Below are 55,387 nucleotides of genomic sequence, written 5' to 3' on the forward strand. Positions count from 1 at the left end.
AACATCAGGCCCATGCCGAGCGAGATGGCGGTCACCGGATCGGCCAGCAGGCTGCCCGGGCTGAGCAGCTTCGTGCCCAGCTTATGCACTTCCATCGCACGGTTGGTCACCTCGTCGAACGAGAAGCCGAACTGGCTGAAGGCCAGCACGCCCACCGTGGTGCCGCCGACCAGCAGCATGCATGCCTTGATGATCTGCACCCAGGTGGTGGCGACCATGCCGCCGAAGGTGACGTACACCATCATCAGCACGCCGACCACGAACAAGGCGATGTTGTAGTCCAGGCCGAACAGCAGCTTGATGAGCTGGCCGGCACCGACCATCTGCGCCACCAGGTAGAAGCACACCACGGTCAGCGAGCTGATCGCCGCCATCGTCCGCACCTTACCCTGGTTGAGGCGGTAGGCGGTGATGTCGGCAAAGGTGAACTTGCCCAGGTTGCGCAGGCGTTCGGCCATCAGGAACAGGATGACTGGCCAGCCGACGAAGAAGGACAGCATGTAGATGTAGGCATCGACACCCTGCATGTACATCATCGCCGTCAGACCCAGCAGCGTGGCTGCGGACATGTAGTCGCCGGCAATGGCGAGGCCATTCTGGAAGCCGGTGATGCCGCCGCCCGCGGTGTAGAAATCGGATGCCGACTTGGTGCGGCTGGCTGCCCAGTAGGTGATGCCGAGCGTCATCAGCACGAAGACGAAGAACATCACGATGGCGTGCAGGTTCAGCGGCTGCTTCTCCATTTCGCCCATGGTCGGCTTGGCCAGCGCAAGCGCCGGGATGGAGAGTGCGAGCAGGCTGGCGCCCAGGCGCGATACGAATCGGGTGTTCATCATTTTTCCGCCTTCCATGCAGCCTGGACGATTTCCTTGTTGATGTCGTCGAACTCGCCGTTGGCGCGACGGACGTAAATCAAGGTCAGGATCCAGAAGACGATGAACTGCACCAGACCGGCGATGATGCCGAACGTCCAGTTGCTGCCCTCGAACAGGCGCTTGCCGATCAGTTCGGGGGCGAACGCCACCAGCAGGATGAAGCCGTAGAACACCACCAGAACGATGCCCGCCAGGATCGCAGCAAAGCGGGTCCGTTTGGTCACCAGTTCCGTAAATCGCGGATTGCGCCTGATGTGCGCATAGACTGAGCTAGACACTTTCTCCCTCCTCAAGGAAAAGCAACGCTGTGAAACGCCACATCCTCCACCCTCCTTTGCTCGGGCGGCCGTCTGACGCGGCGTCCCGATCCTGCGGATGATATATCATCCATAAGACTCCATACACTTCCGTATGGAAAATTTTTATTTGTTTGCACGCACATACCATGGCTCCGAACATCTCGCTCGACCGCGCCGAAGGCATCGCCACCATCGCGCTGAACAATCCGGCCAAGCTCAATGCCGTCAATGCGGCGATGTGGCGCGGCCTGTCCGCCGCCATGCAGGAGGTGGCGGGCGATTCGTCGATACGCTGCGTCATCCTGCGCGGCGCCGGCGACGAAGCCTTCGCCGCCGGCGGCGACATCGAGGAATTCCTGACCGTGCGCGCCACGGTGGATGACGCCCTGCACTATCACGAGGAGCTGGTCGCCTGCGCGCTGGAAGCCGTGCGCAACTGCGCGGTGCCGACGGTGGCGGCGATCCGCGGCGCCTGCATCGGCGGCGGGCTGGAAATTGCGGGCTGCTGCGACATCCGCATCGCCGGCGAGTCGTCGCGCTTCGGCGCGCCGATCAACCGGCTGGGCTTCTCGATGTACCCGGGGGAGATGGCCGGCCTGCTGGCGCTGGTCGGCCCGGCGGTGGTGCTGGAGATTCTGCTCGAAGGCCGCATCCTCGGCGCGCGGGAAGCGCTGCAGAAGGGCCTGCTGTCACGCGTCGTCGATGACGGGCAGGTATTCGGCGAAGCGGCGGCCTGCGCCGCGCGCATCTGCGCCGGCGCACCGCTGGTGGCGCGCTGGCACAAGCAGTGGGTGAAGCGGCTGATGGACGGCACGCCGCTGTCGGAAGCGGAGAAGCGCCAGGCTTTCGATTTCCTCGCGACCGAGGATTACCGGGAAGGGCTGGACGCCTTCCTGAACAAGAGAACGCCCCGCTTCACGGGGCGCTGAATCCGCACTATGCCGCTTCCAGCACGGCATGCTCCTCGCGCCTGGCCGGCGCGACGGGCAATGGCACGACGGGCAGGCTGGCGGCAGCCTTGTCAGTCACGGCGATGATGCCGCCGTGCTCGTCATGCTCGACCACCATGACCTGCATCTTCCGCCAGGCCAGCACTTCGGCCTCGCTGTGGCCGGTCCTGGCGCCGACCCCGGCGGGCGTGACCAGCGGAAAGGCCTTGCGCCGCTCGACGTTGCGGAAACGGAGGTGGTTGTACTTCGCCCAGCCGAGCAGAACCGCTCCCATGGCGACGATGACGGCCATGTAGAGGCTGATCAGTTCGGCATAGCCGGTCAGGCCGCCGAGGTCGAACATGTGGAACTTGAACTGCCAGCCGAAGAAGAACCAGCCGCCCAGCGTCAGCAAGGGTATCCACAGGACCAGCCAGGCCAGCCAGAAGAACGTCGTCAGCGCGCCCGACAAGGCCCGTTGCGGCCAGGCCTGCAGGTCGGGACGGTCGATGATCAGTGGGTGCTGCTTGGGCGAATGCCGCGATCGGGACTTTTCCATGTTGCTCGCCTTTTTCCTCTCAACAAAACTTTCGGAAGTGCCACCACCGAAGTGCAGACGTTCAGCATCCAGTACGCCAGCGGATACCAGATCATCCAGTAGTAGTGCCGACCATAACCGCGCTCATAGCGCGAATCCAGGAACATGCTCACACCGAACTGCAACAGGCAGGTGGTGCCGATGACCAGGCCGTTCCAGCCCGGCGCCAGCGTGTGCACCTGCAGCGGCTCGGGCAGCTCGACCACCAGGCCGATGAGGAACAGCAGCGCGATGGCAGCCATCGTGTAGGCCCAGGCCACGCTGGTGAAGTACTCGAAGTAGATCGGCCACAGGCGGCGGTGGCGCAGGCGCGTGAGCACCGGGGCCTGCTTGAGCAGCACCTGGCTGCCGCCCATCGCCCAGCGCAGCCGCTGGCGCCACAGGCCGCGCAGGGTTTCCGGCATCAGGATCCAGCACAGCGCATTGGGCTCGAAGCGCACATCCCAGTGGCGGACCTCGAGCCGCCAGCTGATGTCGATGTCCTCGGTGAGCGCGTCGGGGTTCCAGTAGCCGACGTCCTGCAGCGCGCTGCGGCGGAAGCAGGCCATGACGCCCGACACGGTGAACACCTTGCCGTAGGTCCGCTGGGCACGCTTGATGAGGCCGATGATCGACGAGAACTCGCCGACCTGGATGCGTCCCAGCAGCGTCGAGCGCGTGCGAATGCGCGGATTCCCGGTGACGACGCCGACGCGCGGGCTGTTCAGCAGGTGGCGCATCATCCACTTCAGGCAGTGGGGATCGACCAGCGAATCGCCGTCGATGCACAGGAAGTAGTCGTGGCTGGCCATCGCCGCCGCGGTGTTCAGCCCCACGGCCTTGCCCTGGTTGCGGGCGAGATGGACGACACGGATGCGCGCATCGCCCGCCGCCAGCTGCTCGATCCGCTCGCCGGTGTCATCCGTGCTGCCGTCGTTGATCAGCAGGATCTCGAACTCGGGATAATCGAGCGCCTGCAGCGCCGCCACCGTCTCATTGACGTTTTCGCCTTCGTTGTGACAGGGCACGAGCACGCTCACCGGCGGGTATTCGGGCAGCGGCGGCGGCTGATCCGGCGGCGGATCGCGGCGCTCGTAATGGAAGTAGTAATAGAGTCCGCCCGTCATCCACAGATAGGCCATGAACAGCGGATAGTAGAACGCGAACGCGAAAAGGAAGCGGACGAGGTCGGTCGTGAAGTCGGTCATGATCTGTATCAGCGCCTCAACACTCAGAAACGTAGATTGACGGCCGCATAGATGTAGCCGCGGGTTTCATATTCGCCGTCATAGGGAAAACGCCGGATGCCGATGCCGTAGCGCGCGGACATGTCGTCGCCGTACTGCCATTCGTGCTCGTAGCGCAGTTCGCCGAAAGGCTTCCAGCCGTAGTCGTCATCGCCGTCGCCATAGAGACGGTCGCCATTCTGGTCACGCCCCTGGCGGTACGCAGCGAGCTGGCGGTAGATACCGAGCGTGCCGGCGACGCGCTGGTTGAAGCGCAGGCCGGCCTCCTGCCGCGTCAGCCAGTCCGAGACGACGGTCGCCGACAGTGCGTAGTCGCGCTTGGGATTGAAGTACTCGGCATCCTCGCGCGTGTTGCGGCTGGTATAGAACACCGAATGGACGTCGATGGCATGGCGCGGCGCGCTATGGACACGCTCCACCCAGGTCGCGGTCAGCGTCGTCCGCTCATTGTCGTCGCGGTCGTCACCTTTGTATTGCAGTGCGGTCTTGAACGGCTTGCCATCCCTGAACTCGTAATAGCCGAGATCCAGCGCGAAGCGGCGCGATTCATCGACCACGTAGGTCGTGCCGACGGCGTAGCGGCTGGCCGAGAGGATGGCGTCACGGTCGCCCCGATAGTAGTAGCGCCCCTTCACCGACACGTCGTCGGTGCGCGAATCCGCCGCGGCGCGGAAGATCCAGTGATCGGACGGCTGCCAGACCACGCGCGCCGACACCGTGTCGTCGCGGCCGAAGGTGAACTCGTGGCCGAGTTCCACCGCCATCATCCAGTTCCGCCAGGTGGCCTCGACACCGGCGCCGGCGCGAATGTGCTGGGCGCGGTGATCGTCGAAATCGGCCGCCACGCGCAGATGATGGGCAAAGACCCGGAACCTGTTGGCCAGCAGCGGACTGTAGAGCCAGACGTCGGTGGTGATGTCGTCCTTGTTGTCGATGCTGCCATAGCCGAAGCCGGCAGTCGCCTCCATGCTCAGGCGCGCGCGGCGCGCCGACATCCAGCTGCGGGTCAGGCGCTTGACGCCCGGATGCTCGGGCGCGCTCGCATTGAGTTCGGCGACGCGCCGGTCGGCTTCATCGAGCGCCCCGGCCGCCCATGCGGCCTCGGCCAGGCCGATGGCGGCATGGATGTTGTCGGGCGACTCCGCCTGCACACGTTCATACGCTGCGGCCGCCGCGCGGGGCAGGCCGCGCGCATGAGCAAGGGCGCCTGCTTCCAGCTCTGCAGCAGCGGTGAGGCCCTCATCCGCCGGCAGGGCATCGAGCCGCTGCCTCGCCTCGCGCAGGCGGTCGCTGTAACGCGCCATGCGTATCCGCAACAGACGCGTATCGAGAGAAGCGCCGTCGATGCGGTCGAGCTCGGCCAGCGTGCGATCGAGTTCGCCGTACGAACCTGCCTCGAGATAGGCGTAGGCCAGGCTGACATGCAGCGTGACGTCCTCCGGCTGGGGCACGAGCGCGTCGCGGTAGTGTGCAGCCGCGTCGAGCGGACGGTGCTGGCGCATGGCGATGTCGCCCGCCAATTGACTCGCGTAGGGCGGCAGGGCATCGCCGCGAGCCAATTCACGCAGCAGCTCGGCAGCCTCGTCGTCACGCCCCCGCGCGGCGAGGGCCAGCGCGCGATCCAGCTTCAGCGCCCGCTCGACCGGTGCGAAACCGCCCCGCTTGTGCAACTCGGCAAGCCGCTCGGTGTTGTCCTCGATGGCGGCATCGATGGACAGGTAGCGCTCGGGCGTCCAGTTCGTATCCAGGTGGCGCATGCCGGCGCGGATCATGGCGGCGTTTTCCTGCTGCGATACCCACCATTGTGCGGAGGGCATGTTTTCCGCAGCAGAAGGCGCCCCCCATGCTGACTGGCACAAGACGAACAGGCCGGCTAGAACGAACCGGTCGGCGAACCTGCGTGAAGGCATTGAGACCATGAGATGCGGAGCACTCGAATGACGATGTCCCAATGGTCCGCGATGCAAGGAGGCTTCGGCGAGGCCACAAGTCACACTCCGCCCACTCTTTCGGTGGCCGGGGCGCGACTTTTTTCACGCGATCAGCATTTTTGAGAAATTCGCCAGAATCTACATTCTCGGTGTGACGCAATTCATGGCAATCCCTGCGGCCCTGGCTCGACAATGCAGCCACTTTCAGCACAACCGCAGTTCAACTCCAGGAACGCCATGACCATGCACATCTCGAAAACCCTGATCGCCCTTGCCTTCGGCATCTGCGCTGCACAGTCCGCGTCCGCAGCCCCGATGCTCAACCCGGCCAGCACCGCACCCTACGCCCAGGGCTCGGGGCTGTCGGCCACCTGGACCCAGGTTCGCGACGACTACCGTTTCAGCCAGCAGCCGTGGCGCGAGCCCGGCAGCGCCGAACGGCCGATCGGCAGCTACGGATGGGGCACCGGCGTCTGGAGCACGCGCGACATCCGGCATGTGCAAAGCCTGGCCGACGACGACGCCAACGTGGTCTCGCGCGTCAGGGGCACTTCGGCAGTGAGCTTCGCCAACTCCATCTACAACGAGAAGGCCGCCAACGGCAGCTACGGCACCTGGGGCCACGACTATACCCGCCCGCTGGTGCCGATCGTCGAGCAGACCGGCCAGCAGACCAACTACGTCGGCAGCTTCACCGGCTACATCTACATTGCCGAAGGCGGCCTGTACGACTTCAGCCTGTTCGTCGATGACGGCTTCACCTTCTCGCTGTTCGGGTCCGACGGCGAGAGGCTGGGCATGGAGCGGGAGACCCTGGCCGGCAGCACCGAAGGGCGGGATTACTTCGCTCTCAGCGACGCCTACGGCGGCGAGCGGATTCAACTCGGCAGCGGCTACTACGGCATCCACATCGACTATTTCAACCGCCTCGAGGCCGGCGTCATCGACCTGGCGATGAAAGGCCCCTCGGACGACGACTGGCGCGGCATCTCCTCCGACCAGCTGTTCACCAGCATTCCCGGCCAGGTTCCGGAGCCCGGCACGCTCGCACTGCTGACCCTGGGTTTCATCGGCTTCGGCGCCAGCCGCAAGCGCATGGCCCAGCAGCGCGCCTGAGCCCTGCCCTCACCCGTTCCTTGCTCCACCACTCCCGGCCGCGGCGCCATGCCGCGGCCGTTTTTCATTCCGGCAGCGGTTCCTTGTACTCCTCGATCTTGATGCCGCGCATCTGGTAGCCGGCGCTGCCCATTTCGGAGTCGAACCCGCCCCACCTTCAGCACGCCATTCACCCACACCGGCGACATGTTCATGCCGGCCGGCACCGGCTTGTCGGGAATCACGTGGATGAGCTGGTTGGCCGGCGGCGGCGGTACATGGACGCAGGCGCCGAAGTAGGGCACGAGCAGGAATTCGCGGATCGTCCTGCCGTCGCTTTCCAGCGGCACGACGAAGCCGGGAATGCGCACCGACTGGCCCGACAGGCGCTCGACCACCGGCGCGCGGTCCCACTCCTCGCGCATCCGCGCCATGATCTCCGTCGCGCGCGGATCGTTGTCCTGCAGGTCGTCGAGTTGCAGATCGTCGAAGAATTTCTGCGGATCCCAGTCGGCGGGGATGAGGTCGTCCCAGCTGATCTCGCGGAAAGACGCCGCCGCGCCCTTCCCCGCCTTCGTTGCCGTCTTCTCCTTCGCCGCCTCGAGCCGGTCGCCGATCTGATAAGCGCTGCCGGACTGCGCGGACGCGGCCGGCGCCAGGCTCAATCCCCCCGCCAGCGCGAGGGCGCCGGCCAGCAGGCGAACCCGGAGGCGAGGCAAGGAAAACGGGCGAAACACAGACATCTTCATATCCTGATCGTCAGGCCATCGGCCAGTGAATAACGGTAGGCGCGCCATGCCGGTACCAGGCTGGCAGCAAGGCTGGCGCCGAGCACCGCGCCCAGCAGGCGCCATTCTCCCCCTGACGGCCAGCCCAGCGCGGGATTCAGGCCGTACTCGGCGGACAGCCGCGGCGCCGCCACGGCGGCCGCACCATACAGCAGGGCGAGCCCGAGCGCGATGCCTGCCAGTGACAGCAACAGGCTTTCGAAGGCCAGCAAGACGAAGATCTGCGGCGGACTGGCGCCGAGCGAACGCAGGATCGCCAGTTCGCGCCGGCGCTCGCCCAGGCTGGCAACGACCACCGCCACCAGGCCGGCAAGGCCCACGGCAACGACCAGCGCCGACACCGCCAGCAGCGCACGCTCGGCCATGCCCACCAGCGACCACAGTTCCTGCAGCGTGGCGCCGGGCAGGATCGCCGTCAGCGGTTCACCGGCCATGGTGTTGATCTGGCGCTGGATACGAAACACCGCAATCCGGCTGTCGAGGCCGACCAGCGCGGCGGTGACCGACTTCGGGCTGAGGTCGAACTTGCGCACCTGCCCGGGTGCGATCGAAAGCCCCGGGATCGGCGCGCCGCCGTGCCAGTCGATATGGATCGCCTCGATGCCTTCAAGGCCGACCAGCACGCTGCGGTCGACCGGCGTGCCGGTGCGGGCCAGCACGCCGACGATGGTGAAGGGCTTGTCGGCATGGTCGGCGAAGCGCGGCCCGCCCTCGCCGCCCAGGCTGCCATGGCTGAGCACGATCTGCTGGCCGGAACGATAGCCGAAGCGCGCCGCCACTTCGGCGCCGACGACCGCTTCGAAGATGCCGTCCGGCGCCGCGGCGAAAACGCGCCCCTGTGCCAGGACGAGCCTGTGATCGGCACCATGGCGATAACGGGCGAAGAAATCCGCCGTGGTGCCGACCACCCGCATGCCGCGATGCGAGTCGCCCAGCGAGATCGGCACCAGCCACTTCACCTGCGGCAGCGCGGCAATGCGCTGCATGCTCTGCCACGACACGTTGTTGCTCGCATTGCCGATGTGGAATACCGAGTACAGCAGCAGCTGCACCGCGCCACCGCGCGCACCGACGACCAGGTCGGTGCCCGAGATCGTCTGCGCGAAGCTCTCGCGCGCATCGTTGCGCAGGCGCTCCACGCCCAGCAGCAAGGCGACCGACAGCGCGACCGCGATCACCGTCAGGACCACCGACAGGCGGCGGTTGCCGATGCTGCGCAGGCTGAGCGCCAGCACCGGCGTCATGCGGCAGCCTCGGCTGCCGCACGGTTGATCTGCGCCAGGTCGAGCACACGGTCGAAATGCGATGCGAGCCGAAGATCATGGCTGACGAACAGCAGCGCCGCCTCCGAGGCCGCGCATTCGCCCAGCAGCAGGTCGACGAAAGCTTGCTGGCGGTCGGCATCGAGCGCCGAGGTCGGCTCGTCGGCGATGATCAGGCCGGGCCGGCCGATCAGGGCGCGCGCCGCCGCGACACGCTGCTGCTGGCCGACCGACAACTCGGCGGCTGGACGTTCGAGCGCCCCGGCATCGAGGTCGAGACGGCCGGCGAGGCGCTCGGCCTCGGCCCCGGCCGACACGCCCGCGGCCCGCAGCCGCGCCCGCCGCGCCGGGGAAAAGCGGCAGGCAAGCAGGATGTTGTCGCGCGCGGACAGGTAGGGCAGCAGGTTGAAGAGCTGGAAGACGAAACCGATGTTGTCGGCCCGGAAACGATCGCGCGCACCGGCCGACAGCTGTGACAACGGCTGGCCGGCGACACCGATCTCGCCCGCCCGAGGCTGGATCACGCCGCCGACCAGCGACAGCAGCGTGGTCTTGCCGCTGCCGCTGGGGCCGCGCAGGAATACACGCTCGCCGGCCGCCAGCGCCAATTCATCGATCGCCAGGCAATCGGCGCATGCCTTCGGCCAGCGATAGCGCAGCCTGCTGACTGCGACCGCAGCGCCGCCCGCGCCAGATGCAGCATCCCGCATCACAGCGCCAGTTCGGCCTTGCCCGGCGTCAGCACTGCGGCCCCCTGGCCGGAAGCGGTCGCCCGCTCGGCGCGCACTTCGCGCAGACGCGGAAAGCTGTCGAACAAGCGGATGTGCAGGCTGCCGAGCTTGTCTGGCGCGGCGCATTCGAAGCGATAGCTCGCCACCAGTTCGGCATGGCCTTCGTGCGCCATGGCGCCGTGCGCATCGCTGTGCCCATGGCCATGGTCATGCCCGGGCCGATTGCCCTGCAGCCACGGCGAGTCGAGCTTCGCTCCCAGCAACTGGCAACCGGCAGCGGCAGGCAGGCGGTACAGCGCGGCGCCATCGCGCAGCAGCGCCTCGGCATCGGCCATGGCCTTGCGCTGCTCGTCGCTGCGCGGCTCGTGCTCGAAGCCCGCCAGATTGTCGAGCGGGCTGAGGAACTCGATCACCAGCGCCTTGCCGGCGCTCGCCACCCGCAGCGTGGCCACGCCGTGCTCATGCGCCGGATGGGCGTCATGGTCATGCTCGCCGTGCCCCGCCTGGGCGTGCACGGCATGGAAGGGCATCGCGCAGAACAGCGCGCAAAAGGCAGTGGCAAGACGTGCAGCTTTCATTGTTCCTCCGCTGACGGATCGGATTCGATTGAGTCATCTTTAATGCTACAATGTTGCATCAAAAACGGACAAGCTCTTTACAGTCCATTGCCCTGGCCCCGCTCATTTCCGCCATCTCGCAGGCCCCAGCCCGTTACCGCAATGCCAGACCGCCCGCTTTCCACCACCGTTCCCGCCCGTGACCTGATCACCGCCCATGGCGGGCGGGTCACGCGCACGCGCGTGGCCGTCATCGAAGCGCTGCAGGCCAGCCCGCATCCGCTGTCGCACGACGAAATCGGCGCGATGCTGGCCGCCGCCGGCATCGCGCACGACCGCGTCACGCTTTACCGCGCGCTCGACTGGCTGGTGGAACAAGGCATCGCGCAGCGCATCGCCGGCGGCGAGCGGGCCTGGCGCTTCGAGATCCGCAGCGACGGCGGGCACCGCCACGCACATTTCCATTGCGACCGCTGCGGCCAGATCCTGTGCCTGGAAGACGTGCCCGCCGGCCCCGACCCTGCCCTGCCGGCCGGCTTCGAGCTCGCCCGCAGCGAGCTCGTGTTTCATGGCGCCTGCGCCGACTGCGGGCGCCAGGGCGCCAGGGCAGCCAAGCCATGAGCCCCCGCCACGGCCACAACGGCACAGCCGTGACACCCGTACGTGCTCCCCAGGACACCTACCCGCCGCGCAGCCTGCTCGGCGTCGGCGTCCTCGCCCGCCTGGGTGCCGCCGTGCTCGCCACCGGCCTGCTGTGGCTGACCGTGCTGTGGGCGCTGGACTGAAGACATGCAGCCCGCTCCGCCCCCGCTGATCCGCATCGAGAACCTGACGCTCGGCTACGACCGCCATCCGGCGGTGCATCACCTGAGCGGCGACATTCCCGCCGGCGCCCTGGTCGCCGTCATCGGCCCCAACGGCGCCGGCAAATCAACCCTGCTGAAGGGCATCGCCGGCGAGCTGCGGCCGATCGGCGGCCGCATCCTGATGCCCGGCCTTCCGCCGGGCGCACTGGCCTATCTGCCGCAGCGCGGCGAGATCGACCACAGTTTCCCGGTATCGGTGTTCGACGTCGTCGCGATGGGCCTTTGGCGCGAAATCGGCGCTTTCGGCGGACTGTCGCGCCAGCAGCGCCAGCGGGTACGCGAGGCGCTGGCGGCGGTCGGCATGGCCGGCTTCGAATCCCGCCCGATCGGCTCGCTGTCGGGCGGCCAGCTGCAGCGCGCCCGCTTCGCCCGCCTGATACTGCAGGACGCGCCGCTGATCCTGCTCGACGAACCCTTCGCCGCCATCGACAGCCGCACCGTGGACGACCTGGTGCAGCTCATCCTCGGCTGGCACCGCGAAGGCCGCACGGTGCTGACCGTGGTGCATGATTTCGAGCAGGTCCGCCGCCATTTCCCCACCTGCCTGCTGCTGTCGCGCGAACCCGTCGCCTTCGGCCCCACCGCCCAGGTGCTGACGCCGGAGATGCTGGCGCGCGCGCGCCGCCTGTCCGAGGCCTTCGACGAGGACGCGCCGGAGTGTCACATCGAGCAGCCGGCCCAGGCCATGCCTTCTGACGCCGGACCGCACGCCCACGACCACGCGCATCACCACGACCACGCATCCCACCGGCACTGATCCATCGCCGCTGCACGGCCAACAACCCTCTTCCATCGTGACCGAATTCCTGCTCGCTCCCTTCACCGACTTCGCCTTCATGCGCCGCGCCCTGGCCGGCTGCCTGGCGCTGGCGCTCGGCGCCACGCCGGTCGGCGTCTTCCTGCTGCTGCGCCGCATGAGCCTGATGGGCGACGCCATGAGCCACGCCATCCTGCCCGGTGCCGCGCTCGGCTACCTGGCCTTCGGCCTGTCGCTCGGCGCGATGACGATCGGCGGCATCGTCGCCGGCATCGTCGTGGTGCTGGCGGCCGGCCTGGTGACGCGCGCCTCGGTGCTGAAGGAGGACGCCAGCCTCGCCGCCTTCTACCTGCTGTCGCTGGCGGCCGGGGTCATGATCGTGTCGCTGCGCGGCCGCAACCTCGACCTGCTGCACGTGCTGTTCGGCTCGGTGCTGGCGCTCGACGACGGCTCGCTGCTGCTGATCGCCTCCATCGCCAGCGTCACGCTGTTCTGCCTCGCGGTGCTGTTCCGGCCGCTGGTGATGGAGTGCTTCGATCCCGCCTTCCTGCGCGGTATCAGCCGCTGGTCGCCGGTGGCCCACTACGGTTTCCTGATGCTGGTGGTATTGAACCTGGTCAGCGGCTTCCATGCGCTCGGCACGCTGATGGCGGTCGGCATCATGATCCTGCCTTCGGCCGCGGCACGCCTGTGGGCGCGCGGGCTGCCGGCGCTGCTGCTGCTGGCGGTGCTGTTCGCCTTCGGCAGCGGCGTGGCCGGCCTGCTGCTGTCCTTCCATGCCGACGTACCGGCCGGGCCGGCGATCGTGCTGGTGTGCGGCCTGGTCTATTTCGTCTCGCTGCTCGCCGCACCCGGCGGCCTGCTGGTCGGCCGCCTGCCGGTACGCCACCACCTCGAATCCTGACCCTGCACCAGAGGCACTGCCATGAAAGCTCTCCGTCCCCCGTTGCGCCGGCTCGCCGGCCTGCTTGCGCTCTGCACACTGCCCATGTCCAGCACCCTGGCACGGGCCGAGCCGCTCGAAGTCAGCGCCAGCTTCAGCATCCTGGGCGACATGGTGCGTCAGGTAGGCGGCGACAGGGTCCGTGTGCGCACGCTGGTCGGCGCCAACGAGGACGCCCACGCCTTCCAGCCGCGGCCGTCGGATGCACGTCAGATCGGCAGTTCGGCGCTGGTGGTGGTCAACGGCCTCGGCTTCGACGACTGGATGGCGCGGCTGGCGCGTTCAGGCGGCTACAAGGGCACCATCGTCGTTGCCAGCGAAGGCGTGAACACGATCGAGATGGCGGAAGACGAACACGATCATGATCACCACGGCCACGATCACGACCATGGCCACGGCGCCGACCCGCACGCCTGGCAGGACCTCGGCAATGCCCAGCGCTACGTGGCGAACATCGCCGCTGCCCTGGCTGCTGCCGACCCGGCCCATGCCGACAGCTACCGGACCAATGCGGAGCGCTACCAGGGCGAACTGAAGGTGCTGGATGCCGAGATCCGCGCCGCCTTCGCCGCGCTGCCGGCCGAACGCCGCAAGGTCGTCACTTCGCACGATGCCTTCGCCTACTTCGGCAAGGCCTACGGCATCCGCTTCCTGGCGCCGGTGGGCGTGTCGAACAATGCCGAACCCACGGCCAGGGGCGTGGCCCGCCTGATCACGCAGTTGAAGGCAGAGAAGATTCCCGCGGTGTTCATCGAGAACATCGCCGATGCGCGCCTCATCGAGCGCATCCGCGCCGAAAGCGGCACGCGCATCGGCGGCACGCTGTATTCGGATGCGCTGTCGGCCGCCGGCGGCCCGGCGCCGGACTACCTGTCGATGATGCGCAGCAACTTCAAGGTGCTGCACGAGGCGCTGTCAGCACCGTAAGCCTCCTGAGCGCAGGCTGAAGCGAACTGCGGGGCTTCAGCCGAAGATGCTGTGCAGCATCTTGGCGCACAGCGCCATCAGCACGCCGGCGAAGATCTTCTTCAGCGTCGCCACCGGCAGCTTGTGCGCCAGGGTGGCGCCGACCGGCGCCACCCACATGCTGACCAGCGACACCATGACGAATGCCGGCAGGTAAATGTAGCCGAAGCTCAGCGGCGGCGTGCCGGGCACGTTCCAGCCGTTGACGAGATAGCCGACCGTGCCGGCCAGCGCGATCGGCAGGCCGATCGCGGCCGAAGTGCCGATCGCGTTCTGCACCTTGACGTTGCACCAGGTCATGAAGGGCACCGACAGCGAGCCGCCGCCGATCGCGACCAGTGCCGAAATGCCGCCGATCCCCAGCCCGACGCCCGTCATGCCGAGCGGGCCGGGCAGGTCGCGGCTGGGCTTGGGCTTGATGTTGAGCAGCATCTGGATCGACACGTAGGCCATGAACACGGCGAAGAAGATCGCCAGCGCCGCCGTATTCACCCGCGAAGCGATGAAAGTGGCGCAGAAGGTGCCGACCAGGATGCCGGGCGTGATCGTGCGTACCACGTCCCAGCGCACCGCGCCGTGCGACTGGTGCGCGCGCAGGCTGGACACCGAAGTCAGCACAATGCTGGCCATCGAGGTACCCAGTGCCATATGCACCACCTGCTCGTGCGGAAACCCCTGGGCGAGGAACAGCGTGGTCAGCATCGGCACCATGATGCCGCCGCCGCCGACGCCGAGCAGGCCGGCGAAGAAGCCGACGACCGCACCAAGCACGGGATAAGTGAGCCACCAGATATCGAAAGTCATGCTGAACGATCCGTCATGTGTCGTGCGTCCCCACGGCCAGTACCCGACCCCGGCGGCGGAAAAGCGAAAAAGGCGCAACCGCGATGGCTGCGCCTTTTGTCTGGCCCCCCGCCTGTGCCGTTTCCGCCGGGCATCCTGAACCATGGGTTCAGGGAGGTCGCATCCCTTCCGCTTCAGGATCACCCGCAAGGGGCGTTCACACCAGCGGCCTTGACGGTCAGCAACCGAGTCTCTCGACTATTGGTTCAAGGAATCTACGACTTCAACGAACACTGCAGGGGATTGATCGATGTTGCGTATGAAGCGCCCTCAGAACAGTTTTTCCTGCTGGGCCAGCACCCCGTCGAGGCGTGCTTTCATGAGTCCGATTCTACGCTTCGCACCCGGTATGTCAAACCCGTTTCCACGCTGATGCTGGAGGAATTCATGGGCGATGTTGAGCGCGGTCATGACCGCCAGCTTCTCGCCGGAAGCGTTGGTCCTGCCGCCGAGTTCGCGCAGCCTGTCGTCCAGGTAGGCGACGGTGGCGAGCAGGTCGTCCCGCGTCTCGGGCGTGCAGGAAACCCGGTACTCCTTTCCGAGCAGCATCACGTCCAGATGGTCCATCGACACGTTTTCAGGCCTCCGGGAGTTTGTCGAGCAGGGCTTCGAGGCGGTCTACCGCCAGCTTGAGCTTGGCTTCGAGCTGGCGGTTCTCGGCATCGAGCTGGGCGACACGGCCACGCAGGCCGACGTTGTCGGCCTTGAGCCGGTTGTGCAGACCGATCAGTTCCTCGATCTGCGCTTCGAGTTGAGCAAGTTCGCTATCCATGGTGCCGATCGTAGACAGTGGCCTCGGAACGGTCAATCAGCGCTGGACCTGGGTGACGTCGCGCACCGCGCCGGTGTCGGCCGAAGTCGTCAGCGCGGCGTAGGCCTGCAGCGCCGCCGAGACCACGCGCTGACGGTTTGCCGGCTTCCAGGCCGCGGCGCCCTTCGCCTCCATCGCCGCGCGGCGGGTTGCCAGCTCGGCATCGCCGATCGCCAGGTGGATGCGGCGGTTCGGAATGTCGATCTCGATGGTGTCGCCGTCCTCGACCAGCGCGATCGCGCCGCCGCAGGCGGCTTCGGGCGAGGCGTGGCCGATCGACAGCCCGGAAGTGCCGCCGGAGAAGCGGCCGTCGGTGAGCAGCGCGCACTCCTTGCCGAGGCCGCGGCTCTTCAGGTAGGAAGTCGGGTACAGCATCTCCTGCATGCCGGGGCCGCCCTTCGGGCCTTCGTAGCGGATGATGACGACGTCGCCGGCCTGCACCTGCTCGCCGAGGATGCCGTCGACCGCGTCGTCCTGGCTCTCATACACCCGCGCCTTGCCGGTGAATTTCCAGATCGACTCGTCCACACCCGCCGTCTTGACGATGCAGCCCTTCTCGGCGATGTTGCCGTACAGCACCGCGAGGCCGCCGTCGGCGGTGAAGGCGTGCTCCTTGCTGCGGATCACGCCGCGTTCGCGGTCGGCGTCGAGTTCGTTCCAGCGCCGGTCCTGGCTGAAGGCGACCTGGGTCGGCACGCCGCCCGGCGCGGCGCGGAAGAAGGTATGCACGGCTTCGTCGCTGGTGCGCGTGATGTCCCACTTGTCCAGCGCTTCGGCCATCGTCGCGCTGTGCACAGTCGGCACCTTGGTGTGCAGCAGGCCGGCGCGGTCGAGCTGGCCGAGGATGGACATGATGCCGCCGGCGCGGTGCACGTCCTCGATATGCACGTCGGCCACGGCCGGCGCGACCTTGGACAGGCAGGGCACGCGGCGGCTGACGCGGTCGATGTCCTTCATCGTGAAGTCGACCCCGGCCTCGCGCGCGGCCGCCAGCAGGTGCAGCACGGTGTTGGTCGAGCCGCCCATCGCCACATCCAGGCTCATCGCGTTCTCGAAGGCCTCGAAAGTCGCGATCGAGCGCGGCAGCACCGAGGCGTCGTCCTGTTCATAGTAGCGGCGGGCGAGATCGACGATACGGCGGCCGGCTTCCTTGAACAGGCGTTCCCGGTCGGCGTGAGTCGCCAGCGTGGTGCCGTTGCCCGGCAGCGACAGGCCGAGCGCCTCGGTCAGGCAGTTCATCGAGTTGGCGGTGAACATGCCCGAGCACGAGCCGCAGGTCGGACAGGCCGAACGCTCGATCGCATCCACTTCCTCGTCCGAACAGCTCTTGTCGGCGGCCTTGACCATCGCATCGACCAAGTCGAGCGAGATGACCTTGGCTTCCCACTTGACCTTGCCCGCCTCCATCGGCCCGCCGGAGACGAAGATCGCCGGGATGTTCAGCCGCAGCGCGGCCATCAGCATGCCCGGGGTGATCTTGTCGCAGTTCGAGATGCACACCAGCGCATCGGCGGTGTGGGCGTTGCACATGTATTCGACGCTGTCGGCGATCAGCTCGCGCGACGGCAGCGAATACAGCATGCCGCCGTGGCCCATGGCGATGCCGTCATCGACGGCGATGGTGTTGAATTCCTTGGCGACGCCGCCCGCGGCCTCGATCTCGCGCGCGACCAGCTGGCCCAGGTCCTTCAGGTGCACGTGGCCGGGCACGAACTGGGTGAAGCTGTTGGCGATGGCGATGATCGGCTTGGTGAAATCGTCATCCTTCATGCCGGTCGCGCGCCACAGGGCGCGGGCTCCCGCCATGTTGCGGCCGGCGGTGGATGTGCGGGAACGATACTGGGGCATGGGGGCGCTCCGGAAACTCTGCGGTAAAGCATGTGATTCTAACGCGCGCAGCGAAGCATGCGTATCATCCCGGCTCTCGCCTTTTGCCAGGAGTCGTCATGACGGTGCCCGAGAACGCAGCCACCGCCCCTCTCGCAGACACGCCCCAGGCCAATGCAGACCCCGACACCGGCTTCGACCTCGACGCCATCGAGGTCCGTGTCCTCGGCGTGCTGATCGAGAAGGCCTTCGTCACCCCCGACGCCTATCCGATGTCGATCAACGCCATCGTCACCGGCAGCAACCAATTGACCGCGCGCGAACCGGTGATGAGCCTGTCCGAAGTGGAGGCCCAGGCCGCCATCGACCGCCTGATCGACCGCCGTTTGGTCGCCCGCCGCGACCAGCCCAGCGCCCGTGTCGCCAAGTACGAACACCTGGTCCGCCTGCGCCATTCGCTGCCGCCGGCCGAGCAGGCGGTGCTGGCGACGCTGATGCTGCGCGGCGCCCAGACCGCAGGCGAACTGCGCCAGCGCTGCGAACGCCTGCATCGCTTCGACGACATTTCCGCCGTGGACGCGGTGCTGGAACACCTGGCGGAGAAATACCCGCCGCTGGTGACTTCGCTGCCGCGCGCGCCCGGCACCAAGGAAGTCCGCCACGCCCACCTGCTCGGCGGCCAGGCCGCCGTCGCCGAGATGGCCGAAAGCCAGCAGGGCAGCGGCAGCGCGGGCGGACGCGGACGCATCGCGGAACTCGAGGACGAGATCCGCCGTCTGCGTGAGGACTTCGACAGCCTGCGGCGCGAGTTCGACACCTTCCGCCAGCAGTTCGACTGACTCATTCCACCGGCCCGCCCCTCACCCCCATGCTGACCCACCCGCACTTCAACCCGATCGCCTTTTCCCTCGGCCCGCTCTCGGTGCGCTGGTATGGGTTGATGTACCTGGTCGCCTTCACGCTTTTCATCGTGCTCGGCCGCATCCACGCGCGCCGCCGGCCGGAGCTGGGCTGGAACACGCAGATGCTCGACGACTTGCTGATGTACGGCGTGCTCGGCGTCATCATCGGCGGCCGGCTCGGCGAAGTGCTGTTCTTCCAGCCTGGCCACTACCTGCGGCATCCGGCCGAGATCCTCGCGATCTGGCAAGGCGGCATGAGCTTCCACGGCGGCTTTCTCGGCGTGCTGGCGGCGATGTGGCTCTATGCCCGCCGCCACGGCAAATCCTTCTGGCAGGTGACCGATTTCATCGCCCCGCTGGTGCCGACCGGCCTCGCCGCCGGGCGCATCGGCAACTTCATCAACGGCGAGCTGTGGGGCCGCCCGGTGGACGGCGAACTACCGTGGGCGATGGTCTTTCCCTGGGTCGATGCGCTGCCGCGCCATCCTTCCCAGATTTACCAGGCGCTCGGCGAAGGCCTGCTGCTGTTCGCCTTCCTGTGGTGGTATTCGGCCAGTCCGCGCCCGCTGCGGGCGGTATCGGCGATGTTCCTGATCGGCTACGGCTGCCTGCGCTTCGCCGCGGAATTCTTCCGCACACCGGACCCGGGCATCTTCGGCACGCTGTCGCTCGGCCTGTCAACTGCGCAATGGCTGTGCCTGCCGATGATTGCCATCGGCCTGGTGCTGGCAGCGCGAAGTCGCTCCGCATAGCACATCATCCTCATCCTCGACCGTCCCTTTGCCAAGCACCGTGACATAATTCCTCACAAAATCGACCGACTGCCCTGCTCACATGGCATCAGACGCTATGATTGTTGATTCGGGCATAACGATTCGGGGACAACATGGCGGGGAACGGACTCGTGTCACGCAGCTTGTCGCGCATGCGGCAGCTGATGAGCGGCCGCAGCGCACAGCAGGTGGAGCCCACCGAACGCGATCTGGAGAAGATCCGCAGCCAGCTCCATGAATGCGCAGAAGGCCGTGGCGGCGAAATTTCGACGCGCCAGCGTGCCGCACGCCTGGCCGAAGCCTATCTCCGCCTGGACGACAGCGGACGCCGCGCCATCCTGCGCATGATCGCGCTGGAATTCGGGCCGGATCCGGTGCGCGTCGAAGCCGCGCACCGCGCCTACCAGGCCGCCGTGAATACCCCCGAGCAATGGGATGCCGAAGCGCAATTGCGCGCCGCGATGCGCTCGAGCCGGCTGCGCATACTGACCCAGTTCAACGCCATTCCGCAGGGCGTCAAGTTCCTCGTCGACCTGCGCGCCGACCTGCTGCGCTTCGTCGCTGACGACCCGCTGCTCAAGCCGCTCGACCGCGAACTCGAAGCCCGCCTGTCGGCCTGGTTCGACGTCGGTTTCCTCGAACTGCAGCGCATCACCTGGAACTCGCCCGCCGCGCTGCTCGAAAAGCTGGTGAAGTACGAGGCGGTGCACGCAATCCGCTCGTGGGAAGACCTCAAGAACCGCCTGGACTCCGATCGCCGCTGTTATGCCTTCTTCCATCCGCGGATGCCGCTCGAGCCGCTGATCTTCGTCCAGGTCGCGCTGCTGGAGGAGCTCGCCGACGACGTCCAGCGCCTGCTCGACATCGAGGCACCGCTGGCCGACGCCAGCAAGGCCACCACCGCCATCTTCTATTCGATCAGCGCCACCCAGGCCGGCCTGCGCGGCGTCTCCTTCGGCAACTTCCTGCTCAAGCGCGTGGTCGAGGATCTGCAGCGCGACTTCCCGCGCCTGAACACCTTCGCCACGCTGTCGCCCATCCCCGGCCTGCTGCGCTGGGTCCAGCGCAACCCGCAGGAACTGGCGGAAGCCTTCACCGCGGCCGACTGGAAGCGCCTCGCCGCCGTCGGTGTCGAAGGTCCGGATTCGCCGCTGCTCGCCGAACTGCTCGAAGGCGGCAACGCCTGGTCGGCCGAGCCCCGGCTCGTTCAGGCACTGCGCGAGCCGCTGCTGCGCATCGCCACCCGCTACCTGCTGGAAGCCAAGCGCGGCGGCAAGCCGGTCGATGCCGTGGCGCGCTTCCACCTCGGCAACGGCGCCCGCATCGAACGGCTGAACTGGCTGGCCGACATCTCGTCGAAGGGGATCTCGCAGTCCTGGGGCCTGATGGTCAACTACCTGTACGACCCCGACCGCATCGAAACCAACCTCGAGGCCTTCGCCAGCGAAGGCCGCATCGACACTTCGGCAACCGTCAAGCGCCAGGCGAGGCGCTGAACCATGGCAAAGACACGCCACCTCATGACTTCTGCATCGCACGGCGACACTGGACGATCCTGATGTTCCTCCGTTTCCGACACGCTTCGATCCGTTTCCGCCTGCTGCTGGCGAGCACCACCGTGCAGATGGTGCTGCTGAGCCTGCTGCTGGCCAACAGCGTGCGCCTGATGAACAACGCGGCGTCGGCGAGCCTGGACACCACCATCAGCCAGAACTCGAGCATGCTGCACGCGATGGCCACGACCTACGGCGAACAGCAGCGCTACGACGAACTGCAGGACATCCTCGGCGAACTGCTGCTCGGCGCGAACGAAGGCCTCGTCTACGTGCGCATCGTCGCACCCAACCAGACACCGCTTGTCAGCGCGGGCCGGCCCGACATCGACACCCTGCCCGAACCCACGGTGATCCGTACCGGCTTTTTCGAGGGCGTGCTCGGCAACGAGATCGTGCATGTGCGCCACCCCCTGCTGCTGCCGCGCAACGAAGTCGGCCTGCTGCAGTTCGGCGTCTCGGTGTCCGGCCTCGCGGCAGCCCGCCGCGCCATCACCGAGCAGGGCCTGGCGATCGCACTGTCCGAGATCGTGCTGACCTTCCTGCTGCTGTCGGCCATCGGCTATCTGCTCACCCGCAACCTGGGGCAGCTGCTCGCCGGCAGCAAGGCGATCGCCGACGGCCACCTCGAACACCGGGTGCCGTCAAAAGGCCATGACGAACTGTCCGTCATCTCGCGCCACTTCAACATCATGGCGGCCACGCTGCAGCGCCGCGTGGCCGAACTTCAGGACACCGCATCACGGCTCAGAATCAGCGAGGAACGCCACGCGCTGGCAATGCGCGGCGCCAACGACGGCCTGTGGGACTGGGACATTCCCGCCGGCACGGCCTACTACTCCGACCGCTTCTGCGAAATCCTCGACCTGCCGCCCGGCGGCCTCACCTCTTCGCCTGAAGCCTTCCTCGGCTACATCCACCCCGACGAACAGACTGAATACCGCGAGCGCATGATCGAGCACCTGAAGGGCGACAGCGCGCAGTTCATGATGGAGCACCGCGTCCGCCTGCCCGACGGCAGCTACCGCTGGGTGCTGACCCGCGGCGTCGCCCGCCGCAGCAATACGCCCCGGATCTCGCGCATGGCCGGCTCGATCAGCGACATCGACATGCGCAAGCGGGCGGAAGAGCAGCTCATCCATGACGCCTTGCATGACGGTCTGACCGGCCTGCCGAACCGCGCGCTGTTCATCGAGCACGTCAACCACGCGCTCGCCCAGCGCCGCCGTGACAGCGAGGACATGATCGCGGTCGTCGCCATCAACCTCGAGCGCTTCAGCCTGGTGAACGACAGCTATGGGCACGCCGTCGGCGACGAGCTGCTGCGCCGCGCCGCCGCCCACATCAAGGCTTCACTGCGGGAAGGGGACGTTGCCGCGCGCGTCGGCGGCGACCAGTTCGCCGTGCTGCTGACCGACCTGGCAAGCTCCGCCGATGCGCTGCGCATCAGCGAGACGCTCATTGCGCTGCCGTCGTTCGCGGTGCCGACCGCCGACCGCATCCTGCACCCCCGCTGCCGGATCGGCATCGCCCTGAGCAACGCCGAGGGCGAGGAGGATGCCCAGGCCATGCTGCGCGACGCCGACAACGCCCTGCACAAGGCACGCCAGAGCGAGACTTCGCCGATCGAGTTCTTCCATGCCTCGATGCACACCCAGGCCGTCCGTGCCCTGCAGCTCGAATCCGACCTGCGCTGGGCCCTCGCCCATGGCGGCCTGGCCGTCCACTACCAGCCGATCGTCACCCTCTCGGACCAGCGGACCGCAAGTTTCGAAGCGCTGGTGCGCTGGCCGCATGGGACGCACGGCCTGCTGGCGCCGTCCGAATTCATCCCGCTGGCCGAAACCCTGGACCTGATCCACGATCTGGGCATGGAAGTCCTGCGCATCGCCTGCTCGGACATGCGCAACTGGAAGAACCGCCCCGAATGCCTGCGCGCGCGCGTCAGCGTCAACCTCTCCGCACGCCAGCTGGCCCGCCCGGCGCTCGCCACCGAGCTGCTGGCGGTCATCGACCGCAACGGCCTGCCGCATGACCAGGTCCGCTTCGAAGTCACCGAAAGCCTGCTCGCCCGCCCCGACAGCCCTGCCACCCGCAGCCTGCGGGAATTGCGCAACGCCGGCATCGAGATCCTGATCGACGACTTCGGCACCGGTTATTCCACCCTCAGCTACCTGCACACGATGCCCTGCAACCAGGTCAAGCTCGACGGCTCCTTCGTCAGCTCGATCACCGAAGACCACCGCCTGAGGGCGATCGTCCGGCGCAGCATCGAGCTCGCCCACGATCTCGGCATGACCGTCGTCGCCGAATGCATCGAGGACGCCCATCAGTTCGAAGTCCTGCGTGAGCTGGGCTGCGACTACGGGCAAGGCTATTACTTCTCCCATCCGCTGAATCGCGACCAGACCCTGCAGTGGCTGGAGCAGGAATCGGCGAAGGCCACCACATCATGAACAGACTGACCGCCTTCATCCTCGCCATGGCCACGGCGCTTGCCGCCGGCCCGGCCGCGGCAGACATCGAAGCCGTCACATTCTCGGGCTTCGCCACCCTCGGCGCCGTGGTGTCGCAGGAGAAGGATCTCCAGTTCCTCCGCATGGGCATCGACAACCCCGGTACCGACAGGCTCAACTTCGGTTCCGACTCCGTCCTGGGCGCGCAAGGCAATTTCAGGTTCAGCGGCAGCACCGAGGCCGTCGTCCAGGTCCTGACCCGCCGCACCCCCACCAACGACTACAATCCCCGGGCGTCGCTCGCCTTCATCAGCTTCGCCCCCACGCCGGAACTCACGCTGCGCGCCGGACGCCTGCGCGTGCCGGCCTTCATGCTGTCGGATTCCTTCGACATCAATTACGCACACCCGTGGGGGCGCCCGCCGAACGAGGTCTATTCGCTCAACCCCTTTGCCGACCTCGACGGCATCGACCTCCTCTACCGGACGCGGATCGGAAGCCTGGATCTGGAGCTGCACCCGTATTTCGGCCGCAGCCGGGTCGATATCATGGAATTCGGCCGCGCCTCGCTGTCACGGCTGCGCGGCCTGAACATCGGGCTGTCCAGCGGCTCGCTGACGCTGCACTTCGGCTATTCCCGGGCAAGCCTCGATCTGCACTGGGGAGACCGCGAATTCGACCTGCTGCAGAACGTCCTGAACACCCTGCCGCAAGGCAAGCGCATCCTTGCCGAAATGCACGGCAAGGGGGCATCCGAATCCTTCACATCCGCCGGCTTCCACTGGGACGACAACCGCTGGCTGCTGATCGGCGAATACGCGGTGCGCCGTTCATCAGCCTTCGTGAACAGTGCCCATGGCTGGCATCTGACTGCGGGGCGGCACCTCGGTCCGGTCACTCCCTACGTCAAGGTCGCCCGCAGCCGGCAGGACAGCCGGATCGTCGACCGGCAACTGAGCGAAGCCTTGCTGCCTCCCCCCGTGGCTTCGTTCGTCGAAGCCTTCAACGTTTCGCGCAATACCAGCCAGCGCAGCATCGCCGCGGGCCTGCGCTGGGATCTGCATACCAATGCAGCGATGAAGATCGAACTGGCCCGCAATTACATCGACCGTAACGGATGGGGAAGCTTCCAACCGACAAGGGACATCCTGTTAACCCGTGTCAGCGGCCGCACCGTCAACACCTTGAGCCTGTCGATCGATGTCGTCTTCTGATCGATTCCATCTCTCTCGGCACTGGATCGTTCTTATGACGATCCTGTTTGCCCTGTGTGTTCCACAGGCACGCGCGGAGGCCATTCTCATCGTCACGTCACTCGACAGCCCTATCGAAAAGCTGAGCCGTGACGAAGCGGAGCAGCTCTACCTGGGCCGCCGTGCCGCACTCGCCAGCAGCGTTCCCCTGCTGCTGGACCTCCCCCCCAGCGAGGACCGCGACCACTTCTACCTGCTCCTGACCAGCAAGAACCCCAGCCAGATCCGGGCCTACTGGTCGCGCATGGTATTCACCGGACGAGCCCTGCCGCCGAAAGAGGCAGCCAACGCCGACGAGGTCCGCCGCCTGCTGCTCGAGAACCCGAGCGCCATCGGCTATCTCCCGGCACGCTACGCCAAGGATCCGAGCCTGCGCATCCTGTTGCGACTCGAATAGGGCGGCATCTGCATCGGCTGGACAGGCTGGCCGGACAGCACGGATGGTGCCGCTGAAGACGGATTGATACACTCCGCGTTTTTGCGCCCGGCTCCGCCGCGGCAGCCATCTCCGTGATCAGAATCGAACGACTCGGCAAGACCTACCTCGTCAAAGGCCGGGAAGTCAGCGCGCTGGACGGCGTTGACCTCGAAATAGGCAAGGGCGAGATCTTCGGCATCATCGGCCGCTCCGGCGCCGGCAAGAGCACCCTGCTGCGCAGCCTGAACCTGCTCGAACGGCCGAGCTCGGGCCGCGTGCTGATCGACGGCGAGGACATCACCGGCTTCGACCGCCAGCGCCTGCATAAGCTGCGCCAGCGCATCGGCATGATCTTCCAGCATTTCAACCTGCTCAACGCCAAGACCGTGGCAGCCAACATCGACTGGCCGCTGCGCTGCACCAGCGACCTGACTGCCGCCCAGCGCGCCGAACGCGTGGCCGAGCTGCTGGACCTGGTCGGCCTCAGCGAACACGCCAACAAATATCCGGCGCAGCTGTCCGGCGGCCAGAAGCAGCGCGTCGGCATCGCACGGGCGCTGGCCAGCCGGCCGCAATTGCTGCTGTGCGACGAAGCGACTTCCGCGCTCGATCCCGAGACCACCCAGTCCATCCTGCGCCTGCTGCTCGACATCAACCGCCGGCTCGGCCTCACGATCGTGCTGATCACCCACGAGATGCAGGTCATCCGCACATTGTGCGACCGCGTCGCGGTCATCGACGGCGGCCGCATCGTCGAAAGCGGCAAGGTCGCGGACGTCTTCCTGCACCCGCGGCATCCGGTCACCCGCAGCATGGTGGCGCAGGACGATCCGCTGACCGCGGCGATGCTCGACCCGACCCACGCCTTCGCCCAGGACAAGCTGCGCGGTACCCTGGTGCGCCTGACCTACGTCGGCGACGTCACCTACCAGCCCGTCCTGAGCGACATCATGGCCGCCAGCGCGGTGCGCTTCACCATCCTGCAGGGCGAAGTGTCGAGCATCAAGGACCTGCCTTTCGGCCAGCTGCTGCTCGAACTCGAAGGCAGCGACGAGGACGTCCGCCGCGTATTCGCCGAACTGGACCGCCACCACATCCATCACGAGGTGCTGCAATGATCGACCTGTCGATGATCGAGTGGAGCAGCATCGAATGGGGCGACATCGCCCTCGCCACCTGGGAAACCCTGGTGATGACCGGCGTGTCGCTGTTCTTCACTGTGCTGATCGGCCTGCCGCTCGGCATCCTGCTGTTCGTCACCTCGCAGGGGCAGTTGCTGGAACAGCGCGCGCTGTACCGGGTGCTGTCCTTCGTCGCCAACGTGCTGCGCTCGGTGCCCTTCCTGATCCTGCTGATTGTGATGATCCCGGTGACCGTGATCCTGATCGGCACTTCGCTCGGCGTCGAAGGCGCGATCCCGCCGCTGGTGGTGGCCACCTCGCCCTTCTTCGCCCGCCTGGTGGAAAACGTGCTGCGCGAGGTGGACCGCGGCGTCATCGAGGCCTGCCAGGCGATGGGCATCCGCACCCATCGCATCATCTTCGGCGCGCTGCTGCCCGAAGCCCTGCCCGGCCTGCTCGCCGCCACCACGGTGACCGCGATCACCCTGATATCCTACGCGGCGATGTCCGGCGTGATCGGCGGCGGCGGCCTCGGCGATCTCGCCATCCGCTTCGGCTACCAGCGCTTCCAGACCGAAGTGATGGTGATCACCGTCGCCCTGCTGGTGGTGCTGGTGCAGCTCATCCAGTACGCCGGCGACCGCCTCGTGCTGCATTTCAGCCGCAAGTAAAAAACATCGACTGGACCCAACAACCCCGGAGCCCCACATGTCCTTCACCCTTCGCAAACTGCTGTGCGCCGCTGTCGGCGCCCTTGCCTTCACCGCCTCCGCCCACGCCGCCGACAAGCTGGTCATCGCCGCCACGCCGGTGCCGCACGCCGAACTGCTCGAATTCGTCAAGCCGATGCTGGCCAGGGAAGGCGTGGAGCTCGAAGTCAAGGTCTTCACCGACTACGTGCAGCCGTCGATGCAGACCAACGAGAAGCGGGTGGACGGCAACTTCTTCCTGCACGGCCCCTACCTCGACGAGTTCAAGAAGAAGCAGAAGAACGACATCCAGGTCGTCGTCACCAAGGTGCATGTCGAGCCCTTCGCCGGCTACTCGACCAAGCACAAGACGCTCGCCGACCTGCCCGAAGGCGGCACCGTCGCACTGCCGAACGACCCCTCCAACTCCGGCCGCGCCCTGCTGCTGCTGGCCAGGCAGGGCACGATCACGCTGAAGGATCCCGGCAACGTCATCGCCACCACCCGCGACATCACCGCCAACCCGAAGAAGCTGAAGTTCCGCGAGCTGGAAGCCGCCACGCTGCCGCGCATCCTGAATCAGGTCGACCTGGCGCTGATCAACACCAACTACGCGATCCAGGCCAAGCTGAACCCGCTCACCGACTCGCTGTTCATCGAGGACGCCAGCTCGCCCTACGCCAACCTGCTGGTGGGCCGCGAAGACAATGCCGACAGCCCGGCGATGAAGAAGCTGGCGGCGGCGCTGACCTCGCCCGAAGTGCGGCAGTTCATCGCCGACAAGTACCAGGGCGCGATCGTACCGGCCTTCTGATGCTGGCGATGGCCTGGCCCTCCTCTGAGGGGGCCAGGCCTTCCTAAAGCACAAATCTTCATATCGAATTCGGTTTTTATTATTTTTTGCCCGATTACGGCACTTGTAAACTCCCCAGCCATTACTTGCTGGAGTCATCATCATGCCGTTCCCGGCTTCTCCCCCTGGCCTGCCGACGCGGGCCTTGGCAGCGCTTTCCCCTTCCCTCCCGCCCGCTGCCGGCCTGATGGACGGCCTGGCTGCTGAGCCTGCCCCTGGCGCCGGCCGAAGTCCCCACACGCCTGCGGCGGCACGCTGATGTCGGCCGCCAAGACTTTCCGCGTGCTGCCGGGCTTCAACCTGACGCTCGGCTACACCCTCGGCTACCTGTCGCTGATCGTGCTGATCCCGCTCGCCGCGGTGTTCCTGAAGACCGCCGAACTGAGCTTCGGCGAATTCTGGAACGTCGTCACCGCGCCGCGCGTGCTCGCCTCGTACAAGCTGTCCTTCGGCACCTCGCTGCTCGCCGCCGCGATCAACGCGGTGTTCGGGCTGATGCTGGCCTGGGCGCTGGTTCGCTACAGCTTTCCCGGCAAGAAGCTGATCGACGCCCTGGTGGACCTGCCATTCGCCCTGCCGACCGCGGTGGCCGGCATCTCGCTGACCGCGCTGTATGCCAAGAACGGCTGGCTCGGCCAGTACCTCGACGTGTTCGGCATCAAGGTCGCGTTCACCCCGCTCGGCGTGCTGGTGGCGCTGGTGTTCATCGGCCTGCCCTTCGTCGTGCGTACCGTGCAGCCGATCCTCGAAGACCTCGACACCGAACTGGAAGAAGCCGCCACCAGCCTCGGCGCCCGGCGCTGGCAGACCTTCCGCCACGTCATCCTGCCGATCCTGCTGCCGGCGCTGATGACCGGCTTCGCCCTCGCCTTCGCCCGCGCCGTGGGTGAATACGGCTCGGTGATCTTCATCGCCGGCAACATCCCGATGGTGTCCGAGATCACCCCGCTGATGATCATCACCAAGCTGGAGCAATACGACTACACCGGCGCCACGGCGATCGCCGCCGTGATGCTGATCCTGTCCTTCATCCTGCTGCTCGTCATCAACGGCCTGCAGGCATGGACGGCGAAACGTACCGGGAGGGACCGCTGATGGCCGCCGCCACCACCATGCACCTGGGCGGCGACCAGGCCGCCCGCTTCGAGAGCCGCGCCGCCACGCGCGAGACGCCGCTGGTGAAGTGGCTGATCCTGGGCACCGCGCTCAGCTTCTTCGCCGTGTTCCTGCTGATGCCGCTGATCGCGGTGTTCGTCGAGGCGCTGCGCAAGGGCTGGGAAACCTACGCCACCGCGCTGGTCGATCCGGACGCGCTGTCGGCCCTGCGCCTGACCCTGCTCGCGGCCGCCATCGCGCTGCCGCTGAACCTGGTGTTCGGCGTCTGCGCGGCCTGGGCGATCGCCAAGTTCGAGTTCCGCGGCAAGCACTTCCTGATCACGCTGATCGACCTGCCGTTCTCGGTGTCGCCGGTCATCGCCGGCCTGATCTACGTGCTGGTGTTCGGCGCCCAGGGCTGGTTCGGGCCGTGGCTGTCGGAACACGACATCAAGATCATCTTCGCCGTGCCGGGCATCGTGCTCGCCACCGTGTTCGTCACCTTCCCCTTCATCGCCCGCGAGTTGATCCCGCTGATGCAGGCGCAAGGCAAGGAAGAGGAAGAGGCGGCGATCGTGCTCGGCGCCAACGGCCTGCAGACCTTCTGGCACGTGACCCTGCCCAACATCAAGTGGGGCCTGCTGTACGGCGTGATCCTGACCAACGCGCGGGCGATGGGCGAGTTCGGCGCGGTGTCGGTGGTCTCCGGCCACATCCGCGGCGAGACCAACACCCTGCCGCTGCACGTCGAGATTCTCTACAACGAATACCAGTTCGCCGCAGCCTTCGCGGTGGCCTCGCTGCTGGCCCTGCTGGCGCTGGTGACCCTGGGCATCAAGACCTGGGTCGAACACCGCGCCGCCGCAGCCTGGCGCAATTCACAGGACGACGCATCATGAGCATCCAGGTACGCAACATCCGCAAGCAGTTCGGCGCCTTCACCGCGCTGGACGACATCTCGCTCGACTTCCCGACCGGCGAGCTGGTCGCCCTGCTCGGCCCCTCGGGCTGCGGCAAGACCACGCTGCTGCGCATCATCGCCGGCCTCGAACAGGCCGACGGCGGCCAGGTGCTGCTGGAAGGCGAGGACGCCTCGGACACCCACGTGCGCGACCGCCAGGTCGGCTTCGTGTTCCAGCACTACGCGCTGTTCCGCCACATGACGGTATTCGACAACGTCGCCTTCGGCATCCGCATGAAGCCGCGCCGCGAGCGCCCGTCCGAGAAGCAGATCGCAGAGAAGGTGCACGAGTTGCTGAACCTGGTGCAACTCGACTGGCTGGCCGACCGCTTCCCGTCGCAGCTTTCCGGCGGCCAGCGCCAGCGCATCGCACTGGCCCGCGCGCTGGCGGTGGAGCCGCGCGTGCTACTGCTCGACGAGCCTTTCGGCGCGCTCGACGCCAAGGTGCGCAAGGAACTGCGGCGCTGGCTGCGCAAGCTGCACGACGACCTGCACATCACCTCGATCTTCGTCACCCACGACCAGGAAGAGGCGCTGGAAGTCGCCGACCGCGTGGTGCTGATGAACCACGGCCACGTCGAACAGATCGGCACCCCGGAAGAAGTCTATCGCCATCCGGCCACGCCGTTCGTGTATGGCTTTCTCGGCGCGGTCAACTTCTTCCACGGCCGCGTCGAAGGCGAAGGCCTGCGTGTCGGCGACGACCACCTGGCCCACGCGGCGGACAACTTCGGCCAAGGCGCGGAAGTCGTGGCCTTCGCCCGCCCGCACGAACTGGACATCGTCGTCGGCGCCGACGCGGGCCAAGGCATCGCCGCGCGGGTCAGCCGCGTGCTGTCCTTCGGTGTCACCGCCCGTATCGAACTCGACGGCCTGAACGGCGCCACCGGCCAGCATTTCGAGGTCGAGCTCACCCGCGAGCGCGCCGCCGAGCTCACGCTGGAAGAAGGACAGGCCGTCCGCCTGCTACCCTCCCGCCTCAGCATCTTCGAACAAGGGCATGCGGCGAATGCCGCGGCGGGAGCGCGGAAATGAACTTCCAGCAATTGCGCATCATCCGCGAGACGGTGAGGCGCGGTTTCAACCTGACCGAGGTGGCGAATGCGCTGTTCACCTCGCAGTCGGGCGTGTCGAAGCACATCAAGGATCTGGAGGACGAGCTCGGCGTCGAACTGTTCACGCGCAAGGGCAAGCGCCTGCTCGGCCTCACCGCGCCGGGCAAGGAGCTGGTGGTGGTGGTCGAGCGCATGCTGCTCGACGCCGCCAACATCAAGCGCCTCGCCGAGCAGTACAGCAACGTCGATGAAGGCCAGTTCGACGGTCGCCACCACCCACACCCAGGCGCGCTACGCGCTGCCGAAGATCGTCGCCGCCTTCAAGCAGGCCTTTCCCAAGGTCCATCTGCGGCTGCACCAGGGCAGCCCGGACGAGATCGTGCAGATGCTGCTCGACGGCGAAGCCGACGTCGGCGTCGCCACCGAAGCGCTTGCCGAAATTCCCGAACTCGCGACCTTCCCCTACTACGGCTGGCAGCACGCGGTGGTGGTGCCGGCAGGCCATCCGCTCGAAGCGGTCCGGCCGCTGACGCTGGAAGCGATCACCGAATACCCGGTCATCACCTACCACGAAGGCTTCACCGGCCGTACCCGCATCGACAAGACCTTCGCCGCCGCCGGCCTGAAACCCGAAGTGGTGATGTCCGCGCTCGACGCCGACGTGATCAAGACCTATGTCGAACTCGGCCTGGGCGTCGGCATCCTGGCGTCGATGGCCTTCAGCCCGGAACGCGACCCCGGGCTGCGCAAGCTCAGCAGCGACGGGCTGTTCGCCGAGAACATCACCCGCATCGCCGTCCGCCGCGGCCACTACCTGCGCGGCTTCGCCTATCGCTTCATCGAGCTGTGCGCGCCGGAGCTGACCGAAGCCGTCGTCGCCAGCACGGTCAGCGGCACCAACGTATAGCCGGACATTCATTCGGCCAGCCTTTCGCCGGGAACCATGGCCGTTGCCCTCGACGGCGCCCATGGCCCATCCTCCTCCGCAGTGCGCGCGGCGCGAAACCGCTAGGGACACACCCCCGTGACCGACGGCAGCCACACCAAGGCAGCCGAATCAAGCCGGCGTGTCGAAATGCCGCGCTCACTCCATTTCTGCCCTGCCAGCCCCATCCGACACCGCACGTTTCGCACATGGCGAAAGCGGCACAGACCCGGCCCCGGGGCCGGGATAGTGCACATCTTCACCGGCACCATTGACTCCTTGCAGTAATGCGTGATGTAATGCGAATCGTTATTATTGGTGCAAGCACGAAATGCATTCCCGACAGGAGCAGCATACGGCGCAGGCCGATCGGTTTCAGTCCGGTGATTCAGCGCCTTCCGCAGTCTGCGCGCTGCCCGCCGGGCTGCCCCTGTCCACCGACGTACTGCTCGCCGGACGAAACGCGGTCACCATCGTCCATCAGGGTGTGCATTACGTATTGCGTGCGACGCGTTCCGGCAAGCTGATCCTGACCAAGTAAGCGCCATCCTTCAGGCGGAATCGAGCAGCGAGGCTAAAATATGTACGTCTGTGTGTGTAACGCCGTCACCGATCGCCAAATCGTCGCCGCCGTGCGCGAGGGTGCGACGACCCTGCGCCATCTGCGCCGGGATCTGGGCGTGACGGCCGAATGCGGGCGTTGTGCGAAATGTGCGCACGACTGCCTGCGTTCGGCGTTGGCGGAACACGACAGTACGTCCGAAGCGAGCACCACCATGTTCGCCCGGCCCATGTTCCCGCTTGCCCTGGAGGCCGTATGAAAGGCGACAAGAAAGTCATTCAGTACCTGAACCGTCAACTCACCATCGAACTGACCGCGATCAACCAGTATTTCCTGCATGCCCGCATGTACAAGAACTGGGGCTTCGACCGGCTCGGAAAGCACGAATACGAAGAATCCATCGAGGAGATGAAGCACGCCGACATGCTCATCGAGCGCGTGCTTTTCCTGGAAGGCCTGCCCAACCTGCAGAACCTCGACAAGCTGCTGATCGGCGAGCACGTGCCCGAATGCCTGCAGGGCGACCTCACGCTCGAACTCGGCGGCCGAGCCAACCTGGTCGAGGCCGTCCAGTACTGTGAGTCCTGTAAGGACTACGTGTCGCGCGAGCTGTTCGAGCACATCCTCGACGACACCGAAGAACACATCGACTACCTGGAAACCCAGCTAGGCCTGATCGACAGCGTCGGTCTGCAAAACTACCTGCAGTCGCAGATGGAGCCGCAGGCCTCCTGATTCAACGATAAAAATTTGCCTAATGGCATGCGCCCTGCGGGGCGCATTTTTTCCCCGACAGATGACCTCAGCAGCCCCAGCCCTCACGTTGCCGCTCAACCCATCTCCCGATCCGCTCAAACTTCGACACGAAGCCGCCGATACGCAGGAGGGGGCCCCCTTGGCCGCGCCGCACGTCTCGTACGGCAGCGGAATCCAGCGCTTCGGCGTGGCAACGCTGGTCGTCATCTCCCACCTGGCCGGCATGGCCGGCATCGCCCATCTGGCGAACCGCCCTGTCGAAACGCCTGAAATCACCAGCATCGCCGTCGCGCTGATCCCGGCCGAGCCGGCGATCGAGCAGACCTCACCCACCCCGGTCGAGACGCCTCCTCCGCCCGAGCCGGTAAAGCCGGAAGTCAAGCCGCCTCCGCCGCCGAAGGAAGTTCCCAAACCCAAGCCGAAACCGAAACCCAAGCCGGTGCCCAAGGTGACGGAATCGCCGACCGCGGTAACCCAGGAAGAAGCGCCGCCCGAACCCGCTCCGGCAGAAACGGCCGAAGTCGCCGACACTGCGCCGAGCACGCCGGTTGCACCGCCGCCATCGAGCGCAGCGCCCCCCGGACCGCCGACAGGTGGCGGGCCGGTCACCGGCGCGCGTTTCGACGCCGACTATCTCAACAACCCGAAACCGCCCTATCCACCACTGTCGCGCCGGCTGCGCGAAGAAGGCCAGGTCATGCTGCGCGTGCTGGTCTCGATCGACGGCATGCCGAGCCGTATCGAGATCCGCACCAGTTCTGGTTCCGAACGCCTCGACCGCGCCGCCGAGCAGTCGGTGAGCCGCTGGCGCTTCATCCCTGCCAAGCGTGGCGACACGCCGGTCGAAGCCTGGGTGCTGGTGCCGATCGTCTTCAAACTCACTGGAAACTGAAACAATGGAAGCAACGCAAGCCTTCGGCATCGCTCATCTGTGGGCGCAATCCGACCTCGTGATCCGTGCCATCGCCGTGATCCTGATGCTGATGTCGATCGCCAGCTGGTATCTGATTCTGGTGCGCGGCCTGCGCCAGCTGCGCACGCGCCGTCAAGTGGGTGCCATCGAAGCGTTCTGGACTGCACCCAACCTTGAAACCGGCCTGAAACGCCTCAGCGAACAGGCACCCGATTCATCCTTCGAAGCGCTCGCCCAGCAGGGCGCCGCCGCAGCGCAGCACATCCGTCGCCATGCCGGCAACGACACGCTGGGCAGCAAGCTCGATGCCGATGAAGTTCTGACCCGCTCGCTGCGCAAGTCCATTGCCCTGTCCACGGCCGGTCTGGAGTCGGGCATGACCGTGCTGGCCTCGATCGGCTCCACCGCCCCCTTCGTCGGCCTGTTCGGCACCGTGTGGGGCATCTACCATGCACTGGTCAACATCAGCGCCTCGGGCATGGCGACGCTGGACAAGGTCGCCGGTCCGGTCGGCGAGGCGCTGATCATGACCGCCTTCGGCCTCTTCGTCGCGATCCCGGCAGTGCTGGCCTACAACGCCGTCACCCGTGCCAACCGCATCGAACTGTCCGAACTCGACGCCTTCGCCCACGACCTGCAGGCCTGGTTCTCGACCGGCTCCCGCATCGCTCCGGTCAGCGTGGCAGCCAACGCCAAGGGACGTCCGGCGGCTTCCGCGGGAAACGCAGCACCGGCCAACGGAGCAGCGTAAATGGCATTCGGCGGCTTCAACAACGGGGACAGCCGTCCCCTCCAAAGCGAAATCAACATGGTTCCGCTGATCGACGTCATGCTCGTATTGCTGATCGTCTTCATGATCACCGCACCGCTGCTGACGCACTCGGTGAAGATCGACCTGCCCCAGGCGTCGAGCCAGCCGAACGAGGAAAAACCTGAAACCGTGTCGCTGGCGATCAACGGCGAAGGCCAGTTGTTCTGGAACAACGAGCCGCTCGACGAGGTTGCGCTGCCGCTGCGGCTGCAGGCGGCGGCCGAGAAGAAGCCCCAGCCCGAACTGCATCTGCGCGCGGACCGCGAGACGCGCTACCAGAAGCTGGCGGAAGTCATGTCGCAGGCACGCGAGGCTGGCATCGAGAAGATGGGTTTCATCACCCAGCCGGAAACTGCGCCCAACTGAGCGGAACAAAAAGGCAGCACAAACGATGCGGGCCGCTCGATGCGGCCCGTATCGCGTCCACCGCCAATACGTTCAGGCACGCTTGCTGCGCACCCGGATGATCACGTCGAGGTGCTCCAGTTCGACGCCCTCGGGCAGGCGCGGCACGCCGACGACCTTGAGCTCATCAGCGGCGACATCGCTCACTTCGCCGGTATCGACGTCATACAGGTGGTAGTGCGGATCGGTGTTCGAATCGAACACCACCCGGTCCGGATCGATGATCAGTTCGCGTAGCAAGTTCTTCTCGCGGAACAGGCGCAGCGTGTTGTAGACCGTGGCGCGCGAAGTCTCGGGCGCATTGACGCGCACCCGCTCCAGCACCTGGTCGGCGGACAGATGCACCGGCCGCGCAAACAGCACTCGCGCAATCTCGATGCGCTGCTGGGTGATCGGCACGCCGACGCTGCGCAGGCAGGCGATCGCATCTTCGGTGGTATGAACGTTCATGTCTCTCTCTGGACCCGTCCGAGCCTCATCTTGTCATCGGGATGGCGCTTGCGCCATCCCTGCAGAAACACCCGGCCATCCCGCCACGCGGAACGGCCGGGCCATCGGCACCGCCTTACTGCCAGGGATTCGGCTTCGGCGTGTCGTTGGACGACGGCGGCAGCAGCGGCATCACGAAGGTGGGCTGGTCGCCGGTCAGCGTCTTCAGGAAGGCGACGATGTCGGCGATTTCCTGCTCGCTGTACTTGCGGCCCAGCTGCAGGCGCCCCATGAGTTCGACCGCCTGTTCCAGCGTCGCGGCTTCGCCGTCGTGGAAGTAGGGATAGGTCAGTTCCACGTTGCGCAGCGTCGGAACCTTGAAGTTCATGCGGTCTTCGTCCTTGCCGGTGACGCCGGCACGGCCTTCGGCCGGGTTGTTGGTCTTGTACGGCTCGAACAGACCCATCTTCTGGAACGACGTGCCGCCCACCGCCGGACCGTTGTGGCAGGCCACGCAGCCGCTTTCCTTGAACAGGCCGTAACCGGCCAGTTCGCGATCGGTCAGGGCCTTGTCGTCGCCCTTCAGCCACTGGTCGAACGGCGAGTTCGGCGTCACCAGCGTCTCCTCGAAGGCGGCGATCGCACGGGTGATCTTGTCGATGTTGATCGCCGCGGAGCCGAACACCGCCTTGAACTCGGCGACATAGCCCGGAATCGAGCGCAGCGTATCGATCGCCAGGTCGTGGGTGAAGGCCATTTCACCAGGGTTGGCGATCGGGCCACCCGCCTGCTCCTTCAGGTCGGCCGCACGGCCGTCCCAGAACTGCGCCACCGCCAGGCTGGAGTTCAGCACGGTGGGCGAGTTGATCGGGCCTTGCTGCCACTTGTCGCCGATCGAGGTCTTCAGGTTGTCGCTGCCGCCCATCGACAGGTTGTGGCAGGAATTACAGGAAATGAAGCCGGAACGCGACAGGCGCGGGTCGAAATACAGCTTCTTGCCCAATTCGACCATTGCCGGGTTCGACGGCCTTGGCCGGTTCGATCGGCTGGATCGGCTCGTCACGGACCGTGGCAGCCCAGGCGGAGCCTGCCATGACGAGTGCGGCAACAACTGCAATTGCCTTGATTTTCATGTTGTTTCTCCTTGTACGCATCGAAAATGCCATGCCACCGTTTTTAGACGGCGTCTAAATTTCCACAGCCATTAGACCTAGCTCTTCCGGGCTGCTTGTTGACCGGCATCAAGAAACATCCACTTGCGGCGGCCGCTTTTCACGCAGGGCTGCAATTCGATACACGCCGACATAGGCCAGTCACTATGCTTGGCGACGTCCAGATACTGGGCGCAGCGCCGATATTCCGGCTCCGCCCCCTCCCAACCCTTCCGAATCACAGAACGACGCAGACGATGACCGCCTCACCCTCCCGCCCGAAGAAGAATCGCGCCCTGCGCACCGGACTTGCCGTACTGGTTCTCGCCCTTGCCGGCGCCGGCGCCTGGCTGGCCTGGCCCCACCTTTCAGGCAGCAACGGCACTTCCGCCTACCAGTTCGCGACCGTGCAGCATGGCGACATCGAGGACGTCGTCACTGCCACCGGCACGCTTCAGCCGCGCGACTACGTCGATGTCGGCGCCCAGGTCTCGGGCCAGTTGAAGAAGATCCATGTCGAGGTCGGTTCGGTGGTGAAGGCCGGCGACCTGCTCGGCGAAATCGATTCCACCGTCTATCTGTCGAAAGTCGATGCCTCGCGCGCCCAGTTGCGCAACCTGCGCGCCACGCTCAAGGACCGCGAAGCCCAGCTGGCGCTGGCCCGCATCCAGCTTCGCCGCCAGCAGGCCCTGATGGCCGAGGACGCCACCACCCAGGAAAGCCTGCAGACCGCCGAAGCCAGCGCCAAGTCGGCCGAAGCCTCGCTCGAAGCGCTGCGCGCCCAGATCGAGCAGAACGAATCCAGCCTGCGCGCCGACGAAGCCAATCTGCAGTACTCCCGCATCCTGTCGCCGATGAGCGGCACCGTGGTCTCCATCTCCGCCCGCCAGGGCCAGACCCTGAACACCAACCAGTCCGCACCGACCATCCTGCAGGTGGCGGACCTCACCACCATGACGGTGCAGACCCAGGTGTCGGAAGCCGACATCAGCCGGCTGCGAACCGGCATGGACGCCTATTTCACGACACTGGGCGGCCAGGGCAAGCGCTGGTACGGCAAGCTCGCCAAGATCGAACCCACGCCCACCGTCACCAACAACGTGGTGCTGTACAACGCACTGTTCGACGTGCCCAACGACAACGGCGAACTGATGACGCAGATGACCGCCCAGGTCTACTTCGTCGTCGCCCAGGCGCGCGACGTGCTGCAGGTGCCGCTCGGCGCGCTGGGCCAGATCCGTCCCATGCGGCCGCAGGGGGCCGGCACCGAGGCGGCCGAGGGAGAACGCCGCGCTCCGCGTGCGCAGGCGGCAGGCGCCGAAGGCGGGAGCGGCAGCGATGCGCGCCGTTCTGGCGGGCCGGATGGCGAGCGCCGCGGCCCGCGCCCGCAGGGCCAGGCCAGTGCCGAAGGCGGCGGCGAAGCCTTCCGGCGTGCCAACCGCGGCCCGCGCGAAGGCGGCCAGGCCGCTCCCGGCGCACCGCGCCAGGCGACGGTACGGGTTCTCAAGGCCGACAACAGCATCGAGGAGCGCAGCATCACCATCGGCGTCTCCAACCGGGTGTCCGCACAAGTGCTGTCCGGCCTGGAAGATGGCGACCGGGTCGTGGCCGGTGTCGCAGTGCCGGCAGCCAGCCAGCCCGGGGCTCAGCCCGGCGCCAACCGCCCGCCGATGATGGGACCGGGGCCGCGGCTGTGAAACGCGAAGCTTTCGCTCCCGCCGAGGCACGCGCAGCGGCCGCCGCCCAGCCGCTGATCGAACTGCGCGGCATCACGCGGACCTTCGTCAATGGCGAAATCGAGACGCGCGTGCTGCACGGCATCGACCTCTCCATCCACCCCGGCGAGTTCGTCGCCATCATGGGCGCCTCCGGCTCGGGCAAATCGACGCTGATGAACATCCTCGGCTGTCTCGATCGCCCCACCAGCGGTACCTATCGCTTCATGGGACAGGACGTTTCCGGCTTCGACCGCGACGAGCTCGCCCGCCTGCGGCGCGAAGCCTTCGGCTTCGTGTTCCAGAGCTACAACCTGATCGGCGGCTCCACCGCGCGCGAGAACGTCGAAGTACCGGCAATCTATTCCGGCATGCCGCCGGCCGAACGCCATGCCCGCGCCGAGTCCCTGCTCGCCGCGCTCGGCCTCGCCGAACGCGGCCATCACCGCCCCAGCCAGCTCTCCGGCGGCCAGCAGCAGCGCGTCTCGATCGCGCGCGCGCTAATGAACGGCGGCCGCATCATCCTCGCCGACGAGCCGACCGGCGCACTCGACAGCAAGAGCGGCGAAGACGTCATGAAACTGCTGCGGCAGCTGTCCGCCGACGGCCACACCATCATCCTGATCACCCACGCCCGCGAAGTGGCGGAGCAGGCCCAGCGCGTCATCGAGATCCGCGACGGCCACGTCGTCGCCGACCCCGGCCCGCGCCTGCCCGAAGGCCCGGAGCCCGACTTCAGCCCGCAGGTGGACCGCAGCTCGTCGGTGACCGACATCATCGAAGCCACCCGCACCGCGCTGCGCGCGCTGCGCGCCAACCTGTTCCGCACCATCCTGACCCTGCTCGGCATCGTCATCGGCGTCGCCTCGGTGATCGCCATGCTCGCCATCGGCGACGGCGCCAAGCAGAAAGTGGTCGACCAGATCAGCGCCATGGGCACCGACCTGCTGACCATCCGCCCCGGCGCCCCCAACCAGCGCGGGCGGGACACCACCGCCACGCTGGTGCCCGAGGACGTGGACGCGATCCGCGATCTGGCCAACGTCCGTGCGGCCGCGCCCGAACAGTCGAGCAACGTCACGCTGCGCTACGGCGGCAACGACCACCGCACCCAGATCAACGGCACCTCGGAGGACTACGTGGTCGCGCGCAACTGGGCCGTCGCCACCGGCACCTTCTTCACTGCCGACGACGTCTCCCGCTACGCCACCGTCGCGGTGCTGGGCCAGACCGTCGCCAAGGCCCTGTTCGCCGGCGCCGACCCCATCGGCCAGTACGTGCTGGTCAATAACATCCCCTTCCAGGTGATCGGCACCATGACCGGCAAGGGCGCCACCTCCTTCGGCCAGGACCAGGACGACGTGATCTTCATGCCGCACACCACGTCCAGCCTGCGCATCACCGGCCAGCGCTTCCTGCGCAACGTCACCGTGGCGGTGGCCGACGTCGACCGCATCGACGACACCCAGGACGACGTGCACGCGCTGCTGATCAACCGCCATGGCCGGGAGGATTTCCAGATCCGCAACATGGCCTCGGTCATCGACACCGTGTCCGCGACGCAGAACACCCTCACCATCCTGCTCGGCGCGGTGGCGGCGATATCGCTGCTGGTGGGCGGCATCGGCGTCATGAACATCATGCTGGTGTCGGTCACCGAACGCACCCGCGAAATCGGCATCCGCATGGCGACCGGCGCACGCATGAGGAACATCCTGCAGCAGTTCCTGATCGAGGCGCTGGTGGTGTCGGCGATCGGCGGCGCCATCGGCGTCGCCGCCGGGCTCGGCACCGCGGCCATCATCGCCTTCTTCGGCACCCAGGTGAAATACACCCTGCTGCCGGTCGTGCTCGCCTTCGGCTGCGCCTTCGCCACCGGCCTGGTATTCGGCTACCTGCCGGCGCGCAAGGCCGCCCGGCTGGACCCCGTCGTCGCGCTCGCCTCCGAATGACTCCCCTGCCCTTCCGCCCGCCCATGCCCGCTTCGCCCCTCCGCACCCTGCCCGCCATGCTCGCCGTCGCCGTCGCGCTCGCCGCCGGCGGCTGCGCACTGCCCATCACCCATCCCGGCGCGCCGCTGGACATCCCCGCCACCTGGGACGAGGCCGCCGCCAACGAGCGCGCTGCCGGTTCGATCGATGCCGAATGGTGGCGGCAGTTCGGCTCGGCCGAGCTCGATGCGCTGGTCGAACGCGCGCTCGCCGGCAGCCCCGATCTCGCCGTCGCCACCGAACGGGTGCTGCAGGCCGAAATCGCCGCCCGCAGCGCCCGCGCCTCGCTGTTCCCGACCGTCGACCTGCGCCTCGACACCAGCACCACCGGCAGCCGCGACAGCGACGGCTCCAGCAACAGCAGAGGCTCCCAGGCCAGCCTGGGGATCAATTACGAAATCGACGTCTGGGGCAGCAACATCGCCCGCTACGAAGGCTCGCGCCACAGCCTCGCCGCCACCCGCTACGACTACGAAGCCACCCGGCTGTCGCTGGTCGCGGGCGTCGTCAACGCCTACACGCAGATCCTGTCGCAACGCGCGCGGCTCGACATCGCCCGCGAAAATCTCGCCATCGCCGAACGCCTGTTCAGGATCGTCGAAGCGCGCTACCGCAACGGCGCCGCCTCGGCGCTCGACCTCAGCCGCCAGCGCGGCACCGTGCTGGCGCAACGCGATGCCATCCTGCCGCTGGAAGTCACCGAACGCCAGTTGCTGCGCGCGCTGGCGATCCTCGTCGGCAGCACGCCGGTGGGCTTCGACATCGCCGGACGGAACCTCGACCCGCTCGCGATTCCCGACGTCACCCCCTTCGTTCCGGCCGAGCTGCTGGTACGCCGTCCCGACCTCGCCGCCGCCGAAGCGCAGCTCGCCGCGGCCGACGCCAACATCACCGTCGCCCGTGCCGCGCTGTTCCCGCTCAAGCTCAGCCTGAGCGCCAGCGGCGGCCTGTCCAGCGGCGAGTTCGGCCTGCTGAACCTTTCCAATCCGGTCTCCAGCGGCACCCTGGCGATCTCGCTGCTGCAGTCGATCTTCGACGGCGGCAGGCTGCGCGGCGCGGTCGAGACCAGCGAATCGCAACGCCGCCAGGTCCTCGAAAACTACCGCAAGGCGGTGCTCACCGCGCTGAAGGAAGTTGACGACGCCGCCGCCAACGCCGAACGCAGCCAGCAGCAGGAAGCCTCCCAGCTCGCCATCCGCGCCGAGTACGAACGCGCGCTGCGGCTCTCGGAACTGCGCTACCGCGAGGGCAGCGACGACCTTTCCTCGCTGCTCGACGCCCAGCGCAGCCTCTTCTCGGTACAGGATTCGATCGTGCAGCAGCGCCTGTCGCGCCTCAATGCCGCGGTGGATCTGTATAAAGTGCTCGGCGGCGGCTGGATCATGCCGCCTTCCCCGACCGGCACGACCGAAGGCTGAACCTGCCGCACCGGCTGCGCAACGCAGCCGAGTTCCCCATGGGGCCGGCCGGCCCCAACAAGCTGCGCCAAAGCTGATCCCTCCCGGGGAGGCGCCATCCTGCGCGCTTCACGCCCCCGGCGGAACCAGCCCCCCAACGGCGACGCGAACGTCGCAGCAATTCTCTCCACACCCCGCTTGCCCTGTTTTGGGCGGGCCATCCCTATCCCTGAAGCGGGCACAGCTCCGATATGAATGCCATATCCGGGACGAACTTGTGTCACTGATGCAACAAAATCGAAGTCAAATCCGTCACAAGAACGAACAAATCTTTGCAATGCTTGTTACGAATCATTATTGTTTGCATAAATTTGACAAATCGTAGCCAGCCACCTGCAGCGTAAGTGCCTGTCGGGAAGCCAGCCAACTTTCTTGACATCAACCAAGGACCCCGTTTCATGGCACATACTGCAACTCCGCGCCTGCGGCGCACGGCTCTGCTGATCGGCCTGATCTTCCCTGCCGGCGCGGCCTTCGCCCAGGAACAGCAACTCGGCTCGGTGGTGGTCAGCGCGGCCGGCTTCGAGCAGAAGATCACCGATGCCCCGGCCAGCATCTCCGTCGTCACCCAGGAAGAACTCGCCCGGAAGCCCTACATGACCCTGATCGACGCGGTGCGCGATCTGGAAGGCGTGGACGTCGGCGAGACTGCGGACAAGACCGGCCAGAAGACCATCAGCATGCGCGGCATGGGCTCGGAGTACACGCTGGTCCTGGTTGACGGCAAGCGCCAGAACAACCACGGCGACATCTATCCCAACAGCTTCGGCGGCAACCAGTTCAACCACATTCCGCCGCTGGACGCGATCGAGCGCATCGAAGTCATCCGCGGCCCGGCATCCACGCTGTATGGCGCCGACGCCATGGGCGGCGTCATCAACATCATCACCAAGAAGGACATCACGAAGTGGTCCGGCTCGGTCACCGTCGGCCGCACCTTCCAGTCGGACAACGACTTCGGCGACGACACCACCACCGACTTCGCCATCCGCGGCCCGATCCTGCCCGGCACACTCGGCGTATCCCTGCGCGGCAGCTACTACGACCGCGAATCCTCCACCCCCGAATACGCCTCGTCGGTCGCTCCCGACGGCACGGTCCACCCTCGCAGCCTGGGCTTCGGCGGCGGCGGCAAGACCGTCGACAACACCAACCAGGCCTACGGCATCAGCCTGATCTTCACGCCTGACACACGCCAGCGCATCACTTTCGATTACGACATCTCCAGACAGAAGTACGACAACAAGCCCATCGTCGACCCCTCGACCGGAAGGACCAGCTTCCCGCTCGGCACCGTGGACAGCATCAATACCATCTGGTCCGCGGGGAACTACTGCCAGGGGGCCACCGGCAACAGTGCCGGAGCATGCGCAAGCAACGGTGGCACCTGGAGCCGCCGCGCCAACCCGCAGGTGGGTTATGTTGACGAGCAAAAATTCACACGGGACGCCTGGTCCCTGACTCACGAAGGCAAGTGGGATTTCGGCAACAGCTTCATCTCGCTGTCCTACGTCGAAACCGACAACAAGGGCCGCACCATGCCCTTCACCGTGGCCGAACGGGAACAGCTGCTCGAAATGTTCGACGGCACCGGCCCATATGCCGGCATGAGCCAGGCCGAGCGCAGGGCTGCCGCCGAAGCCGCCTTCCTGCCACGCCGCAAGCGCGCCTTGCAGAGCAACCAATACACGCTGGACGCCAGACTGGACATCCCGCTGCAAAACCTGGCAGGCGAGCACCTGCTGGTCATCGGCGGCCAGGTCATCGACGGCGAACTGAAGGACGGCGTGTTCGGCCTCGAGTCCGGCACGCCGGGCAAGGTCCAGGACCACAAGATGTGGTCGCTGTTCATCGAGGACAACTGGATGGCGACCGAGGCCTTCACGCTGACCGCCGGCATCCGCTACGATGACCACGACATCTTCGGCAACCAGGTTTCGCCGCGCGTTTATGGCATCTACAACCTGAACCCGCAATGGACCCTGAAGGGCGGCGTGTTGACCGGCTTCAAGACGCCCAAGACCACCGACCTGTACGACGGCATCACCGGCTTCGGCGGCCAGGGCACCAGCCCGTTCTTCGGCAACCCGGATCTGGAACCGGAAACCAGCCGCAATACCGAACTGGCGGTGTATTGGAACCACCCGAACGGCCACAGCTTCAACGCCACCATCTTCCGCAACGACTTCAAGGACAAGATTTCCTCGCAGCCTTGCGGCCCCGCTACCTCGCTGCCATGCGCCAGCACGGGTGAATATGCCGATCTCGGCTACACCACCTCCAACAAGGCCACGAACATCGACAAGGTCGTGATCCAGGGCTTGGAACTGGCTGGCCGCTGGCAGATCTCGCCAGCGTGGGCGCTGCGCGGCAACTACACCTATACCGACAGCGAGCAGAAGAGCGGCGTGAACAAGGGGAGGCCGCTGAACCAGACGGCGAAGCACATGATGAACACCACGCTGGACTGGCAGGTGATGGACAGGCTCAACGTCTTCCTGACCATGGAAGCACGTTCGAAGCGCTACCGCGGCGTGATCAACGGCAAGGAAGCACACTACAAGGACTATGAGGTCTTCCACCTGGGCGCGAGCTACCACGTGACCGACAACGTCACCATCAACGGCCGCATCAACAACCTGCTGGACGAGGACTTCACCACCTACAAGACCGATTTCGTCGCTTGCACCACCGGAACCACGTGCATCAACGGCTGGCAGCCCAGCTACCTCGACGACTTCAACAACAAGGACAAGGCGCGTAATTTCTGGATCAGCGTCAACGCCCGGTTCTGATATAGATAGCTTTCGCCTTGCATGACGAGCCGCGCCGGCCCTGCCGGCGCGGCTCTCTTTTGGGCCGCACGACGTACAAAAAACTACAACAAATTCGAAAAATCTTATTGTTGCGAATGATTATCAACATTAGAATTCCCGGCTCAAGGTCCCGACATCCTGCGGCTACGCACACCGCATCGGGCATTCGAACCGACGGAACCGCGCTTTACTGATGCCGACCTCTCCTGACTCGCCGAGCCGCCGCACGCCCAGCGCAAGCTCCACTTCCGCGTCCGGCCACCAGGCCGCCGCCCGTCAGCAGGCCCGCCGCGGCAACTGGCTCAAGACGCTGCACCAATGGCACTGGATCAGCTCCGCGGTGTCGCTGTTCGGCATGCTGATGTTCGCCATCACCGGCATCACCCTCAACCACTCCGGCGCCATCGAATCCAAGCCCGTCATCGAGACGCGTACGGCGGTCGTGCCCGACGCCGTGGCCGAGGCGCTGCGCCGGCTGGCAGCCGACGAGGATGCCCCGGCGGAGCGGCCGCTGCCCGCCGAGGCAGCGGACTGGGCGGCCGAAGCGCTCGGCATCTCGGTGTCCGGCAGGGACGCGGAATGGTCCGAGGAAGAAATCTACCTCGCTCTGCCCCGCCCCGGCGGCGACGCCTGGCTGCGCCTCGATCTGCAGGATGCCGAAGCGGAGTACGAACTCACCGACCGCGGCTGGATCGCCTGGCTCAACGACCTGCACAAGGGGCGCAATTCCGGCGAGGCCTGGAGCTGGTTCATCGACATCTTCGCCGTGGCCTGTGTGGTGTTCTCGGTCACCGGCCTGCTGATCCTGCAGGTCCATGCCGCCAACCGCGCCTCGGTGTGGCCTGTCGTCGGGCTCGGCATCGTGCTGCCCACCGTGCTCATCCTGCTTTTCGTCCATTAACCCCGCCCAGGAGTCATCCATGCACAAACCCCTGTTCCTCGCGGCTGGCCTGCTCGCGGCCAGTTCCGCGTTCGCCGCCGGCATCGAGGTCGACATCGAGCTGCCGCGCATCGACGTGTCGGACTACCGCCGCCCCTACGTCGCTGCCTGGCTGGAGCGCCCGGACAACTCGGTCGCCGCCAACCTGGCCGTGTGGTACGACGTCAAGATGCGCAACGCCGAAGGCGCCAAGTGGCTGAAGGACATGCGCCTGTGGTGGCGCCGCACCGGCCGCGACCTGGAGCAGCCGATCGACGGCGTCACCGCCGCCACCCGCAACCCCGGCGTGCACAAGCTGAGCTTCACCGAAGGCCAGACGCCGCTCGGCAAGCTGGCAGCGGGCGAATACCGCCTCGTCGTCGAAGCCTCGCGCGAACATGGCGGCCGCGAAGTCGTGACCGTGCCGCTGCAATGGCCGCCGGCCTCGGCCAGCCGCAACGAAGCGCGCGGCGAACACGAACTCGGCACCATCGCCGTCCAGCTCAAGCCCTGATCCACCCGCCATCCGACCCGAGGAGAGAAATCCCATGAAGCTGAACAAGCACTTCGCCGTTGCCGCCCTCGCCCTTGCCGCCGCCATGCCGGCCGCGCAAGCGCACGAATTCTGGCTGCTGCCGTCCTCCACCGTGCTGTCGAGCCCCGGCTACATCACCGTTGACGCGGCCGTGTCCAATGACATCTTCTACTTCAACTACCGTCCGCTGGGCGTCAATGCCCTGGCGATCACCGCCGCCGACGGCAGCAAGGTCGAGCCCGAGAGCATGGTGCAGGGCAAGCTGCGCACGGTGTTCGACGCCAACCTGCAGGCCGCCGGCACCTATCGCCTGGCCATCGCCAACGCCAGCATCATGGCAAGCTGGAAGGAAGGCAGCGAAACCAAGCGCTGGCGCGGTTCGCAGGCCGAGATGGCGGCCAACGTGCCGGCCAAGGCAGATGAGCTGACGATCCGCGAAGGCGTGTCGCGCCTCGAGACCTTCGTCACCGTCGGCCGCCCCACCGACATCAAGCCGACGGGCCAGGGCCTGGAGCTGGTGCCGGTCACCCACCCGAACGACCTGTACGAAGGCTCGCCCGCGGTGTTCAGCTTCACCGTCGACGGCAAGCCCGCCGCCGGCATCGAAATCGAGATGATCCGCGCCGGCACCCGCTACCGCGACCAGCTGGAAAAGATCACCCTCACCACCAACGCCGACGGCCAGATCAGCCACACCTGGCAGCACCCGGGCATGTACTACCTGAAGGCCGGCGTCACCGGCAAGAGCGAGACGATGGCAAACGTCGAGCGCCGCCTGTCCTACGTCACCACGCTGGAAGTGCTGGCGCAATGACCAGGGCTGGCCCGCTGCTCGCCGGCGGGCCGCCTGAATGCCGATGATAAGCAGTCTCGAAATCAGCCGCGTCGGCCCGGCCGCAGGCGTGATCGCCGCTTATGCGGCCTTCTGCCTGCGGATCTGGAGCAGCCACCGCAAGCGCGCCAGCGCGCACAACGCGACGGGTGCCGACGCGGTGCTGGTGGCCTTCGCCAGCCAGAGCGGCTTCGCCCGCGAACTTGCCGAGGAAGCCGCCACGGCGCTCGAATCGACCGGCGTCGGCGTGCGCCTGTGCGCACTCGACGTGGTCGACGCGGCCAGCCTGAAAGGCTGCCGCCAGGCCCTGTTCATCGCCAGCACCTGCGGTGAAGGCGACGCGCCGGACAATGCGGCGCGCTTCGTCAAACGCACCATGGAACAGGCGCCGTCGCTGGCCGAGCTTCGCTACGGCCTCGTCGCCCTGGGCGACTCCACCTACGCGAACTATTGCGGCTTCGGCCGCCGCCTCGACGCCTGGCTGGAAGCCTGCGGCGCCGCGCCGATGTTTCCGCGCATCGACGTCGATCGTGCCGACGGCGACGCACTCACCACCTGGCGCCATCGGCTGGCTGCCTTCGCAGGCCTTGCCGAACTGCCCGAAAGCGCCCTGCCGGCGCTCGGCTTCTGGCGCCTGCGCCGGCAATGCCACCTCAACCCCGGCAGCGCCGGCGGACCGGCCTGGCACGTCGAACTGGAAGCGGTTGACAGCGACGGACCGGACGCCCGCCCCGTTCCGCAACCCGACTGGCAAGCGGGCGACCTGCTGCAGCTGTATCCGCCGGACGAAGGCAGCTCGCCGCGTGACTATTCGATCGCATCGCTACCCGAGGACACTGCGGTTCATCTGCTGGTGCGCCAGGTCAGAGGACAGGACGGCACCCCGGGCCTGATGTCCTCGCTGCTGGCCGGCGCGTCCGGCACCGGCCTGGTGCTGCGCGGGCGCATCCGCCCCCATCCCAACTTCCGCATCGGCGACAATGCCGACCGGCCGCTGATCCTGATCGGCAACGGCACCGGCCTCGCCGGCCTGCTCGCCCACCTGCGCCTGCGCGCCCGCCAGGGCGACGGACGCAACTGGCTGATCTTCGGCGAGCGCAACAAGGCCTTCGACGACTTCCACGGTGCGGAAATCGAGACTCTCGAGCAGCAGGATCTGCTGGCGCGCTGCGACCGCGTATATTCTCGCGACGAACCGGCGGAGTACGTGCAGCACCGCCTCGCCGGCGCCGCCGATACGGTACGCGAATGGGTCGATGGCGGCGCTGCGATCTACGTCTGCGGCAACGCCGTGGGCATGGGGCCGGCGGTACATGAAACCCTGGCGGCCATTCTCGGCGCCGAAACCCTCGAACGGCTGACGCACGAAGGCCGCTACCGCCGCGACATCTATTGAACATGGCGGCCCCACCAGGCCGCCATGCCAGGGATTCCATCCAACTCGACGACAAGGAAGAAAACATGATCAAGCAAAGCTTCGCCATTCTCGCCCTGGCCGCTTTCGGCACGCTGGGCAGCCTGCCCCTGCATGCCGAGGACAGCGCACCGCGTGTCAACCACTACGAAGCCAAGAAGGGCGAATCGAAGGAGGAGACGATCGCCATCCTGCGCGAGACCAACGCCAAGCTGAAGGAACTGCTGGACGGCGAGATGGGCGAATACGACATCCATGACGTCCACAGCCTGTGCTACACGCTCGAAGACGCGCTGCTGGCGCTCGGCGGCGATGAAGCCAAGCGCCTGCACAAGATCGTCACCGACATGCACTTCTCCAGCGAAGGCCTGGATCGCGACGCCGTCATCGACTACGGCAGGGCTTATCTGAGTGGAATCGAGAAGCTGATTCACTGAGCCTGCGCCGGTCTCTTCGACCGGATATTTCTCGAAAGGCGCCCAGGCGCCTTCCATTGCAAGGGTCGCCGGCACGGCAAGCCTGGCGGAGTCATCGCACCGGCCAGCCACCGTCGTTGCTCCATCAACGCGCCAAAAACATAACAAGTCCGATTCTCATTATTGGGTTATAGTCGCCGACTTGCTGATTCCAGATTGGCTCGTCCGGCCCGATACCCATGCGCACGCAACCCTGCAAGCACTGCCTCCGGGCAGACCGTCACCCAGGCGAAACAGCCGCCTATCGCGGAGGCCGCCGATGAGCCGCGTCGTCTCCTCACTGCCGGGCCGCATCCGCATCCGCGACAAGGCGCTGCGCAATCGGGCCCGTCTGGCGCAGGTCGAAGCCGAGCTGAAGCGCGTGGACGGCGTGGTCGTCGTCGAACCCAACGCCGCGGCCGGCAGCATCGTGCTGCACTATGCGCCGGACAGGACCGACCCGATCAGGCTCGAGAATGAAGTCGAGGCACTGATCGACAAGGCACTCGCGGTGCCGCAGCGCCCCGCCGGCACGCGCTCGCTGCGGATGCAGGTGAACCGCTGCGCCAAGATCGGCATGATGGGCAGTCTCGCGACCTCGCTGGCACTGGCCGCCACCGGCAACAAGCGCTGGCATGCTGCCACCGGCGTCGCGTTCGTCGCCTGCCTGGGCGTGCATCTCGGCGTGCATCGCCGCCACCTGCTGCGCTGAAAGCGCAGGCAGGGCGGGTTCAACAGCTACAGTCCGGCGCCGTCACGGCATCATCGAGGCATTGCGCGGCAAGGCCGATCAATCGCCTTGCCAGCGCAACCGCCTGCGGCCGCGCGGGGCCATCGTCCGGCAGGTAGATTTCCATGCAGAGGTAGAGAAAGGCCGGATTGCGCCAGATCCGTTCCGGAATCACGGTACGGGTGGGAATGCCATCCGGCGAGCCCAGCCTGATCACACGCACGGCGGCGGCCGCCGGAACGCCAGCCACCGGACTACCGGCCACAGGCTCGCCGCCCGGTCCATGCGCCAGCCCGGCCTGCAGCCGGTCGGCCAACGCCGCATCGCCGCAAATGAGGTCGGCACAGGGGCCATCACGATCGGCGCCGACATGCAGGTCGATCAGCAGCCGGTGGCGGCCGCGCATGTGGGGCAGCAGCTGCAGGTACAGCGCTTCATGCGCCAGGCCGTATCGGAACCGCTGGTCCGGCCGCGGCCGGCGCCCTGACAGGCCATCGGGAATTTCCAGCACCTCGACCTCGCCCGGCGGCAGTGCGGCGGCGACTTCGCGGCCGAAGGCCAGCTCCTCGCGGTGGATGCCGATCACGACCAGAACCGGCGCGGCAGGCGCGACCACCACGATCCGCTCCTCAACTGATGCCCGGCTGAGGCACCCCCGGCTGTGGCGCCCCCGGCTGCCCAGCGCCCGCGGTCTCCGCGGCGGTCCATTCATACACCGCCACCGTCGCCGGATCGCATTTGCAGCAGGTCGAACCGCAGCCCGATTCGCCCTCGATCCGGCGCACGCGGCCCTTGCGTTCGAGCGTGTCCAGCATCGGCCCGAGCGCCTCGGGCGTGCTTTCCAGCGCGAGCGCCATGTCGGCCACGCTGGCCCGGCGCCGCTCGCGCAGATAGGTACTGAGACGGGACAGGATCATCTCGGCCTCCTCAAACCTGTTGCGGCAGCGGCAGGCCGCCGTCCTCACGCGCGCCGTAGCGCCTGAGCGACCACAGCACGACGGCGAAGCAGACGATGATGCCGCCGATCCAGGCCATCGACGAAGCCGGATGCAGCGCCCAGGTTGCCCCCTGGTAGAAGATCGTCGCCAGGCCGTAGCCCAGACCGGTCGTCCAGGCGGCGACGAACATCGTCCAGCGCGTACCCGACTCGTTGTACACCGCGGCAATCGCCGCCGTGCAGGGGAAGTACAGCAGGATGAACAGCAGGTAGGCGAAAGCTCCCGCAGCACCGTCGAAGCGGGCCGCCATCGCGCCGAAGGTGCCGGTCGACACTTCCTGCTCCTCGGCCACCGCCTCGGCGTCGCTGAGATCGCCGACGTCCAGCCCGACCGGATCGGCCCATGAACCCAGCGCATCGACCAGGTTCTCGGGGATCGTGGCAAAGGCCGCGGCGATGCTGGCACCCAGGTCGAAGGGCTCCTCTTCCTCGTCCGCCTCGTCGCCGGCATCCTTGGCGGCAAGCGCCGAGTAGGCCGCATCCAGCGTGCCCACCACCGCTTCCTTGGCCAGCACACCGGTGAAGATGCCGACCGCGGCCGGCCAGTTCTCCTCGGTCAGGCCCATCGGCGTAAACGCCGGCGTGATGCTGCGGCCGATCTCTGCCAGCACCGAGGCGTCGCTGTCCTCGTTGCCGTAAGTGCCGTCGGTGCCGATCGAGTTGAGCACGTTCAGCACCAGCACCATCGGCACGATCACCCGCCCGGCGCGGATGATGAAGCCCAGCAGACGTTCCCAGGCGTGGATCAGCACGCCGCGGACGGTCGGCAGGTGGTAGGGCGGCAGCTCCATGATGAAGGGCGTCGGTTCGCCTTTCAGCAGCGTGTGGCGCAGCGCCAGGCCGGTCAGCACCGCCGCCGCGATGCCGATGATGTACAGCCCGAACACCACGTTCTGCCCTCCTTGGGGGAAGAAGGCGGCGGCGAACAGCACATACACCGGCAGGCGGGCGCCGCAGGACATGAAGGGCGCCATCGCGATCGTCATCAGCCGGTCGCGGCGGTGCTCCAGCGTGCGCGTCGCCATGACCGCCGGCACGGTGCAGCCGAAGCCGACGATCAGCGGCACGAAGGACTTGCCCGGCAGCCCGACCCAGCGCATGAAGCGGTCCATGACGAAGGCCGCGCGCGCCATGTAGCCCGAATCCTCCAGCACCGACAGGAACAGGAACAGGAAGCCGATGACCGGAATGAAGGTGGCGACGACCTGGATGCCGCCGCCGATGCCGTTCGCCAGCAAGACGGTCAGCCATTCGGGCACGCCGATAGCGGTCAGCAGTTCGCCCAGGCCATCGACCAGCAGTGCGCCGGTGAACTGGTCGAAGAAGTCGATGAAGGCGCCGCCGATGTTGATGGTGAACAGGAACATCAGGTACATCATCAACAGGAAGATCGGGATGCCGAGCACCCGGTTCAGCACCACGCGGTCGATGCGGTCGGTGATGTCGCGGCCGACCCGGCCGCTGACCGACAGCGTCTCGCCGGCGATCCTGTTGGCGAGGCCGTAGCGCGCGTCCGCGACCATGATGTCGAGATCCTCACCCAGCTCGCCGCCCAGCCGCTGGGCTTCGGCGGCCAGTTCCCTGCCCGCCGCCGAGCGCGCCAGATCGTCGCCTTCGAGCAGCCGCACCGCCAGCCAGCGCGGCGAGGTACCGGCGGACTGGGCCGCCGTTTCGAGCTTCGGCCGCAAGGCCTCGATCGCCTGCTCGAGTTCGGGCTGGTAGTCCACCGTGGCGCTCGCCGGCTGGTGCGCCTGCACCGCCTTGCGGATCGCCGCCTTCAGCGCATCCACTCCTTCGCCTTCGGACGCGACCACCGGAATCACCGGCACGCCCAGGCGGCGCGACAGCGCGTCGGCATCGATGCGCATGCCCTTGTCGCGGGCGACGTCGACCATGTTGAGCACCACCAGCAGCGGCACCCGCATTTCGGCGAGCTGGGTGGTCAGGTAGAGGTTGCGTTCGAGGTTGGAGGCATCGACGATGTTGATGACCAGTCCGGCCTCGCCCGCATGCACGTAGTCGCGCGCCACGCTCTCGTCGAGCGAGACTTCGCGGTCCACGACGTCCAGCGAATAGGTGCCGGGCAGATCGACGACTTCGAAGTGCAGGCCATCGTGGCCGTATTCGCCGCTCTTCTTCTCGACCGTCACGCCGGGCCAGTTGCCGACACGCTGGCGCGAGCCGGTCAGCGCGTTGAACAGGGTGGTCTTGCCGCAGTTCGGATTGCCCACCAGGGCAATGATGTATTCGTCTTTCATCACAGCCTCTCTACCGTAAGCGCGTCCGCCTCGCCCTTGCGCAGGGTCAGGGCGAAGCCGCGCACCCGGATCTCGACCGGATCACCCATCGGTGCGACCCGCATCACCTGCAGTTCCGCCCCCGGCGTCAGGCCCATCGACAGCAGCTTGCGGCGATAGGGGCTGCCCGCCTCGGAGAAACCGGACACCTTGGCGCGGTCGCCCACCGCGAGTTGTTTGAGCATCATCTGAAAACTCCAATCCAATCAATTCGGCGCAGCGAGCTTCATACTGATTTGCATTCAAGGCGGCGCGGCCCCGTCTCCAGCCTCGTCACCACCTTGAATCCAGATCGATATCAGTCCTCGATCCGCGCCACCAGAATCTTGTGTGCCATGCCGCCGCCGAGCGCGAAGCGCGTCTCGCCGCGGCCCACGACCAGCCCGCTGCCCTGGCGCTGGCGCACGATCAGCTCGCTGCCGACGTTCAGGCCCAGCTCGGCCACGCGCAACGCCATCGACGAGCCGCCCAGGATGCTGACGACGCGGACGGGTTCGCCTTCGCCCGCCATCGCCAGCGGAAAGGCATTGGAACGGTTCGGGGCGTTCATGCAGTCACCTTCCTTTCGCGCGGCAGCGCCTTGCCCGCACGCCGGCCGCGCGGCAGGCCGGCACCGGCCAGCGCCCGCAGCAGGATGGCGATGGTGCTGCCGTTGTGCAGCGCCGAGGCCGCCACCGGTGTCAGCAGGCCAAAAGCGGCAGCCGACAGGATCGAAGTGTTGAGGCCGACGGTGAGCTTGAAATTGCTGTCGATCAGCCGCTTGGTGGCGATCGACAGGGCTTTTGCGTCCGCCACCCGCGCGATGTCGTCTTCCAGCAAGGCGACGTCGGACGCCAGGCGGGCGACGTCGGCGCCGTTGTGCATCGAGATGCCGACGTGGGCGCCGCTCAGCGCCGGCGCATCGTTGACGCCGTCGCCGACGAAGGCGATGCGCGCCCCCTGCGCAGCCAGTTCCTGCAGGATGCGGGCCTTGTCCTCGGGCATCAGCCCGGCGTGGAACTCGTCCAGCCCCAACTCATCGGCCATCGCGCGTGCGCGCTCGGGATGGTCGCCGGTCAGCATCAGCACCCGCTTCACGCCCAGGCGCCGCAGCCGCGTGACTGTGGCCGCGCTGTTGCTGCGCAGGCTGTCGCGCAGGGCGATGACGCCGAGCAGTTCACCGCCGAAACCGATGTAGAGCAGGGTCTTGCCTTCCAGGTGCAGGCGCTCGATGGTGTCGCGATGCGCCTGGGTGGTGATGCCCTCGTCGTCCTCGACGAAATGGCGCGAGCCGACGACGATGCGCCGTCCGTCGATGACGCTGGCCACGCCGTGGGCGACGATGAATTCGACTTCCTTGTGGTCGAAGTGCTGCGGATGGTGCAGCCGCCGCGAGGCTTCGACCACCGCCAGCGCGAGCGGGTGGAAATAGTGCTCTTCCACCGAGGCGGCCAGGTTGATCAGGTCTTCGGGCGAGTAGCCGGGCTTGAAGGCGATCGAATCGGTCACTTCCAGCTTGCCGGTGCTCAGCGTGCCGGTCTTGTCGAAGACGAAGGTGTCGGCCTCGGCCAGGCGTTCGAGCGCCTTCGCGCCCTTGACCAGCATGCCGGACTTGCCGGCCTCGTACATCGCGGCCTTGAAGGCCACCGGCGTGGACAGCTTCAACGCGCAGGAATAATCGGCCTGCAGCACCGCCGCCACCCGCTGCCAGTCGCCCGAGACCAGCCAGGTGGCGCCGGCCAGGCCGAGCACCATCGGCACCAGGCGGTCGGCCATGCGCGAAGCTTCGAGCTGGGTGGCGCTCTTGACCGCCAGCGAATGCTCGACGAAGTCCGCGATCCGCGCCGCCGCGGCCTGGGCGCCGACCCGTTCGGCGTAGATGCGCAGGCGGCCTTCCTCGACCAGGGTGCCGGACAGCACCGCGTCGCCGCGGCGGCGCGCGACCGGCACGCTCTCGCCGGTCATCGTCGCCTCGTTGACCATCGCCTCGCCGCCGAGCACCGTGCCATCGACCGGGATCACCCGTCCGGTGGCGGCGATGACGGTGTCGCCGACGCGCACTTCGGCGGCGTCGAGCTGGATCTCCTCGCCGTCGCGCTCGACCCAGATCTCGCCCACGTCGGGCTTCAACAAGTGCTTCAGCAGGTCGTCGGAACGGCGCTCGATCGAGGCTTCCAGGTACTCGCCCAGCGCGAGCAGGAAGGAGGTCATGTTCGCCGCGAGATAGTCCTTGCGCCCGATCGAGATCGCCACCGCCATCGCTTCCAGCACGTGCGAGGTCACGCCCTTCTCGAGAAAGTCATCGACCGCCTCGCCCAGCAGCGGGATCGCCGTGCCCACCGCCACCGGCGCCTGCAGCCCGGGCTGCAGCGAACGGGTGGCGAGCAGCGTGGCCGCGCTCAGCGCCACCGGCGCGGCGCTGGGTTCTCCGCTCTCCGCATGCGGGCGCGGCAGCGGCGCCATGCGCAAAATGTCGAGCGCGATGCGGTCGGCGGTGGCGGCAGCCGGATCGAACTCGACCGCCAGCGAACGGGCGGCCGGATTGACCCGCGCCCTGCTGACGCCGCCGATCGCCTCCACCGCCCGCTCGATCGCGCGCGCTTCCAGCGGCGCCCCCTTGCGGCAGGTATAGCGCCAGCGCGCACGGCCACGCGTGGCATGGACCGGTTCGAGCGCGGACATCCAGCCGGCGTCCATCATGCGTCTCCGTGGCGCTCCGCTTCGACTTCGGCGCGGATGTCGGCCATCTGCTCCTTCATTTCCTCGAAGCCGCCGGCCACGCCGGAATACAGCTTCATCGCCGACTTGACGATCTTGCCGCGCAGCTCTTCATCGCTGAGCACCCAGGCCGCTGCCGCGCCGATC

55 protein-coding genes, 1 other RNA gene and 3 pseudogenes (2 of these 59 running past the window's edge) are annotated in these 55,387 nt (G+C 66.8%); 36 read left to right on the top strand and 23 right to left on the bottom strand.

All coding sequences use genetic code 11. The annotated features are described in order from the left end of the window. Positions 1-833 carry the start of a cation acetate symporter gene (locus tag QM748_RS12370; protein ID WP_415247240.1) on the bottom strand. Its footprint begins 844 nt before the window's first position, so only the first 833 of its 1,677 coding nucleotides appear in the window; it begins with the start codon at positions 831-833; its stop codon lies beyond the left edge, outside the window. Further along, on the bottom strand, positions 833-1,153 hold the full coding sequence (locus QM748_RS12375) for a DUF485 domain-containing protein (RefSeq protein ID WP_415247241.1): 321 nt from the start codon (positions 1,151-1,153) through the stop codon (positions 833-835). The genes QM748_RS12370 and QM748_RS12375 overlap by 1 nt, the downstream gene beginning before the upstream one ends. Before the next feature lie 167 nt (positions 1,154-1,320). On the opposite strand from QM748_RS12375, the gene QM748_RS12380 reads away from it, so the two are divergent. Next, positions 1,321-2,103, top strand: coding sequence for an enoyl-CoA hydratase-related protein (locus QM748_RS12380; protein ID WP_415247242.1), 783 nt, complete (start codon positions 1,321-1,323; stop codon positions 2,101-2,103). A 7-nt stretch (positions 2,104-2,110) separates the two neighbouring features. Here QM748_RS12380 and pgaD read toward each other — a convergent pair whose 3' ends face one another. The 3 genes from pgaD to QM748_RS12395 are packed head-to-tail and all read right to left on the bottom strand — an operon-like array spanning position 2,111 to position 5,744. Next, the gene (gene pgaD / locus QM748_RS12385; RefSeq protein WP_415247243.1) at positions 2,111-2,662 is read right to left on the bottom strand and encodes a poly-beta-1,6-N-acetyl-D-glucosamine biosynthesis protein PgaD; all 552 of its coding nucleotides are present in this window, start codon (positions 2,660-2,662) and stop codon (positions 2,111-2,113) included. After that, entirely contained in the window at positions 2,617-3,888 is a 1,272-nt protein-coding gene (gene pgaC / locus QM748_RS12390; RefSeq protein ID WP_415247244.1) for a poly-beta-1,6-N-acetyl-D-glucosamine synthase, read from the bottom strand. The genes pgaD and pgaC overlap by 46 nt, the downstream gene beginning before the upstream one ends. 23 nt (positions 3,889-3,911) lie before the next feature. Then, on the bottom strand, positions 3,912-5,744 hold the full coding sequence (locus QM748_RS12395; protein ID WP_415247245.1) for a tetratricopeptide repeat protein: 1,833 nt from the start codon (positions 5,742-5,744) through the stop codon (positions 3,912-3,914). Between the two features lie 357 nt (positions 5,745-6,101). On the opposite strand from QM748_RS12395, the gene QM748_RS12400 reads away from it, so the two are divergent. Next, complete coding sequence (locus QM748_RS12400; RefSeq protein WP_415247246.1) at positions 6,102-6,974, top strand: PEP-CTERM sorting domain-containing protein; 873 nt, start codon at positions 6,102-6,104, stop codon at positions 6,972-6,974. A 200-nt stretch (positions 6,975-7,174) separates the two neighbouring features. On the opposite strand, the pseudogene QM748_RS12405 reads toward QM748_RS12400, so the two are convergent. From QM748_RS12405 to QM748_RS12420, 4 genes and pseudogenes are all read right to left on the bottom strand, one after another. Next, positions 7,175-7,807, bottom strand: a pseudogene (locus QM748_RS12405) (DUF3299 domain-containing protein); the annotation flags it as partial. After that, positions 7,699-8,985 carry an ABC transporter permease gene (locus QM748_RS12410; protein ID WP_415247247.1) on the bottom strand — a complete coding sequence of 429 codons (1,287 nt, stop codon included), beginning with the start codon at positions 8,983-8,985 and terminating at the stop codon, positions 7,699-7,701. The pseudogene QM748_RS12405 and the gene QM748_RS12410, both read right to left, overlap by 109 nt. Continuing rightward, a complete protein-coding gene (locus QM748_RS12415; protein ID WP_415247248.1) occupies positions 8,982-9,713 on the bottom strand; it encodes an ATP-binding cassette domain-containing protein in 732 nt (243 codons plus the stop codon). The genes QM748_RS12410 and QM748_RS12415 overlap by 4 nt, the downstream gene beginning before the upstream one ends. Further along, complete coding sequence (locus tag QM748_RS12420) at positions 9,713-10,312, bottom strand: DUF2796 domain-containing protein (RefSeq protein ID WP_415247249.1); 600 nt, start codon at positions 10,310-10,312, stop codon at positions 9,713-9,715. Before QM748_RS12420 ends, QM748_RS12415 begins: the two co-directional genes overlap by 1 nt. Positions 10,313-10,453: 141 nt before the next feature. On the opposite strand from QM748_RS12420, the gene QM748_RS12425 reads away from it, so the two are divergent. The 5 genes from QM748_RS12425 (at position 10,454) to QM748_RS12445 (ending at position 13,784) form a co-directional block, all read left to right on the top strand. Next, a complete protein-coding gene (locus QM748_RS12425; protein ID WP_415247250.1) occupies positions 10,454-10,912 on the top strand; it encodes a Fur family transcriptional regulator in 459 nt (152 codons plus the stop codon). Then, complete coding sequence (locus QM748_RS12430; protein ID WP_415247251.1) at positions 10,909-11,076, top strand: hypothetical protein; 168 nt, start codon at positions 10,909-10,911, stop codon at positions 11,074-11,076. Before QM748_RS12425 ends, QM748_RS12430 begins: the two co-directional genes overlap by 4 nt. Positions 11,077-11,080: 4 nt before the next feature. Next, positions 11,081-11,914 carry a metal ABC transporter ATP-binding protein gene (locus tag QM748_RS12435; protein WP_415247252.1) on the top strand — a complete coding sequence of 278 codons (834 nt, stop codon included), beginning with the start codon at positions 11,081-11,083 and terminating at the stop codon, positions 11,912-11,914. 79 nt (positions 11,915-11,993) lie between these two features. Further along, positions 11,994-12,818 (top strand): metal ABC transporter permease, encoded by an 825-nt coding sequence (locus QM748_RS12440; RefSeq protein WP_415248066.1) that lies wholly within the window; start codon positions 11,994-11,996, stop codon positions 12,816-12,818. Positions 12,819-12,839: 21 nt separating this feature from the next. Further along, the gene (locus tag QM748_RS12445; protein ID WP_415247253.1) at positions 12,840-13,784 is read left to right on the top strand and encodes a metal ABC transporter solute-binding protein, Zn/Mn family; all 945 of its coding nucleotides are present in this window, start codon (positions 12,840-12,842) and stop codon (positions 13,782-13,784) included. Positions 13,785-13,820: 36 nt separating this feature from the next. On the opposite strand, the gene QM748_RS12450 is transcribed toward QM748_RS12445, so the two are convergent. From QM748_RS12450 to ilvD, 5 genes are all read right to left on the bottom strand, one after another. Next, on the bottom strand, positions 13,821-14,627 hold the full coding sequence (locus tag QM748_RS12450; RefSeq protein WP_415247254.1) for a sulfite exporter TauE/SafE family protein: 807 nt from the start codon (positions 14,625-14,627) through the stop codon (positions 13,821-13,823). A gap of 101 nt (positions 14,628-14,728) precedes the next feature. After that, positions 14,729-14,911: non-coding RNA, 6S RNA (gene ssrS, locus QM748_RS12455), on the bottom strand. A gap of 25 nt (positions 14,912-14,936) precedes the next feature. Further along, positions 14,937-15,233, bottom strand: coding sequence for a cell division protein ZapA (locus tag QM748_RS12460; RefSeq protein WP_341643510.1), 297 nt, complete (start codon positions 15,231-15,233; stop codon positions 14,937-14,939). 10 nt (positions 15,234-15,243) lie between these two features. Beyond that, entirely contained in the window at positions 15,244-15,438 is a 195-nt protein-coding gene (locus QM748_RS12465) for a hypothetical protein (protein WP_415247255.1), read from the bottom strand. Between the two features lie 36 nt (positions 15,439-15,474). Further along, the gene (gene ilvD / locus QM748_RS12470; protein ID WP_415247256.1) at positions 15,475-17,325 is read right to left on the bottom strand and encodes a dihydroxy-acid dehydratase; all 1,851 of its coding nucleotides are present in this window, start codon (positions 17,323-17,325) and stop codon (positions 15,475-15,477) included. A 98-nt stretch (positions 17,326-17,423) separates the two neighbouring features. Between ilvD and QM748_RS12475 the strand changes: the two genes are divergently transcribed. The 19 genes and pseudogenes from QM748_RS12475 (at position 17,424) to QM748_RS12565 (ending at position 34,766) form a co-directional block, all read left to right on the top strand. Next, positions 17,424-18,143, top strand: a complete 720-nt coding sequence (locus QM748_RS12475) for a YceH family protein (RefSeq protein ID WP_415247257.1) — start codon at positions 17,424-17,426, stop codon at positions 18,141-18,143. A gap of 29 nt (positions 18,144-18,172) precedes the next feature. Then, the gene (gene lgt / locus QM748_RS12480) at positions 18,173-18,958 is read left to right on the top strand and encodes a prolipoprotein diacylglyceryl transferase (protein WP_415247258.1); all 786 of its coding nucleotides are present in this window, start codon (positions 18,173-18,175) and stop codon (positions 18,956-18,958) included. A 134-nt stretch (positions 18,959-19,092) separates the two neighbouring features. Further along, a complete protein-coding gene (locus QM748_RS12485) occupies positions 19,093-20,475 on the top strand; it encodes a malonyl-CoA decarboxylase (protein ID WP_415247259.1) in 1,383 nt (460 codons plus the stop codon). A 62-nt stretch (positions 20,476-20,537) separates the two neighbouring features. Then, entirely contained in the window at positions 20,538-22,988 is a 2,451-nt protein-coding gene (locus tag QM748_RS12490) for an EAL domain-containing protein (protein WP_415247260.1), read from the top strand. Further along, positions 22,985-24,202, top strand: coding sequence for a hypothetical protein (locus QM748_RS12495; protein WP_415247261.1), 1,218 nt, complete (start codon positions 22,985-22,987; stop codon positions 24,200-24,202). The genes QM748_RS12490 and QM748_RS12495 overlap by 4 nt, the downstream gene beginning before the upstream one ends. Before the next feature lie 34 nt (positions 24,203-24,236). After that, entirely contained in the window at positions 24,237-24,638 is a 402-nt protein-coding gene (locus QM748_RS12500; RefSeq protein ID WP_415247262.1) for a hypothetical protein, read from the top strand. Between the two features lie 113 nt (positions 24,639-24,751). Then, positions 24,752-25,777 carry a methionine ABC transporter ATP-binding protein gene (locus tag QM748_RS12505; protein WP_415247263.1) on the top strand — a complete coding sequence of 342 codons (1,026 nt, stop codon included), beginning with the start codon at positions 24,752-24,754 and terminating at the stop codon, positions 25,775-25,777. After that, on the top strand, positions 25,774-26,451 hold the full coding sequence (locus tag QM748_RS12510) for a methionine ABC transporter permease (RefSeq protein ID WP_415247264.1): 678 nt from the start codon (positions 25,774-25,776) through the stop codon (positions 26,449-26,451). Before QM748_RS12505 ends, QM748_RS12510 begins: the two co-directional genes overlap by 4 nt. 37 nt (positions 26,452-26,488) lie before the next feature. Continuing rightward, on the top strand, positions 26,489-27,283 hold the full coding sequence (locus QM748_RS12515; RefSeq protein WP_415247265.1) for a MetQ/NlpA family ABC transporter substrate-binding protein: 795 nt from the start codon (positions 26,489-26,491) through the stop codon (positions 27,281-27,283). A 297-nt stretch (positions 27,284-27,580) separates the two neighbouring features. Further along, entirely contained in the window at positions 27,581-28,417 is an 837-nt protein-coding gene (gene cysT / locus QM748_RS12520; RefSeq protein ID WP_415247266.1) for a sulfate ABC transporter permease subunit CysT, read from the top strand. Continuing rightward, positions 28,417-29,316: a sulfate ABC transporter permease subunit CysW gene (gene cysW, locus QM748_RS12525; RefSeq protein WP_263460742.1), complete on the top strand. Its 900-nt coding sequence runs from the start codon at positions 28,417-28,419 to the stop codon at positions 29,314-29,316. The genes cysT and cysW overlap by 1 nt, the downstream gene beginning before the upstream one ends. Then, positions 29,313-30,413 (top strand): sulfate/molybdate ABC transporter ATP-binding protein, encoded by a 1,101-nt coding sequence (locus QM748_RS12530; protein WP_415247267.1) that lies wholly within the window; start codon positions 29,313-29,315, stop codon positions 30,411-30,413. The genes cysW and QM748_RS12530 overlap by 4 nt, the downstream gene beginning before the upstream one ends. Next, positions 30,410-31,340: pseudogene (locus tag QM748_RS12535) on the top strand (CysB family HTH-type transcriptional regulator). Before QM748_RS12530 ends, QM748_RS12535 begins: the two are co-directional and overlap by 4 nt. A gap of 349 nt (positions 31,341-31,689) precedes the next feature. Next, positions 31,690-31,899: a hemin uptake protein HemP gene (locus QM748_RS12540; RefSeq protein WP_415247268.1), complete on the top strand. Its 210-nt coding sequence runs from the start codon at positions 31,690-31,692 to the stop codon at positions 31,897-31,899. Between the two features lie 40 nt (positions 31,900-31,939). Beyond that, positions 31,940-32,179, top strand: a complete 240-nt coding sequence (locus tag QM748_RS12545) for a (2Fe-2S)-binding protein (protein ID WP_415247269.1) — start codon at positions 31,940-31,942, stop codon at positions 32,177-32,179. Next, positions 32,176-32,655: a bacterioferritin gene (bfr, locus tag QM748_RS12550; protein ID WP_415247270.1), complete on the top strand. Its 480-nt coding sequence runs from the start codon at positions 32,176-32,178 to the stop codon at positions 32,653-32,655. Before QM748_RS12545 ends, bfr begins: the two co-directional genes overlap by 4 nt. A gap of 160 nt (positions 32,656-32,815) precedes the next feature. Beyond that, positions 32,816-33,568 carry an energy transducer TonB gene (locus QM748_RS12555; RefSeq protein WP_415247271.1) on the top strand — a complete coding sequence of 251 codons (753 nt, stop codon included), beginning with the start codon at positions 32,816-32,818 and terminating at the stop codon, positions 33,566-33,568. A gap of 4 nt (positions 33,569-33,572) precedes the next feature. Beyond that, a complete protein-coding gene (locus tag QM748_RS12560; RefSeq protein WP_415247272.1) occupies positions 33,573-34,340 on the top strand; it encodes a MotA/TolQ/ExbB proton channel family protein in 768 nt (255 codons plus the stop codon). Further along, a complete protein-coding gene (locus QM748_RS12565) occupies positions 34,341-34,766 on the top strand; it encodes an ExbD/TolR family protein (protein ID WP_415247273.1) in 426 nt (141 codons plus the stop codon). Between the two features lie 72 nt (positions 34,767-34,838). On the opposite strand, the gene QM748_RS12570 is transcribed toward QM748_RS12565, so the two are convergent. Both QM748_RS12570 and QM748_RS12575 read right to left on the bottom strand, forming a co-directional pair. Then, entirely contained in the window at positions 34,839-35,255 is a 417-nt protein-coding gene (locus QM748_RS12570) for a Fur family transcriptional regulator (RefSeq protein WP_415247274.1), read from the bottom strand. 115 nt (positions 35,256-35,370) lie between these two features. After that, positions 35,371-36,367, bottom strand: a pseudogene (locus tag QM748_RS12575) (cytochrome-c peroxidase). Between the two features lie 275 nt (positions 36,368-36,642). Here QM748_RS12575 and QM748_RS12580 point away from each other — a divergent pair. The 10 genes from QM748_RS12580 (at position 36,643) to QM748_RS12625 (ending at position 49,231) form a co-directional block, all read left to right on the top strand. Further along, positions 36,643-38,082 (top strand): efflux RND transporter periplasmic adaptor subunit, encoded by a 1,440-nt coding sequence (locus QM748_RS12580; protein ID WP_415247275.1) that lies wholly within the window; start codon positions 36,643-36,645, stop codon positions 38,080-38,082. Further along, complete coding sequence (locus QM748_RS12585; protein WP_415247276.1) at positions 38,079-40,052, top strand: MacB family efflux pump subunit; 1,974 nt, start codon at positions 38,079-38,081, stop codon at positions 40,050-40,052. Before QM748_RS12580 ends, QM748_RS12585 begins: the two co-directional genes overlap by 4 nt. Positions 40,053-40,075: 23 nt before the next feature. Then, positions 40,076-41,509 carry an efflux transporter outer membrane subunit gene (locus QM748_RS12590; protein ID WP_415247277.1) on the top strand — a complete coding sequence of 478 codons (1,434 nt, stop codon included), beginning with the start codon at positions 40,076-40,078 and terminating at the stop codon, positions 41,507-41,509. A gap of 437 nt (positions 41,510-41,946) precedes the next feature. Continuing rightward, positions 41,947-44,343, top strand: coding sequence for a TonB-dependent receptor domain-containing protein (locus QM748_RS12595; RefSeq protein WP_415247278.1), 2,397 nt, complete (start codon positions 41,947-41,949; stop codon positions 44,341-44,343). 214 nt (positions 44,344-44,557) lie between these two features. Next, on the top strand, positions 44,558-45,265 hold the full coding sequence (locus tag QM748_RS12600; RefSeq protein WP_415247279.1) for a PepSY-associated TM helix domain-containing protein: 708 nt from the start codon (positions 44,558-44,560) through the stop codon (positions 45,263-45,265). A gap of 19 nt (positions 45,266-45,284) precedes the next feature. Then, positions 45,285-45,797, top strand: coding sequence for a DUF2271 domain-containing protein (locus QM748_RS12605; RefSeq protein ID WP_415247280.1), 513 nt, complete (start codon positions 45,285-45,287; stop codon positions 45,795-45,797). A gap of 34 nt (positions 45,798-45,831) precedes the next feature. Beyond that, positions 45,832-46,632, top strand: a complete 801-nt coding sequence (locus QM748_RS12610) for a DUF4198 domain-containing protein (protein ID WP_415247281.1) — start codon at positions 45,832-45,834, stop codon at positions 46,630-46,632. A 37-nt stretch (positions 46,633-46,669) separates the two neighbouring features. After that, positions 46,670-48,046: a flavodoxin domain-containing protein gene (locus QM748_RS12615; protein WP_415247282.1), complete on the top strand. Its 1,377-nt coding sequence runs from the start codon at positions 46,670-46,672 to the stop codon at positions 48,044-48,046. 65 nt (positions 48,047-48,111) lie between these two features. Further along, positions 48,112-48,501: a DUF6746 family protein gene (locus tag QM748_RS12620; RefSeq protein WP_415247283.1), complete on the top strand. Its 390-nt coding sequence runs from the start codon at positions 48,112-48,114 to the stop codon at positions 48,499-48,501. Positions 48,502-48,799: 298 nt separating this feature from the next. After that, positions 48,800-49,231, top strand: a complete 432-nt coding sequence (locus tag QM748_RS12625; RefSeq protein ID WP_415247284.1) for an HMA2 domain-containing protein — start codon at positions 48,800-48,802, stop codon at positions 49,229-49,231. 19 nt (positions 49,232-49,250) lie between these two features. Here QM748_RS12625 and QM748_RS12630 read toward each other — a convergent pair whose 3' ends face one another. The 7 genes from QM748_RS12630 to QM748_RS12660 form a co-directional block, all read right to left on the bottom strand. Then, a complete protein-coding gene (locus QM748_RS12630; protein ID WP_415247285.1) occupies positions 49,251-49,868 on the bottom strand; it encodes a hypothetical protein in 618 nt (205 codons plus the stop codon). A 10-nt stretch (positions 49,869-49,878) separates the two neighbouring features. Then, positions 49,879-50,166, bottom strand: coding sequence for a FeoC-like transcriptional regulator (locus QM748_RS12635; protein WP_415247286.1), 288 nt, complete (start codon positions 50,164-50,166; stop codon positions 49,879-49,881). A 10-nt stretch (positions 50,167-50,176) separates the two neighbouring features. Next, entirely contained in the window at positions 50,177-52,504 is a 2,328-nt protein-coding gene (feoB, locus tag QM748_RS12640) for a Fe(2+) transporter permease subunit FeoB (RefSeq protein ID WP_415247287.1), read from the bottom strand. Then, complete coding sequence (locus QM748_RS12645) at positions 52,504-52,731, bottom strand: FeoA family protein (protein WP_415247288.1); 228 nt, start codon at positions 52,729-52,731, stop codon at positions 52,504-52,506. Before QM748_RS12645 ends, feoB begins: the two co-directional genes overlap by 1 nt. A gap of 110 nt (positions 52,732-52,841) precedes the next feature. Further along, a complete protein-coding gene (locus QM748_RS12650) occupies positions 52,842-53,093 on the bottom strand; it encodes a FeoA family protein (protein WP_415247289.1) in 252 nt (83 codons plus the stop codon). Continuing rightward, positions 53,090-55,222 (bottom strand): heavy metal translocating P-type ATPase, encoded by a 2,133-nt coding sequence (locus QM748_RS12655; RefSeq protein ID WP_415247290.1) that lies wholly within the window; start codon positions 55,220-55,222, stop codon positions 53,090-53,092. The genes QM748_RS12650 and QM748_RS12655 overlap by 4 nt, the downstream gene beginning before the upstream one ends. Then, a protein-coding gene (locus QM748_RS12660; protein ID WP_415247291.1) for a hypothetical protein crosses the window boundary here: on the bottom strand, positions 55,219-55,387 show its 3' end. 326 nt of this gene lie beyond the right edge of the window; the window shows 169 of its 495 coding nt (coding positions 327-495); its start codon lies off the right edge, out of view — the gene reads right to left on this strand; its stop codon occupies positions 55,219-55,221. The genes QM748_RS12655 and QM748_RS12660 overlap by 4 nt, the downstream gene beginning before the upstream one ends.

Source organism: Thauera sp. (genome assembly GCF_047601425.1).
Lineage (GTDB): Bacteria > Pseudomonadota > Gammaproteobacteria > Burkholderiales > Rhodocyclaceae > Thauera.

Excerpts from the sequence above, each read along its gene's own strand:
- QM748_RS12515 (WP_415247265.1), top strand. The coding sequence starts at position 26,489 with ATGTCCTTCACCCTTCGCAAACTGCTGTGCGCCGCTGTCGGCGCCCTT.
- cysT (WP_415247266.1), top strand. The coding sequence starts at position 27,581 with ATGTCGGCCGCCAAGACTTTCCGCGTGCTGCCGGGCTTCAACCTGACG.
- QM748_RS12655 (WP_415247290.1), bottom strand. The coding sequence starts at position 55,222 with ATGATGGACGCCGGCTGGATGTCCGCGCTCGAACCGGTCCATGCCACG.
- QM748_RS12645 (WP_415247288.1), bottom strand. The coding sequence starts at position 52,731 with ATGATGCTCAAACAACTCGCGGTGGGCGACCGCGCCAAGGTGTCCGGT.
- QM748_RS12420 (WP_415247249.1), bottom strand. The coding sequence starts at position 10,312 with ATGAAAGCTGCACGTCTTGCCACTGCCTTTTGCGCGCTGTTCTGCGCG.
- QM748_RS12635 (WP_415247286.1), bottom strand. The coding sequence starts at position 50,166 with ATGATCCTGTCCCGTCTCAGTACCTATCTGCGCGAGCGGCGCCGGGCC.
- QM748_RS12580 (WP_415247275.1), top strand. The coding sequence starts at position 36,643 with ATGACCGCCTCACCCTCCCGCCCGAAGAAGAATCGCGCCCTGCGCACC.
- QM748_RS12500 (WP_415247262.1), top strand. The coding sequence starts at position 24,237 with ATGACGATCCTGTTTGCCCTGTGTGTTCCACAGGCACGCGCGGAGGCC.
- QM748_RS12415 (WP_415247248.1), bottom strand. The coding sequence starts at position 9,713 with ATGCGGGATGCTGCATCTGGCGCGGGCGGCGCTGCGGTCGCAGTCAGC.
- QM748_RS12490 (WP_415247260.1), top strand. The coding sequence starts at position 20,538 with ATGTTCCTCCGTTTCCGACACGCTTCGATCCGTTTCCGCCTGCTGCTG.
- QM748_RS12650 (WP_415247289.1), bottom strand. The coding sequence starts at position 53,093 with ATGAACGCCCCGAACCGTTCCAATGCCTTTCCGCTGGCGATGGCGGGC.
- lgt (WP_415247258.1), top strand. The coding sequence starts at position 18,173 with ATGCTGACCCACCCGCACTTCAACCCGATCGCCTTTTCCCTCGGCCCG.
- QM748_RS12545 (WP_415247269.1), top strand. The coding sequence starts at position 31,940 with ATGTACGTCTGTGTGTGTAACGCCGTCACCGATCGCCAAATCGTCGCC.
- QM748_RS12530 (WP_415247267.1), top strand. The coding sequence starts at position 29,313 with ATGAGCATCCAGGTACGCAACATCCGCAAGCAGTTCGGCGCCTTCACC.
- QM748_RS12440 (WP_415248066.1), top strand. The coding sequence starts at position 11,994 with ATGCGCCGCGCCCTGGCCGGCTGCCTGGCGCTGGCGCTCGGCGCCACG.
- QM748_RS12465 (WP_415247255.1), bottom strand. The coding sequence starts at position 15,438 with ATGGATAGCGAACTTGCTCAACTCGAAGCGCAGATCGAGGAACTGATC.
- pgaC (WP_415247244.1), bottom strand. The coding sequence starts at position 3,888 with ATGACCGACTTCACGACCGACCTCGTCCGCTTCCTTTTCGCGTTCGCG.
- QM748_RS12565 (WP_415247273.1), top strand. The coding sequence starts at position 34,341 with ATGGCATTCGGCGGCTTCAACAACGGGGACAGCCGTCCCCTCCAAAGC.
- QM748_RS12450 (WP_415247254.1), bottom strand. The coding sequence starts at position 14,627 with ATGACTTTCGATATCTGGTGGCTCACTTATCCCGTGCTTGGTGCGGTC.
- QM748_RS12615 (WP_415247282.1), top strand. The coding sequence starts at position 46,670 with ATGCCGATGATAAGCAGTCTCGAAATCAGCCGCGTCGGCCCGGCCGCA.
- QM748_RS12425 (WP_415247250.1), top strand. The coding sequence starts at position 10,454 with ATGCCAGACCGCCCGCTTTCCACCACCGTTCCCGCCCGTGACCTGATC.
- QM748_RS12445 (WP_415247253.1), top strand. The coding sequence starts at position 12,840 with ATGAAAGCTCTCCGTCCCCCGTTGCGCCGGCTCGCCGGCCTGCTTGCG.
- QM748_RS12590 (WP_415247277.1), top strand. The coding sequence starts at position 40,076 with ATGCCCGCTTCGCCCCTCCGCACCCTGCCCGCCATGCTCGCCGTCGCC.
- QM748_RS12570 (WP_415247274.1), bottom strand. The coding sequence starts at position 35,255 with ATGAACGTTCATACCACCGAAGATGCGATCGCCTGCCTGCGCAGCGTC.
- cysW (WP_263460742.1), top strand. The coding sequence starts at position 28,417 with ATGGCCGCCGCCACCACCATGCACCTGGGCGGCGACCAGGCCGCCCGC.
- QM748_RS12560 (WP_415247272.1), top strand. The coding sequence starts at position 33,573 with ATGGAAGCAACGCAAGCCTTCGGCATCGCTCATCTGTGGGCGCAATCC.
- QM748_RS12540 (WP_415247268.1), top strand. The coding sequence starts at position 31,690 with ATGCATTCCCGACAGGAGCAGCATACGGCGCAGGCCGATCGGTTTCAG.
- QM748_RS12430 (WP_415247251.1), top strand. The coding sequence starts at position 10,909 with ATGAGCCCCCGCCACGGCCACAACGGCACAGCCGTGACACCCGTACGT.
- QM748_RS12625 (WP_415247284.1), top strand. The coding sequence starts at position 48,800 with ATGAGCCGCGTCGTCTCCTCACTGCCGGGCCGCATCCGCATCCGCGAC.
- QM748_RS12380 (WP_415247242.1), top strand. The coding sequence starts at position 1,321 with ATGGCTCCGAACATCTCGCTCGACCGCGCCGAAGGCATCGCCACCATC.
- QM748_RS12410 (WP_415247247.1), bottom strand. The coding sequence starts at position 8,985 with ATGACGCCGGTGCTGGCGCTCAGCCTGCGCAGCATCGGCAACCGCCGC.
- QM748_RS12395 (WP_415247245.1), bottom strand. The coding sequence starts at position 5,744 with ATGCCCTCCGCACAATGGTGGGTATCGCAGCAGGAAAACGCCGCCATG.
- bfr (WP_415247270.1), top strand. The coding sequence starts at position 32,176 with ATGAAAGGCGACAAGAAAGTCATTCAGTACCTGAACCGTCAACTCACC.
- QM748_RS12435 (WP_415247252.1), top strand. The coding sequence starts at position 11,081 with ATGCAGCCCGCTCCGCCCCCGCTGATCCGCATCGAGAACCTGACGCTC.
- QM748_RS12475 (WP_415247257.1), top strand. The coding sequence starts at position 17,424 with ATGACGGTGCCCGAGAACGCAGCCACCGCCCCTCTCGCAGACACGCCC.
- QM748_RS12595 (WP_415247278.1), top strand. The coding sequence starts at position 41,947 with ATGGCACATACTGCAACTCCGCGCCTGCGGCGCACGGCTCTGCTGATC.
- QM748_RS12620 (WP_415247283.1), top strand. The coding sequence starts at position 48,112 with ATGATCAAGCAAAGCTTCGCCATTCTCGCCCTGGCCGCTTTCGGCACG.
- QM748_RS12460 (WP_341643510.1), bottom strand. The coding sequence starts at position 15,233 with ATGGACCATCTGGACGTGATGCTGCTCGGAAAGGAGTACCGGGTTTCC.
- QM748_RS12600 (WP_415247279.1), top strand. The coding sequence starts at position 44,558 with ATGCCGACCTCTCCTGACTCGCCGAGCCGCCGCACGCCCAGCGCAAGC.
- QM748_RS12400 (WP_415247246.1), top strand. The coding sequence starts at position 6,102 with ATGCACATCTCGAAAACCCTGATCGCCCTTGCCTTCGGCATCTGCGCT.
- QM748_RS12605 (WP_415247280.1), top strand. The coding sequence starts at position 45,285 with ATGCACAAACCCCTGTTCCTCGCGGCTGGCCTGCTCGCGGCCAGTTCC.
- QM748_RS12495 (WP_415247261.1), top strand. The coding sequence starts at position 22,985 with ATGAACAGACTGACCGCCTTCATCCTCGCCATGGCCACGGCGCTTGCC.
- feoB (WP_415247287.1), bottom strand. The coding sequence starts at position 52,504 with ATGAAAGACGAATACATCATTGCCCTGGTGGGCAATCCGAACTGCGGC.
- QM748_RS12610 (WP_415247281.1), top strand. The coding sequence starts at position 45,832 with ATGAAGCTGAACAAGCACTTCGCCGTTGCCGCCCTCGCCCTTGCCGCC.
- QM748_RS12485 (WP_415247259.1), top strand. The coding sequence starts at position 19,093 with ATGGCGGGGAACGGACTCGTGTCACGCAGCTTGTCGCGCATGCGGCAG.
- pgaD (WP_415247243.1), bottom strand. The coding sequence starts at position 2,662 with ATGGAAAAGTCCCGATCGCGGCATTCGCCCAAGCAGCACCCACTGATC.
- QM748_RS12510 (WP_415247264.1), top strand. The coding sequence starts at position 25,774 with ATGATCGACCTGTCGATGATCGAGTGGAGCAGCATCGAATGGGGCGAC.
- ilvD (WP_415247256.1), bottom strand. The coding sequence starts at position 17,325 with ATGCCCCAGTATCGTTCCCGCACATCCACCGCCGGCCGCAACATGGCG.